Here is a 57,671-nt window from a genome sequence, read left to right on the forward strand (position 1 = left end):
CGCTCGTCACCTCAGGAGCAAGCTCCCTTGTGTTACCGCTCGACTTGCATGTGTTAGGCCTGCCGCCAGCGTTCAATCTGAGCCATGATCAAACTCTTCAATTAAAGTTTTGTTTGCTTCATCCACCTTACAAGTAAGGAGAAATCAGCGGCTCAACGAATTCTGTGATTTGTTTCCACTTTAAAAAGTGAAATCAAACTTTTTTCATATTGCTATGAACACTCATTCATTAAGTAAATTTTTGACTGCATCAAAAGAGGCAGTTTCGAATAACTTAATCTCTGTGAGTGCCCACACAGATTTGCTTGTCATATTGTTAAAGAGCGTGAAGCCATCTTTCATGCTTCGCCTTAGACGCTTAGGTCGTTTGGCTGAGGAGGCGTATTCTACACTTCCTGATGTTGGCGTCAAGCGCTTATTTTAAGAAGTTTTTCAAGCGATGATTTCTTAATCAGAAGTCATTGCGTGAAGCTCTTAAACCGCTTGTCACCAGAGTTATCGTCCCGAAGTAGTTAACTCACTAACTCGTGCTGCTTGGCTTGTTGCCTGCTGCGCCGTGTCAGTGGGGTCGCATTATAGGGAGATTCGAAAAGAGCGCAAGCGCTTTTTTCGAAATAATTCATCTTTTTTCACTGTTTTTATTTAGGCACAACTTAGCCACTAGTTACCCTCAGACTTATCCACAAAACGCTTGCGCAACGCTGCTTTTATGTTCGATAACGATTATCCCTACATGCTAGCAGACAGCTCTATTTACCTCAGCATGTTATTGGTAACACTGCTATATAGGTATTAGGTATTAGGTATTAGGTATTATCGACTTTCTTTTGCAAGCTTTGCCGCAATCAACCATCCGTAGGTCTTCATGAATTTTCCCTCTTTAACAACGATAAATTTGCTAGCTAGTCCTGCTACATGATTTAACCCTGTTAAGGAGGCAATAAAAAAGGGTGACTCAATGAGTCACCCTTTTTTATAAACTATACCTGTAACTAATAACTTTATATTTAGCTCAGTTTACCGTGGCATTGTTTGTACTTTTTACCTGAACCACATGGGCATGGATCATTACGGCCAACTTTTTCACCTTCGCGAACGGTTGGCTGAGTTGCCGCTAGTGCAGCACTTTCTTCTGCACCAACTAATGCTTCAGCTTCTGCATGTTGATAATCACGACGGATCTTTGCATCTTCTTGACGACGACGCTCTTCCATCTCTTCAACATCTGATTGTGCTTGCACTTGTACTTTAGACAACACACTAATTACATCGTGCTTTAATGACTCAAGCATTTGCTGGAATAGCTCAAATGACTCACGCTTATATTCCTGCTTTGGATTCTTTTGTGCGTAACCGCGCAAGTGAATACCTTGGCGTAAGTGGTCCATCGCCGATAAATGTTCTTTCCACAAGCCATCTAGCGTTTGCAGCATTACCGCTTTTTCGAATTGACGTAGTACTTGTTCGCCTACCATCTCTTCTTTGGCTTTGTATGCATTAACCCATGTATCTACAATACGCTCACGGAGTGTTTCTTCATGCAGATCGTCTTCTTTATCTAACCATTCTTGGATAGGAAGACTCATTGCGTATTCTTGCTGAAGACGTTTCTCTAGCCCTTCAATATCCCAAAGCTCTTCTACTGACTGGCGTGGAATGTATTGGTCAACTAAACCGTTAACAACATCTTCTTGAATGTTTGTGATAGTGTCTTGAATACTATCGGCATCCATTAACTCATTACGCTGGGCGTAAACCACTTGGCGCTGATCGTTAGCAACATCATCAAACTCAAGTAGCTGCTTACGGATATCGAAGTTACGTGCTTCAACTTTACGTTGTGCGTTTTCGATAGCGCGTGATACCCACGGATGTTCAATCGCTTCACCTTCTTCCATACCTAGCTTCTTCATCATTGATGAAACACGGTCTGAAGCGAAGATGCGCATTAAGCTATCTTCCATAGATAAGTAGAAACGTGAAGAACCCGCATCACCTTGACGACCTGAACGGCCACGTAGCTGATTATCGATACGGCGAGATTCGTGACGCTCTGTACCAAGAATATGTAAACCACCGGCAGCAACAACTTCATCATGACGGATCTTCCAGTCAGCCTTAATTTTGGCTTTCTGCTCATCAGTTGCATTAGCTAAAGCTTCGATTTCCATGTTCCAGTTACCGCCTAACACGATATCTGTACCACGACCAGCCATGTTAGTTGCAACTGTTACCGCACCAGTGCGGCCAGCTTGCGCTACGATGTCTGCTTCGCGTTCGTGGAATTTAGCATTCAAGATCTCATGCGGGATCTTTTCTTTCTTTAATAAGCTATGCAGTAACTCTGATTGTTCAATCGAAACGGTACCAACCAATACTGGTTGACCGCGCTCACGACAACCTACGATATCTTTTACGATAGCAGCATATTTTTCTTCAGCTGTTAGATAAACTAAATCTGCATGGTCTTGACGAACCATAGGACGGTTAGTCGGTACAACTACAGTGTCTAGTCCATAAATATGTTGGAATTCGAATGCTTCGGTGTCAGCTGTCCCCGTCATACCGGCAAGCTTTTCATATTGACGGAAGAAGTTCTGGAATGTAATTGACGCTAAAGTTTGGTTTTCATTTTGGATATGAACACCTTCTTTAGCCTCTACAGCTTGGTGTAGACCTTCAGACCAACGACGACCAGGCATTGTACGGCCAGTGTGTTCATCAACAATAACCACTTCGTTGTCTTGAACAATATAGTCGACGTCTTTCTCAAATAGTGTATGTGCACGAAGTGCTGCATTCACATGATGTAATAAAGAGATATTGGCTGCTGAGTACAATGAATCGCCTTCAGCTAACATACCGCGTTCAGTCAATAGCACTTCGACCTTTTCTTGGCCGCGTTCAGTCATATGAACTTGCTTTGATTTTTCATCAACAGAGTAGTCGCCTTCGCCAACAAACTCTTCTGTATCTTCTTTCTCTTGAGCAACTAGATTAGGGATCAGCGTATTGATCTTAATGTATAGCTCGGAGCTATCTTCAGCAGCACCAGAAATAATTAACGGAGTACGTGCTTCATCGATAAGAATCGAGTCGACTTCGTCGATTAGGGCATAGTGAAGTGGACGTTGTACGCGCTCAGCAGGTGAGAACGCCATATTGTCTCGTAGGTAATCGAAACCAAATTCGTTGTTGGTACCGTAGGTAATATCTGCATCATAAGCTGCTTTCTTTTCTACCTGACCAAGACCTGCAACGTTAATACCAACGGTTAAACCAAGGAATTCAAAAAGAGGACGGTTGTTTTCAGCGTCACGACCCGCTAGATAGTCGTTCACGGTAATAACGTGTACGCCTTTACCGGTTAGACCATTTAGATAAGCTGGCAGAGTTGCCGTTAATGTTTTACCTTCACCGGTACGCATTTCTGCGATGCGGTTACTATCCAAAATCATACCACCGATAAGCTGAACATCGAAGTGACGCATCTCAAACACACGCTTCGAAGCTTCACGTACCGTAGCAAATGCTTCAGGTAAAACACCTTCTAATGATTCACCACCGTCTAAACGCTCGCGGAAGTGGGCGGTTTTTGCTTTTAATTCTTCATCCGATAGTTTTTCATACTCAGCTTCTAGCGCGTTAATCTTGTTAACGACTTTGCCAAACGCCTTAAGTGTACGATCGTTGCGACTACCAAATACTTTTGTCAGTAATTTACCAAACATCTGAACCACTTCTATGTTATTGGCCAAGTCCCTTTTAGAGCCTGAAAGCCGATTTTACGATTACCCTGCCTTGCGGTAGACATATTTTTGCGGATCTATCTGTTGTCCACCGCGCAACACTTCATAGTGTACATGAGGCCCAGTCGAGCGCCCAGTACTCCCCATAACAGCGATTTTATCGCCTTTAGCGACCACATCGCCCACATTTACTGACAAAGCTTTATTATGACCATAGCGTGTACTTAGACCATTTCCATGATCAATTTCTACTAAATTACCATAGCCAAACATCTTGTCCGCCCATGTAACTACGCCACCTGCTGTCGCGATTACATCGACGCCCTCTTTACCGGCAAAGTCGATGCCTTTATGCATCGTGCGTTTGCCATTAAAAGGATCATTACGTAAACCGTAGGGCGAGGATAACCAACCTTTTTTAATTGGTCGCCCAGATATATAACGTTCTTCATCTATATGGAGGTTAGATGCTACTGTTTCAAGTAGTGAAAGCTGAACATTATTATTATCTATTCGAGATACCAGCTCATCCATATCGGCAATAAGCTGATCGAGTTCGATGTTAGTACCTAATTCACTGATACCACCCACACCGACTTCTGAAGAGAAATCAAATTGATCTTCTAATTGATTATTTAATGCAACTTGCTGACCCAAGGCTTCTAAGCGCGTGAGTTTAGCTTGCATACGCGCAACGTGGGCAACTAACATCGAAAGCTGAGTTTCAGTCGCACCTTTAAGTGCAATTAACTCATCCTTTTGTGCTTCACGAGCCATGCGCTCGTTATCGATATTAGCTTGTTGCTCTGTAATTTGCTTAGCATTGTGCTGATAAAGACTTGTACCTGCTGCTATAAGCAGGATAGGTAAAAGCAGCCAACGCTTTCCTGGTTGCCAGCGGGTGGCACCATTTCGACCTTGAATAAAAACTGTTACACTCATAGCCTAATTAAGCCATTTTATTATCATATGAAAAAGCCCCCTCAGGATCTCAGTCAATTACTGCATCAGCATGGGACTATGCCCAATTTAGCTGAAAAAGCAGAACTGTTATTACACTTAGATCATTACGTGAAACAAGTGCTAACTGGTCCAGTGACAGAGCAACTAAAAGTTGCCAATTTGCGTCAAGGGATCTTGGTTATTGAAACTACAACGGCTGCTTGGGCGGCAAGAATTAACTTCCAAAAACCCAAAATATTACAAATGCTACAAGCCGAAACGCTACCCATGCTTACCGCAATCGAGGTTAAAGTCAACCCAAGCTTGTTAATGTATCAAACAAAACCCAAAGCTGCTCACAACCTGATTAGTGAAAATGCCGCCGCTCACATAGAAGCATTAGCGGAACATACGGAGGGGACATTAGCGCTAAAACTAAAACGGCTGGCTGCATTAGCCAGCCGTTCAAGGCAATCTTAATTCGCGATTAAGCGAATACAGCACCAGCTGGCACTGAGAAGCTGACTGGTGCGTCGGCTTCTTTTTCAAAGCTCACAATTTCCCAAGCGTCTTGCTGTGCAAGCATGGCACGCACCAACTGATTGTTAAGTGCATGCCCTGTTTTGTATGCGCAAAACTCACCAACAATAGCGTGACCCGCTACATACAAATCACCAAAAGCATCAAGGATCTTGTGCTTAACAAACTCGTCCTCATAACGCAGGCCATCGGGGTTGAGGACGCGATATTCGTCAAGTACAACAGCATTTTCCATGCTGCCGCCTAGTGCAAGATTATTGGCTCTTAGGTACTCGATATCTCGCATAAAACCAAAGGTTCTCGCGCGGCTGATATCTTTAACAAAAGCTGACGATGAAAAATCCATAACCATGTGTTGCTGACTACGTGCAATCTCTGGGTGATTAAAGTCAATAGCGAAATCAACTCTGAAACCTTTAAATGGCTTCAACTCAGCCCACTTGTCGCCGTCTTCAACACGAATTGGCTTAGTGATCTTGATATATTTCTTAGCAGCACTTTGCTCTTGGATACCGACTGATTGCAGTAGGAAAACAAAAGGACTAGCACTGCCATCCATAATTGGAATTTCAGGCGCATCGACTTCGATAACTGCGTTATCAATACCTAAACCAGCCAACGCTGCAAACAAGTGCTCAATAGTTGAAATACGAACACCATCATCGTTAACCAATGCAGTACACATAGTCGTTTCACGCACTTGGTCGGCAACAGCTGGGATCTCAACTGCTGGGGTCAAGTCGGTACGCACTAGCTTAATACCTGTGTTAACTGGCGCGGGCTTAATGATCAAAGTCACCTTGTTGCCGGAATGCAATCCAACACCAGTAGTCTTAACCATTTCTTTGACAGTTCTTTGAAAAATCATGTATTTACCCGTTAATTATCTCAACAAAAAAGCAGCCTCTACTCACTTTTTAAGCGTGCGTAGGCGATGCTGGTCGGATATCTTAGCATATCTTTGCAAATTAACCAAAATTCACTCAGCCTTTAGACAACACATTAGTATTGCCTTATAGCTGTTAACTATTTAGTAACACTAAACTTAGTCAGCTTGCTTACGCAAAAATGCTGGAATATCTAAATAGTCAAGTTCGTTCTTCTTCTCGCTAACCGGTGTAGCAACTTGTGGTTGTACAGCTGGTGCCGTATTACCATGCGACATAGTCGGCGTGATAGCATCTTCAGCAGCGAAGCTCTCTTGACGAGGCTCAGCAGGAACGATTGGCTCTGGGCGTGGAGCAGGCTTAGAAACTAACTGGATGTCAGGCTTCTTTTCAGCGCCAATACCAGTAGCAACAACCGTTACACGTAGCTCGTCAGACATTTCAGGATCGATTACCGCACCAACAACAACTGTTGCATTGTCAGAAGCGTAAGCCTTAACGTGGTTACCTACTGTCTCGAACTCTTCGATGCTCATATCCATACCAGCGGTAATATTTACCAGTACGCCACGAGCGCCAGCGAGATCGATGTCTTCTAGTAGTGGACTTGCAACAGCAGCTTCTGCCGCTTCTTCTGCACGGTCTTCACCACTGGCAACACCAGTACCCATCATGGCATTACCCATTTCAGACATAACGGTTTTCACGTCGGCGAAATCGACGTTGATTAAGCCTGGGCGAGTAATTAGTTCAGCAATACCCTGTACAGCACCAAGTAGTACGTTGTTTGCTGCAGCAAATGCATCAAGTAACGATGTACCACGACCTAGTACTTTAAGTAATTTTTCGTTTGGAATAGTGATCAATGAGTCAACATGCTTAGCAAGTTGCTCAATACCTTGATCTGCGTAGGTCATACGCTTTTTGCCTTCGAATGGGAAAGGCTTAGTTACAACTGCAACTGTCAAAATGCCTTCTTCACGTGCGATCTCAGCAACAACTGGTGCAGCACCAGTACCTGTACCACCGCCCATGCCCGCTGCGATAAAGATCATGTCAGATCCTTTAATCGCATTACGAATGCTTTCTTTATCTTCTTCTGCCGCTAAACGACCGATTTCAGGATTTGCGCCAGCGCCCAAACCTTTGGTCACATCGCGACCTAATTGAATTGTGGTTGATGCAGCAGACTTACGCAGCGCTTGCGCGTCAGTATTTGTTGCCACAAACTCAACACCTTCGATGTTGTGTTTAACCATATGCTCAACGGCATTACCACCGCCGCCACCGACACCGATGACCTTAATCACCGCTTCGTCTGTATGACTATCCATGATCTCAAACATGGTCTTCTCTCCGTTATGCCTGCGTTATTAACTAAAACTCGCCTTTAAACCAGCTTTGGACCCGATTCCAAAGACTGGTGACCCCTTGTCGCTCAGGACGTTCGAACTCACGTTCAATCACCATACGCGCACCAAAGTGAAGCAGCCCGACTCCAGTAGAGTAAATAGGCTGATCCACATATTCGTGTAATCCTTTTACTGGCAACGGCAGTGCCATTCTTACTGGCATACCAAATGTTGCCTCAGCGATATCTACAGCACCCTCAATTGATGCTGTACCGCCGGTAATGACTATACCTGCCGCAATTTGATCTTCTAAGCCGCTCTCTTGTAGCTGCTTTAAGATCAGTTCAAACAACTCTTGGTATCTTGGCTCAACAACCTCAGCTAGCGTATGACGTGACATACTACGTGAAGGGCGACCACCAACTGATGGCACTTCAATACTCTCTTCACGGCTAACCATTGAGCTACGTGCACTTGCGTGCTGCACTTTAATCTGCTCTGCATGAGACAAAGGCGTACGGAAAATTTTAGCGATATCGTTAGTCACTTGATTACCCGCGACCGGTACAACTGCACAGTGGCGCAACGCACCGTTGGTGTATACCGCGATATCTGTAGTACCGCCGCCAATATCAACTAAACAAACACCTAAATCTTTTTCGTCATGAGTCAATACTGAATCTGCTGAAGCGATGGCTGAGAACACCAAGCCATCAACTTTTAAGCCGCAGCGCTCAACACTTTTAGTGATGTTCTTAGCCATATCATTGGCACAAGTCACGATATGGACTTTCGCTTCCATACGCATACCAGACATACCAATTGGGCTCTTAATGCCGTCTTGTACATCAATGGCATATTCTTGTGGTAACACATGCAAAATACGGCGCTCTGTTGGGATCTTTACCGAACGTGCCGTATGAATAACGTTATCAACATCTTCCTGTGTTACTTCTTCATCGTTAATCGACACCATGCCATTTTCATTTTGGCATTCGATATGTTTACCTGAAATACTCAAGTAAACCGAAGAAACTTGGCAGTCAGCCATTAGCTCTGCTTGATCTAGCGCTCTTTGCACACTGCGCACGATAGAGTCGAGGTCATTAACGCCGCCCTTATCCATGCCTCTTGAAGGATGGTTTCCAAGGCCAACAATACTGATCTCACCGTCCGGCAACACTTCACCAATGATCACAGCGACTTTTGATGTCCCTATGTCCAATCCCACGATCAGATTTCTATCTAGATTCTTGGTCATTAATTAACGGCTCTCTTTTGTGCATCATCCCAACCTACGGCCAAACCTGTGTCGTAGCGCAAATCCACGGTGGCTACCTGTTTATCTTGCTGTGCAAGTTTTGGATAGACGTGGATAAATCTTTGTACCCTTGCCATCTTGTCTTCTCTGCCAAGCTCTAGCCTTATGCCATTATTGAGCTCTGCATGCCAAGCATGTCGCGGGCTTAAGCTTAAACTTTGTAAGTTAAAGCCATTAATTCTTAGTAATTCACCAAGCTGTTGGTAAGTAGTTAGTACCGACTTACCCTGCTCTTCAGGCCCGGTCAAGAAAGGTAAATTAGGTATACCTTCTTTTATTGGCGCATCAAATACTTCGCCATAAATATTGAGCCAAGCATCACCATTCCAATGTGCAACTGGTTTTTGTTCAACCAAATATATCTTTAATTTGGCCGGCCACTCTCGGCGCACTGAAGCTTGATAAACCCAAGGTAAAGCTTCTAAAGCATCTTGCACTTGATTGACGTCCGCTGAAAAAAAGCTTCTTTCCATCAAGTCTTGCAGCGCAACTTGGATTTCACTGTCTTCGGTATAAAGTCGCTCACCTTTGACCGCAACGGCTTCAATTGGCAAGGCATCAGCGTCATTTAGCACCGTATCTAGTTTCATCGCCACCATAGCGAACCCAACTAAAACACATAGCAAAAACACTACGCCAAAGCACAAATACCAATCGGCTTGCAAAAGCAAAACTCGTACACGCTGACCTTTCTCGCGCCAAGACACCTTTAGGCTTCCTTTTGCAACCGCAAACTCAGAAAATCGGCCATTATATAGCCCTTATTCCAAGCGTCAAAATTTGATGAGTAAATTAAGCTAATTGGCTCTAAATTACACATTTTTTGTATCATCAAAGCCAAGATTTGACTCAGCTAAGCTTCGCGAGATCATGCCAATATTACCTGCCCCTTGAGTTAACAAAAGATCGCCATTTTGCAAAATCTCAGGTAACAAGGTTTCAAGTTGCTCGCTACTTGCCACGAATACTGGCTCAACTTGGCCCCGTACACGAATAGAGCGACAAAGTGCTCGGCTATCAGCTCCCGGAATCGCCGCTTCACCAGCAGAATAAACATCTAGCATCAGCAGGCAATCAACTTGAGATAACACTTCAACAAAGTCTTCGTATAAATCACGGGTACGGCTATAGCGATGTGGCTGATAAATCATGACTAGACGACGCTCTGGCCACCCAAGTCTTGCAGCCTTTATCGTGGCAGCCACTTCACTTGGGTGATGACCATAATCATCAACTAATTTGATTTCACCTTTAGCAGTACTGAACTCACCGATTTGCTGAAAACGGCGACCAATACCTTGGAACTCAGCTAACGCCTTGATAATCGCTTCATCAGCAATTTCATCTTCTGTCGCAACCGCTATCGCTGCAAGTGCGTTTAATACGTTATGCTCACCTGGCAGATTCACTGACAACTCTAAATCATCGATACCTGCACGGCGCACTGTAAATTCACAGCTGTAACCAGTTTGCTTAAAGCTAACTGCTCGCACATCAGCATCTTCACTGAATCCGTAAGTCACCACTCGGCGACCAATGCGTGGCAATAGCTCACGTACAATAGGATCATCAATACAAACAACCGCCACCCCGTAGAATGGTAGATTATGTAAAAAATCAACGAAGGTGGTTTTTAGCTTTTCTAGATCACCTTCATAGGTATCCATATGATCAGCTTCGATATTGGTCACTACACTCACCATAGGTTGTAAGTGCAAGAAACTCGCATCACTCTCATCAGCTTCAGCGATAAGATAGCGGCTATGCCCTAACCTTGCGTTAGTTCCAGCGCTATTTAGCAGGCCACCGATAACAAATGTTGGGTCACGCTCTGCTTGACCATAAACACTGGCGATCAAACTTGTAGTAGTGGTTTTGCCGTGGGTGCCAGCAACGGCAACACCATGGCGGTAGCGCATTAGCTCTGCAAGCATTTCTGCACGACGAACCACTGGAATTCGTAACTCTTTTGCCGCAACAAGTTCGGGATTATCTGCACTAATTGCAGTGGAAACCACAACTACGTCTACGTCCTTTACTTGGCTGGCATCGTGACCTATGTAAATCGTTGCACCAAGTTGTGCCAATCTTTCAGTTACCGCGCTTTCAGCGATATCTGAGCCACTTAATTTGTAACCTTCGTTTACTAATACTTCTGCAATGCCGCCCATACCTGCACCGCCGATCCCGACGAAGTAGATATGCTTTACTCTGCGCATTTCAGGGATCATTGACCTTAGCTGTGAATGCTTTTCTGCTTTATTACTCATTTCAACCCTTCTCAGCTAATCGAATACAGACGTTAGCAACTCTTTGCGTTGCATCTAATATTGCTACGTCTCGAGCTCGTTGGCCCATATTACATAATTCTTGTTTATCTGATGCCAACATCGACAGTTTTGTCATTAACTTGCTGGTATCTACTATTGGCTGCGGCAATAAAAACGCTGCCCCAGCATTAACTAACACTTTTGCGTTTTTAGTTTGATGATCGTCCACTGCGTGTGGATATGGTACGAGCAAACTTGGCAGACCAACTGCAGCAAGCTCTGATACTGTTAACGCACCTGAACGACACACCACAACATCCGCCCAGCGGTAAGCCGCTTCCATGTCATCAATAAATTCGGCAACACTAACACTGCCGTCTTGGCCTAAACGCTGATATTCAGCTTTAACAGCAGCCAAGTTGTCGCGACCGACTTGGTGCCATACTGTCATCGAGTGAGTCTTACTCACCCCTTCCAATACGCTTGGCATCACATCGTTAAAGATTTTTGCGCCTAAGCTGCCACCAACAACTAAAACTTTTAATGAATCATCGTCACAGGCTTGCTCACGCTTTTCACCCAACGCAATCAGTTCTTTACGAATTGGGTTACCAACTGTTTCAGCTTGTACGTCAGTAAAAGTACCTTCAAAGGCACACAGCACTTGCGATGCAATGCGCGATAATAACTTATTGGTCATGCCGGGAATTGCGTTCTGCTCATGCAATACCAACGGAATGCCGCATAACTTAGCTGCTACGCCACCAGGGCCACTTGCAAAGCCGCCCATTCCCATCACCACATCAGGCTTGAAACTTTTAATAACCGCACGCGCTTGCATGACTGAACGTAAAATTTTAAAAGGCGCAGCTAACTTGCGCATCAATCCATTACCACGAACACCTTTGATATCAATAAAGTCGATATCAAAGCCATGTTGTGGCACCAACCGTGCTTCCATTCGCTCAGCGGTTCCTAACCAACGAACCTTCCAGCCTTGCTGGCTTAAATATTTGGCAACTGCTAACGCAGGGAATACATGACCACCAGTACCACCGGCCATGATTAATATGCGTTTTTCTTCAGTTTGGTTAGTCATTGTTTCACTCATTATTTACCTGCACGGCCATCTACGGCCTGGGTGACACTTAATCGTCGCTCATAGTCGATACGGATCAGCAACATCACAGCCGCCGTCATAACCCATAAACTACTACCACCATAACTAATAAATGGCAGTGTTAATCCTTTTGTTGGCAACATACCAATACTGGCGCCAACATTAACCACGGTTTGAAAACAAATCCAAATACCTATGCCGTATGCTAAGTAGCCTTCAAAAGCGCGATCTAACACTAAACACATATTACCGAGTTTGATTGCTCTCAATGCCACAAATAACAGCACTGCAAGTACAGCTATAATGCCTATAAACCCTAGTTCTTCACCAATCACGGCAAAGATAAAGTCGGTATGCGCTTCTGGCAAGTACTCCAACTTCTGAATACTGTTACCTAACCCTTGACCAAACCAGTCACCTCGGCCATAAGCCATTAATGATTGAGTTAGCTGATAACCACTACCAAACGGATCTTGCCACGGGTCTAGAAACGACGTCACTCGACGCATCCGGTAAGGCTCTAATAGCACCAAAGCTACGAACGCTAAAATCCCTGCCAAAATCAAAGCAAAGAAATCAAATAAACGCGCACCAGCTAAAAACAGCAACCCCACAGTGCCAACAAAAAGCACAACCACTGTACCTAAGTCAGGTTGAGCCAAAATTAACACCGCATAAACGGCAAATACTGCAATAGGCTTATAAAAGCCTTTGGCGTTTTCTCTTATCTCTTGATGCCGACGAACTAAGTAACCCGCCATATAAATCGCAAATGCAAACTTAGCGATCTCGGCAACCTGAATACGAATAGGCCCAATTGATAACCAACGCGTAGCGCCATTTACAGTGGTACCAACCAGCAATACAGCAAGCAGCATCAAGCCAACAACCAGCAGCAACAAAGGGCTAAACCGCTGCCAATGTCGCATTTCAATCTGCAGTACCACACCGGCAATCAGTACACAGCCAACCAGATAAGCACCGTGACGCCAAACAAAATGAAACGGATTACCGGTTAAGGTTTGTGCTTCTGGCATAGAAGCTGACATCACCATCACAAAACCGAAGCTAATCAGTGCCAGCACAGCAAACAGTAATGACCTATCGTACAAATGCTTGCTTGGGGTAATGCTGTCGTTAAACAAATTTGGCATTGGCCATTTAAAGCGCTCGCCAAAAAAACTCAACAGCTTTGCCTTACTCGCCATCAAAGGCTACTACCAAGCTACGAAACTCTTCTCCACGCGCCATATAGTTAGGATACATATCTAAACTGGCACAAGCTGGCGACAAGATAACAATATCGCCCGCAGTCGCTAACTCACGCCCTACAGCAACGGCCTCAGCTAAAGTTGCGACTTTTATTGAATCAGGTTTTAATGCCGCAATTTTATCGCCATCTCTGCCTAAAGTGATTAGCTTACTCACTTTTGCAAGCACTGGCTCAAGGCTGGATAAGTCAGCGCCTTTACTATCTCCACCTGCAATTAGAATGAGTTCTCCTAAGTGATCACTCAGCCCATCAATAGCAGCAACGGTTGCGCCTACATTGGTCGCTTTAGAGTCATTGATATAGGTAACACCATCGACTTCAGCTACCGTCTCACAACGATGCTCTAAACCATTGAACTCTTTAGCAACTGCAATTTGATCATCACGCTTTATACCAATCGCAGTGGTTAACGCCATAGCAGCCAAAACGTTGGCGTGGTTATGGCTGCCTACTAGCGCTACATCATTCACTGACATAATAGGGCTACTACCTAACACCAACATGCCACCGGCAATCCCCCAGGCATCATCACTTGGCACATCTAAGCCAAAACTATTTTGATTAGCCGGGTGATTAGGTGTTGTTAATGGATCTTCACGGTTGAATAGCACCATCTTGGTCTGATCATAAAGCTTCAATTTAGCTTGCCGATATGACTCAATATCACTGTAACGATCCATATGATCTTCACTGATATTTAAGCAAGTTGCGATAGCACAATTTAGGCTATGAGTAGTTTCTAATTGAAAACTAGATAACTCTAGGATGTATAGATCTTTAGGCTCAAGCAATAGGTCTAATGCTGGCACACCAATGTTACCGCCAACAGCATAACTACAACCGCTCGCCTTAGCGATTTCACCGACTAAAGTGGTCACAGTAGTTTTACCATTTGAACCAGTAATACCAATCACCTTAGCGTCAGTCTTACTCACTTCTCTTGCAAATAGTTCAACATCACCAATCACCTCGATCCCCATATCAAAGGCAACTCGTACCTCTGGGGTTTCGCAGGCGATACCTGGACTAATAACGATTTGCTCGGCTTGCACCAAATAACGGCAATCGAAACCACCGGCAATTAACTCAACTTGTGGAAATTCAGCCGCCAATACGTCTGCGCCTGGAGGCACAGCTCGGCTATCCATCACCAACGGGGTGATACCTTGCCCACACAGGTAACGCACAACAGACAATCCCGTTGCACCTAAACCTAATACTATGTGTGAATACTGCTGCGCCATATCAGACCTATTTCAATTCAGTTAATATCTGTTTGCTGTAATTAATTAGACGTATTATCTAAGCTTCAGTGTTGCTAAGCCAAGTAGGACTAGGAACAGTGAAATAATCCAAAAACGTACAATCACTCGAGGTTCAGGCCAGCCTTTCAACTCGTAATGATGATGAATCGGTGCCATACGGAAAATACGTTGCCCACGTAACTTGTATGAGCCGACTTGCAAGATCACCGACACTGTTTCCATTACAAAAACACCGCCCATAATCACTAGCAAAATCTCTTGACGAACCAATACTGCAATTGCACCTAGCGCCGCACCTAATGCTAAAGAACCGACATCGCCCATAAATACTTGCGCAGGGTAAGTGTTAAACCACAAGAAGCCTAGTCCCGCGCCGACAATTGCAGTACACACGATCACTAACTCGCCCGCACCCGGCAAATAAGGTAAGTGCAAATAGTTAGCAAACTGCACGTGACCTGAAAGGTACGCAATTAATGCAAATGCTGCTGCAACCATAACGGTTGGCATAATCGCTAGGCCATCAAGACCGTCTGTAAGGTTTACCGCATTACTTGAGCCAACAATCGTGAAGTACACCAATACAATAAAGAAGCCACCTAACTGCGGCATAATATCCTTAAAGAACGGTACAACTAATTGCGTTTCACCTGGGCTTTGCGCCGACGCATACAGATACACAGCGATTGCTAATGCGGCAGCTGATTGCCAAAAGTACTTCCAGCGAGCAATCAGACCTTTAGTATCTTTACGCACAACTTTACGGTAATCATCAATAAAGCCAATTAAGCCGAAACTACCTAAAACAAATAGTACGACCCAAACGTAACGGCTACCAAGATCGCCCCATAGCAATACACTGATAAATACACCGGCAAGGATCAGTATGCCTCCCATAGTAGGCGTACCGCGTTTACTAAAGTGTGATTCAGGGCCGTCATTACGAACAACTTGGCCAATTTGCATTAGCTGCAAACGCTCAATCATCTTTGGCCCTAGCCAAAGACTTAATACCATTGCCGTCATCAAGCCTAAAATCGCTCGAAACGTCACATACGAAAATACGTTAAACCCACTGTAAAATTGGGTTAAATACTCAGCCAGGTAAACCAGCATTAAACAAACTCCCCGCGACCAAAGGCCATTGTTAAAGCTTCAACTACACGTTCCATTCTCGCGCTGCGAGAACCTTTGACCAACACAGTAACCTCTGCTGGTAAACCATTAATATATTGAATCAGTCCTGCAACTAACTCATCGATATCATGGTAATGTTTGGAGCCAAAAGCGTGACTAGCACCTTCACTCAACGTACCTAGACAAAACAGCGCATTTACACCTTTTGTTTTAGCTAATTCGCCAAGCTGACAATGCAAAAGGGCGGCATTGTCGCCTAATTCACCTAAATCGCCCAGTACTAAACAGCGATTTCCTTTAATTTCTTGAAGCCAGTCAATTGCTGCTCCTACAGAAGCGGGATTAGCGTTATAACTATCGTCAATCACTGTCACTCGCCCCAGCTGACTCGGTAACATACGTCCTTTTACCGGCTGCAGTAGACTAAGTCCCTGACAAATATCGGCCAATGACAGCCCTAACGCTAAACACATGCTAGTAGCAGCCAGTGCATTAGACACTTGATGGCGCCCAGCTAGCGGTAAATGAACTTGCAAAGATTCGGTCGCAGTACAAAGGCTAAAACCATAGCGACCGTATGCATCAGCAACTAGGTCAGTTGCAAATACATCGAGATGCTTTGAATCATTAGTTTTAACCCCAAAGCAGAGCTGTTTGAGGTGACTAGACGCTTTTAACATGAAATCAGCAAAGCTATCGTCAGCGTTAATTACCGCGGTACCATCAGCGCTGATATGATTAAAAATCTCAGACTTCGCTTTGGCGACCCCTTCTAAAGAGCCAAACCCTTCAAGATGTGCAGAGGCAACATTGTTAACCATTGCCACTCTCGGCTTAACTAGGCTTGAGGTGTAATCAATTTCACCAGCGTGATTAGCACCTAGTTCAAATACACCAAACTCATCACCTTGTTGTAATCTGAGTAATGTTAGCGGCACGCCTATTTCATTATTAAAATTACCCGCGGTGTAAAGCACTTGGTGATGCTGCGATAAGATAGTGGCAATCATCTCTTTAACGCTGGTTTTGCCGTTAGAACCAGTTAATGCGATACAGATAGGTGCTATTTGCTCACGTACAAAAACACCAATTTCTCCCATTGCCTTCTGGCTATTCTCAACAAGGATTTGACTCGCCTTAACTGGCAACTCTCGCTCCACTAACAAGGCGTTAGCCCCAGCATCGACAGCCGCTTGCGCAAAGTTATGACCATCAAAATTTTCGCCTTTTAAAGCGACAAACAAGGTTTGATTATCAACCGCTCGGCTATCTGTTGAAACACTGCCGATTTGTAGGTCGTGACCAATTAACTTGCCGTTCAGCCGCGCTGCTAATTGAGCTAAAGAAACGTTAATCATAAGCCACCTTCTGCAATAGCTTTGGTGAAGGCTCTTTCATCGTAATCCAATTTAATACCATTAACTTCTTGATAGGTTTCATGACCTTTTCCAGCAAGTAACACCATATCACCCGACTTAGCCTGAGCTACAATCGTTTGAATCGCGAGCTTACGATCTACTTGGGTCAAAGCTGATTCAGGACGCGTTAGTCCAGCGAGAATGTCATTAATAATGACCTGCGGATCCTCACTGCGACAATTGTCGCTAGTCACCATGACTTTATCGGCAAACCGCTCAGCACTCGCGGCCATCATAGGACGCTTACCTGTATCCCTATCACCACCACAACCAAATAAACACCAAAGCTCACCACGACAATGGACTCGTAGGGCCTTTAATGCTTGCTCAATAGCATCTGGTGTGTGGGCATAATCGACCACCAATGTAACGTCACTTTTTGTAGTAAAGCGTTCCATGCGCCCGGCCACAGGCTCGAGCTTAGCGGCTAGCGTTACTAACTGCTGCATATCTTCGCCAAGCAGATAAAGTGCGCCCAACGCAGCAATTAGGTTGGCTAAATTAAAGTCACCTAATAGTGGGGAATCTAGCTTAGCTTCACCTTCAGGCCACACTAAAGTGCAACACACACCGCCATCGTGGAAATAACAATCTTTGGCATAAATATCCGCGCTTGAATTACCTTTAACGCTGTAGCCTAATAGCTTGTCTGACGACAATTCTGCCAACCATTCACGGCCAACAGCATCATCACAATTAATTAAACCTGCGCGTAAACTGGCGAATTGGAAAAGGCGCTTTTTAGCCGCACCATAAGCGTCCATCGTATGATGATAATCAAGGTGGTCGCGGCTCAAATTAGTAAATACAGCGACATCAAATGGCACTGCTTCAACTCGTCCTTGCACTAAGCCATGACTAGAGACTTCCATCGCACATGTGTCTGCGCCAGCTAGTTCAAACTGCTGTAACTGCTTGATCAAAGTCACCGGATCGGCAGTAGTATTGCCACTATCAACAAGTTGCCCCCAAAGACCATTACCTAGAGTACCCATCACAGCAGTTTGCTTACCTTGCAACAACTGTAATTGCGCCACTAACTGAGTAATAGAGGTTTTACCATTAGTGCCTGTAACACCAACTATTTGTGGTCGAGAAGCGGATAATGGGTACGCCTGTGCAGCAAGTGCTGAGATCTGCCTATTTAGCTGGAAAAACATAATCTGCAAGCCAGCATCCATGACGATTTTTCCGTGTTCATCTGGAGAGTCTGTATGCACCAAAGCTGCTACAGCACCGCTCTCAAACGCTGCGACTAAGAATTTACGGCCGTCCACTTGGTAACCAGGAATGGCAACAAAAAGGTCGCCCACTTCAACAGCTCGACTATCAAGCGTTAAGTTTTGGAAGTTCTCTACTCCCGAATAATGAAACCATGGCGCCAATAAATCTCGTATTAGCATCATTCAACACTCCTAGAATTTGCAGCTAGGCGTACTTTTTCACGATTTGAAATCGGCTCTACGTTAAGCATTTGCAAGGCACCCGACATAACAGCTGCAAAAACTGGTGCAGCAATATCACCACCATAATAGCGATCGCCCTTCGGCTCGTTAACAACCACGGCAATAGCAAGTTTTGGATTATGTACTGGAGCCACGCCGGCAAACAGCGCAACGTAGTCTTCACCATAACCGCCAGCTACCGCTTTACGCGCAGTACCAGTTTTACCTGCAACGGGGTAGCCTTCAATGTGGGCTTTTAGGGCCGTGCCGCCTTTTTCGGTTACACCGACTAGCATCTCCATGACGCTTTGTGCCACTTCAGGCGATAACACCTGTGTACCTTCGGGCTCTTGCTTAAGTTTTAAAATCGAAACCGGATAAAGAACGCCTTTATTGCCTAAAATTGAATACATTCTGGCTAGCTGTAATGGTGTAGCCATTAAGCCGTAACCAAAAGATAAGGTGGCACGTTCAAACTCAGACCATCGGCGACGGTCATGGATAAGACCCGCGCTTTCACCTTCTAAATTAATTCCTGAGTAATTACCTAAGCCCATAGTTTGATAGGCGCCCAATAACTCTTGTACCGGCATAGACAGTGCTATTTTGGTCATACCTACGTTACTTGAGTGCACCAAAATGCCACTTAGGGATAGATCACCGTAGTTACGACCATCGCGAACAATCTTGCCCCCAATGCGCATACGCCCTGGGTTAGTCTTAATGATGTCGTCGACTTTAATCGTGCCAGCCTCAAGGGCTGCAGCTACCACAAATGGTTTAATCGTTGAGCCCGGCTCATAAGAGTCAGTCAGCGCTCGGTTACGCATGCGGTAACTTTGCAAGTTTTCGCGCGAATTAGGGTTGTAAGATGGCGTGTTAGCCATAGCTAGCACTTCACCAGTATGCACATCGAGTACAACAATTGAACCTGATGTAGCCTGATTCACCTCGGTGGCTTTTTTAAGCTCGCGATAAGCTAACTGCTGAATACGTTGGTCGATACTTAGTACTAGATCATTCGGGCTTTCGCCTTCTTGCACCATATCAAGACGCTCAACTACGTGCCCGTCGCGCGACTTACGTACTTTTTGCTTACTTGGGGTACCGGTTAGCCAATCATTGTAGGTGTTTTCAATCCCTTCAATCCCTTTGTCATCGATATTGGTGATACCGACTAGCTGCGCAGAGATCTCGCCTGTTGGGTAATAGCGACGTGATTCAGGTTTTAAGTAAACACCCGGCAATTTAAGCTGTTTAATGTAATCAGCAACGGCTGGCGTAACTTGACGCTTAAGGTAGGTAAAACGTTTACGAGGGTTAGATTGTACCCGCTTAAGAATATCTTCTTTAGGCTCGTGCAATACATCAGCCAACGCTTGCCAGCGGCGCATATCTGCAAAGCCGTTTTTATCGTGTACGACTTTAGGGTCGGCATATACCGCCTTAACTGGCACACTCACAGCAAGCATTTCACCGTTACGGTCGGTGATTAAGCCACGCTGCACCTCACGGCTCGTTGTACGCAATGTGCGCATATCACTTTCGTGGCGTAGCTTTTCAGGCTCAATAATTTGAATATAAGCTGCGCGGCCAATCAAACTGGTAAACATTAGGCAAACAAATCCCACAACAACGTATAAACGCCATTGGATCAGCTGTGGTTTTTGTTTACGCTTGGCCTGTTTACTCATGGCACCCTTACAACAATCTCATTTTTGGGTAACGGACGATTCATATTGAGCTCTTTCGTCGCTATCCGGGTTATTCGGCTATGTTCTGAACGGGATTGCTCTTCAAGTAACAAGTTGCGCCATTCAATATCAAGCCGATCTCTTTCTTGTAATAACTGATCCCACTGACTGGTATATTTACGCCCTTCATGGCTGGTATACACCACCGCAATTGCGTTTAGCATTACTAACAACGCGAGGATCATCACCCATTTGTTCTGCCAAAGGTCTTGCAGCACAATGCGAGTTAGATTCAATTGCGACTTACTCACGTAGACCTCTAAATCGCTTCGGCTTCGTAAGGTAAGCGCTCAGCAACACGCAATACTGAGCTACGTGCTCTAGCATTACGTTCAATCTCTTCTGCTGAAGGCTTAATTGCTTTGCCCACGCCTTTTAATTTGCGCGACTTATTAATCTCAGCTTCAGTAATTGGTAAACCGTGCGGAACGCTTTCGCCCTGACTGTTACGACGGATAAAACGCTTAACCATACGGTCTTCAAGCGAGTGGAAACTAATAACCGATAAGCGGCCTTCAGGTGCTAATACCGTTAGCGCACCTTCTAGTGCTTGGTCAATTTGCTCAAGCTCGCTATTGATATAAATTCGGATGGCCTGAAACACTCGTGTGGCAGGATGCTTATTACGCTCTTTGTTCTTGGTAATGCGAGCAATTAGCTCTGCAAGCTCAGTAGTGCGCAAGAAAGGTGTTTTTTCACGATCGGCAGCAATGCAACGGGCAATATGGCGTGCGTTTTTCTCTTCGCCATAGGTTTTAAATACCCACGCCATATCTTCAATTTCTGCGCGCGCAATCCACTGGGCAGCAGTTTGGCCTTGCGAATTGTCCATACGCATATCTAATGGACCGTCACGTAAAAAACTAAAGCCACGCTCAGCATCATCTAATTGTGGCGACGACACACCAAAATCTAATAACACGCCGTCGATTTGACCTTTAAGACCGAGATCTTCAACGTAATCAGCTAACTGACCAAAGCCGCCATGGACAATTTGGAAACGGCTATCATCTTTAAACTGCTCTGCAGCAGCAATAGCTTGTGGATCACGATCAATGGCGATAAGTCGGCCATTAGGACCCAGCTGCTCAAGCACTTTTCGAGAGTGACCACCACGACCAAATGTGCCATCAATATAGATACCATTTGGTTTAATGTTTAAGCCAGCTACCGTTTCTGTTAGCAGTACTGATAGATGTTCAAATTCTTGTGTCATGGTTGTCTTCTATTTTTAAGTATCACTGGCTACAGTGAAAAATCTGCCAAGCGTTCGTTAGCAGCCAAATCTTCATTAAGAATCGCTGTTCGACTCTGCTCAATCTGTTGTTGCCATGCCGCTTCGTCCCACAACTCAAACTTATTGAGCTGTCCAACTAACATGACTCGTTTGTCTAAGTCGGCATATTGACGTAATGGCGGTGGCAACAGCATACGGCCATTACCATCTAATTCGCATTCATGGGCATAACCAAGCAATAAACGTTTTATTGCTCGTTCGGTAGGTTGTGTATCGGAAAGTAATGCTAGTTTAGCGGCTATCTGCTGCCATTCCTGAATGGGATACAGGAGTAAACAAGCAGATTGGATATCAACAGTAACAACAAGTTGACTATTATGGCAGGCGCTCAGCAGCTCACGGTATCGCTTTGGTATGGCGATCCGTCCTTTGGTATCAAGATTAATAGCGCTTGCCCCAGAAAACACCGTATTGTCATCCCTGCCGTTCTATAAATTATCCACAAATATCCACATTTCCCCACAACAGCTAAGTTTAGGGATAGAACGCAAGACTTGTCAAGGAAAGGCGCTTATTTAAAATCCAGCAACCAAGCGGGTTAGCAGCTAATTAGGGGGAAATTTTAATGAAAGAGGTTAACGTGGATTTATGTGGGGATTGCCTAGCAATTATCGACTAAAAAGCAGTAAAAACAGTCACAAAACGGGCGAAAAACTCCACCTCAGGGGTTTTAATGTGGATATTATCCCCAATTTACAGCCAGCAAATACTAACCAAAGGCGGTTTAATTAGCTGCTTGCCTCCTCTAATTAGCCATTTTTTCGAGCAAAATATTAATCATAATTAACCCAAAGCTCATATGACTACACAGCAAATTATTTGCAGACACTCAAGCAAGGTTAAATATTAACCACCAGCTGCCGATAATATAAGTAACCTCTTTAATAAAAGGGCTGCACTATGAGTCTCGATAGTATATACGCCATGCTCGCTAAACCGGTAATCGCCAAGGTGAGGGCTAAACGCAAGGTAAAACAACTTACAGCAAGCGCACAAATCACGCCTGATAACCATGCGCCACAGCAACCTCAATTACCCGAGCATTTAGAACGACGAAGTAATAAGGAAGATCGGCGTCAACAGCAAGATTTAGCTTACCCACTCGATCCCAGCCTTGAGAGAAGAAAAGCACCAACAACCGATAGACGCCAAACACGTGCTTTACAAGAGAATGAGGATCAATCTGAGCCAGAGCAATTAGGATCTACTCACACTAAGATTGATATCAATGTGTAAGTAGAGAGCACCGATATAAATAGTCACAACTATCGAGTTCGCATTACCGCTTGCTGCCAACCACTGTATAGGTTGTCCCGCTTTTCAGCGCTAATTTGCGGCATAAAACTGCGCTCTACGCCTGCTTTAAGCTTTAACTCATCAGTAGATTGCCAAAACCCTACTGCAAGACCCGCCAAAAACGCTGCCCCCATTGCGGTGGTTTCAGTCAGCTCAGGACGCTGTACTTCAACGTTGGTGATATCGGCTTGAAATTGCATCAAAAAGTCATTGGCGACGGCGCCACCATCAACTTTAATCTGTTTAAGCTCTACATCGCTGTCTTTAGCCATCGCATCTAATAGATCGCGGCTTTGATAAGCAATAGCTTCTAATGCGGCACGAATAATATGATTACGATTAGCACCACGAGTTAAGCCAACTAATGCACCGCGTGCATCAGGATCCCAATATGGTGCGCCTAAGCCAACAAATGCTGGGATTAAATATACTCCATTTGTGTCGGCTACTTTAGAAGCAAAATACTCGGTATCCTGCGCATCACGAATAAGCCCCAATTCGTCCCTAAGCCACTGCACGGTCGCACCGCCCATAAACACCGAACCTTCAAGTGCATAGTTGACTTCACCATTGGCGCCAATGGCAATGGTTGTTAATAAGCCATGCTTTGATTGCACCGCCTCTAACCCCGTATTCATCAATAAAAAACACCCGGTACCATAGGTGTTTTTCGCCATTCCTGGTTCAATACATAACTGGCCAAACAGCGCAGCTTGTTGATCACCCGCCATGCCTGCAATCGCAATATTGCTTCCCTCACCCGCTATACGTGTATGACCATATACAGCTGATGAGGGCTTAACTTCAGGTAAAATTGAACGCGGAATACCTAAAGCTTGCAATAACTTGTCATCCCACTCTTGGGTATGAATATTAAATAGCATGGTACGAGACGCATTAGTTGGGTCCGTTACGTGGGCCTTTCCTTCCGTAAGCTTCCACACTAACCAAGTATCAATAGTGCCAAATAGTAGTTCACCTTTTTCGGCACGTTCACGCACGCCTTCAACGTTATCTAAGATCCATTTGATTTTAGTACCAGAAAAATAGGGGTCGAGCACTAAGCCCGTTGTTTTCTTAACATAATCTTCAAGGCCAGCATCTTTGAGCTCATCGCAAATATCTTTACTACGGCGACACTGCCAAACAATCGCGTTATATACCGGCTTGCCAGTGACTTTATCCCAAATAACCGTCGTTTCACGTTGGTTAGTGATCCCAATAGCGGCAACATCTTCACTATGAATATCGGCACGGGCAAGCACCTCGATTAACGTTGAGCTTTGTGAAGCCCAGATCTCCATCGCATCATGCTCAACCCAACCAGGTTTTGGATACATCTGACTAAATTCGCGCTGAGAGCTCGCCACCATATTGGTATTTTGATCAAATACGATTGCGCGTGAACTGGTTGTCCCTTGATCTAATGCGATGATGTACTTCTTTGACACTGACATTTTCCTTATTGGCGCGTTTCTTTGAGCAGGCCGATTTCTGGTTGAACAATCTCTGGCTTAGCCGCATCTTGCCACACTTGCTCATCACAGGCGTGAGCGGGGTAATACCATACCGCATTAATCTTATCGCCATTCAGCTGATAAACACCTAGGCTGCACTGGCTACTTGGCTCACCATCATGGCTCCACTGCACTTCTTCTACGGTGCTAACGTAATTCCCAGTAACCGTAACGCGTCTTAATGTCGCTTTAGCATTATTAAGGCTAGCAAAGTAATCTGTCATTGCCGCACCTAGCTCATTTTGACTAGAGGTTTGAATATCCATCTTCATCGTAGAGACGTTAGACCAATGTATGTTTGGCGTTGTGTGCTTAAGTAACTGCTCAACACTATGATTATTAAAGGCTTGAATAAACTGCCTTACCACCTTTACAGGTTCAGGCTCATTAGCAGCTACAGGCTTAGTCGCCACTACAGACTCTACGCCGCTGTTTGCCAATGACGTAAAACTAAAACACGCTGCGCTAAGCGCAAATAACCAAATTTGGGGTTTCATGGTAAACCTCTTTTATATTCTGCTATCTACAACCATTGATATCTTAAATGCTCCGGCCATCACATATTGTGGTGCCCTCATCTTTTTTACCATGAAAACAGACTAATCGTAATCACCTAAACGCGATAGCTATTAATAACAGCAACAAATCCTCTCTCAAGGGTTAATGGTAAAGAGAGTGACTTACTGTACAAACCCTCTCCCATGCCATCCATGGCATTCGAGGATAAGTACTTCCTGTACAAAAAAGCCCCGCAAATGCGAGGCTTTAAAATCAATCGGGTATTACCCTTAGCACTAACCGATTAGAAACGGTAAGTCGCTTGCACACCCACTAGAATGATGTTGCCGCTAACCTGGCCTTCAAATGTTCCGCCAAACATAGCCGATTGCTCATCGTGCTCATGGATTGGAGATTCATCAGCAAAAATGTAAGTTGCACCAAAATCGAAATCTAGGCTTTCGCTATATTTATAGCCATAACCAACACTTAACCATAAGCGATCCACTTCTGGAATTGTAGTTGTACGGTTAGCATCAGAAACTGCAGCTTGGTCGTAAGCCACACCAGTTCTTAAAGTAGACTTGTCTGACAGCTGGTAAGTTGCACCAACTGCGAAGCGGTAGTTATCTTCCCAATTCTCTTGCTTAACTAAGATAGGATCAGCTGAAATCTCTGGGATCATAGCTTCAAGCTTTTCGAACGAGCTCCAATCAGTCCAGTTAACGCTTGCGTGCATAGCAAACTTATCAGTTAATTGATGGAAACTTGAGATTTCGGCAGTAGCTGGTAATGCCAATTCCATAGCACCAGCGTAGTGGCTAGAAGGTGCTTTGCCTTGAGCGATCATTGCTAAGTCAAAACCTAAACCTTTCGCTTCACCTTCAAGGTTTTGTTCTACTTCAGAGCGGTAGTTAAAACCAATGCGGTTATTGGCATTAATCTGCCACGCACCACCTAACTGCCAACCCCACGCAGTATCATCGCCTTCCATATACTTAAGGGTTTTACCTTGTAATGGACCTACTGAAGTAGGAGCTTGGGCACCAAAACTACCTTCACCTAGGATAAAGCGAACACCGGCACCAACACTGAATTGCTCGTTAATTCGGTAAGCCACGTTTGGGTTAATTTCAATTGCAGTAATTGACGCTTCATTACCAAACTGAGTACCTAGGAAGTCATCGTCCAATTCAGTAGCCATACCAAAGTTGCTACCTAACGCTAAACCAAGGAACCACTGGTCGTTTAGCTGGTGAGATACATAGAAGTTAGGCACAACTGCATTACCAGCAATATCTTTAGCTGATGATGGTGTTGTTTGACCAGCAAAGCTTACGCTGCCATCAACATCGATGTTCGGCATAACCAAAATTGCACCAGTAGATACTTGCGTACCTTCTAGGTAAGTTAGCATAGCAGGATTACGGAACTGCACTGCTGCGTTATCGGCAATAGCCGCTTCACCAGCGTAGGCACGGCCTAAACCCGTTGCCGAATATTCAGCTAATTGAAAACCTGCTGCTTGAACTTGTGTAGCAGCTCCCAACATTGCTGTACTCACAGCAAGAGTAATTAAACGCTTATTCATCTGTAATCTCAATTATGTTAACGAGGAGTAGAGTAATAACTCCATTTTTTAATGGCGGCGATTTTACAATTGCAGAATATCTTTTCAAGTACTTTATCAAAAACAGCATAAAACACTATATGAATTAACTAAAAGCAGCTCAAAACAGGACAAGATCACATTTACCTACCGAAATACGAGGTACAAACTCAATACTTTCGTCGCTGAAATCATTAGGCAAACACAAGAGCAAACAGATAAAACAAATCAAATACATACACTTAAACCCACAAAAAGCACAAAACACCTGTACCTCTTTTAATTTGGTTAATTACAGCATGAATCACTAGCCATTTTATTCAAAAGGTTCTCCCTTATAGAGGTCGAAATAAAAAACCATAAAATACAGAGCATTAACCACACCAAAAACATCCTAAAAACAAAAAGCCGCTTAGAGAAATTCTAAGCGGCTTATCAAAAACCCGACATCGGTACATGTGTACGCTATATTTTAGACCTGTTCAAGGCTAAATCATGCTCTCCACGCAGGGATTTGAGCCTCATATTTAGCAATTGTATCGGCGTGTGACAATGTTAACCCGATAGCATCTAAACCATTCAACAGGTTATGCCTTGCTGATCCAGCAATCTCAAAGTTAAATACTGCACCAGAAGGAGAGGTCACAGTTAACGACTCCAAATCAACTTCAATCTCAGCTCCCTCATTAGTATCAACTTCTAACATAAGCAGTTTAACTTCAGCATCAGCAAGCTTGACAGGTAATAAGCCATTATTAATTGAGTTACCGTAAAAGATATCTGCAAAGCTTGGCGCAATGATGACCTTAAATCCGAAGTCTGCCAGTGCCCAAGGAGCATGTTCTCGACTAGAGCCACAACCGAAATTCTCTTGAGACACTAAAATCGAAGCACCTTGATAGCGTGGCTTATTCAGATTAAAACTTGGGTTAGGCTGATCGCCCGCATCATCTAAATAACGCCAATCATGGAAAAGGTGCACACCAAACCCATCACGCGTCACTTTAGATAGAAACTGTTTAGGGATAATTTGATCGGTATCGACATTGGCACTATCTAAAATAACCGCCAGCCCTGTATGTTTAGTAAATGGTTGCATCTAATTACTCCTAATAAGGCTTACGAATATCAACGAAGTGACCCGCAACCGCAGCGGCTGCGGCCATAGCTGGACTCACTAGATGAGTGCGGCTACCACGGCCTTGTCGACCTTCAAAGTTACGGTTACTTGTCGATGCACAGCGGTCGCCAGCTTCCAACTTGTCATCATTCATCGCTAAGCACATTGAACAGCCGGGTAAGCGCCATTCAAAGCCTGCCTCCAAAAAGATTTTGTCTAGCCCTTCAGCTTCTGCTTGCTCTTTAACTAAGCCAGAGCCCGGTACTACAATCGCCTTAACGCCAGCAGCAACTTTACGCCCTTTCGCATGTACCGCTGCAGCGCGCAGATCTTCAATACGTGAATTAGTACAAGAACCAATAAACACCTTATTAATGCTAACGTCTGTCATCAAGGTGCCTGCAGTAAGGTCAACATATTGCAGCGCGCTTTCAATGCTGGTTTTAACTGTAGAGTTAGTTTCATCAGCTGGATTAGGTACCAATTGGTCAATCGCAACCACTTGCCCAGGGTTGGTCCCCCATGTTAGCTGCGGCGCAATATCTTTAGCATCTAACACTACTGATGCATCAAATACGGCATCAGCATCTGTTTTAAGCTCCTGCCAAGCTGCTAACGCTTGCTCCCAGTTCGCACCTTTGGGCGCAAATTCGCGACCTTTCAAGTATTCAGCCGTGGTAGCATCTGGGGCAATCATGCCCGCTTTTGCACCCATTTCGATAGCCATATTGCAGACGGTCATACGGCCTTCCATCGTCAGCGCTTCAATCGCCTCACCACAAAACTCAACAACATAACCTGTACCGCCGTCCATACCGATCTTACCGATAATGGCTAGCACAATATCTTTAGCCGTTATTCCGCTAGCAACATGACCGCGTACCTCAATTTTCATAGTTTTAGCTTTTAATTGACGCAAAGTCTGCGTCGCCATAACATGCTCAACCTCAGAAGTACCGATACCAAACGCTAAAGCGCCAAATGCACCGTGTGTCGCAGTGTGTGAGTCGCCACAAACAATAACCGTACCCGGCAAAGTGATGCCAAGCTCAGGGCCCATTACATGCACAATCCCCTGGTTTTTATGATGAATATCATATAGGCGCACACCAAACTCTTTACAGTTACGCTCAAGGGTTTCTACCTGAGTGCGTGCCATAGGGCTTAGTGCTTCTAAGCTCGCACTGGTGGTTGAAGTATTGTGATCCATGGTGGCAAAGGTCTTTCCTGCCGCGCGCAATCTGCGCCCAGCAACTTCTAAACCACTAAAAGCTTGCGGTGAAGTCACCTCATGCACTAAATGCCTGTCTACATAAATGATTGGTGCTTCGCCTTCTGGTGCCACAACTACATGGCTGTCCCAGACTTTTTCATACAACGTCTTAGCCATGACTTAAGCTCCCTCACGGATTAGTTGCGCAATGTAATCACCCATTTCACTGGTTGATTTAGCGTTATGGCGCTGATCACTGGCAAGTAATTCGCCAGTTAGGTAACCATCGCTCAAAGCTTTACCCACAGCCGCCTCAATGGCAGTTGCCGCTTCTTCCTGCTTTAGGCTATGGCGTAATAAAAGGGCTGCCGACAAGATTTGCGCCACCGGGTTGGCAATACCTTGCCCAGCAATATCTGGCGCACTACCGCCTGCAGGCTCGTATAAACCAAAGCCTGAGCTATTCATACTAATCGAAGACAATAAACCCATTGAGCCCGTTAGCATGGCAATTTCATCTGAAATAATGTCACCAAATAAGTTAGAGCACAGCATGACGTCAAATTCATCAGGGCGGCGTAGCAACTGCATAGTCGCGTTATCGATATAGATATGTTCAAGCTCAACATCAGGGAAGTCTTTAGCGACGTCTTCAACCACTTCACGCCAAAGCACAGAACAAGCTAATACATTTGCTTTATCAACTGAGGTAACCTTTTTACGGCGGCCTTGCGCAGTTTCAAAAGCTATCTTAGCAATACGGCTGATCTCTTTGCGGCTATAGCGCATAGTGTCAAAGGCTTCTTCATTTTCGCCCTCACCTTGACGCCCCTTCGGCTTGCCAAAGTAAATACCGCTGGTTAGCTCTCGCACACAAAGCACATCAAAACCTCGAGATGAGATATCGCTACGCAGTGGCGACATATGTTCAAGCCCAGCATGCAATTTTGCCGGACGCATATTACAGAACAGCTCGAAATGACCTCTAAGTGGCAGTAGTGCCCCGCGCTCAGGCTGATCGTTTGGCGCTAAATGCTCCCATTTAGGTCCGCCTACAGAACCAAACAAAATCGCGTCTGATGCTTCACAACCTTTCAATGTTGCTTCTGGTAACGGGCAGCCATGAATATCAATCGCTGCGCCGCCCACATCATATTCGCTATACTCTATCGACAAAGCGAATCGCTCTTCGGTTGCTTTAAGCACTTTGCGCGCTTCAGCCATCACTTCCGGCCCAATACCATCTCCAGCCAGTACTGCAATCTGATAACTCATACTTCAGCTAACTCCTGTATTTTTAAACTTAAATTCTGTCATTTAATTGTGGATTCGTTACACACTGCCAAGTGCTTGCTTAGTTTGTTGAATGCGCTCTTTGCAATCGGCAACCATGTCGGCGCGCCAAGTCAGATTCATCACATGAATAAGCGCCTTAGCCGAGGCTTCTACAACATCGGTCGCTAGCCCTAAACCATGAAAATTCTGCTCACGGTATTTAGCTGTAATATCCACTTGGCCTAATGCATTTTGCCCTTCACCCTTAGCGCTCAATTGATAACTAGTGATATTGATTTCACAACCTGTTGCCCGCGCAACCGCTTTATAAGCGGCATCGACAGGGCCGTTGCCCGTAGCAGCTTCAGTAACAACATCGCCATTTATCGCGACTTTCACCGTGGCAGTTGCGCTGCCTTCTGTTGAGTCTGAATGCACAACTAATTGCTGTAATTTATAATGATCATCGGCTTCAGCTTGCGCCTCCATAAAGGCAAGGGCTTCTAAGTCGTAATCAAATACTTGGCCTTTTTTGTCCGCTAACGCCAAAAACTCTTCGTACAAGATATCCATATCATAATCATGCTCGCCATAACCTAATTCCGTCATGCGGTGCTTAATCACATGACGACCTGAACGAGAAGTCATATTCAGGTTATTACGATTAAGGCCAATGCTTTCTGGCGTCATAATTTCGTATGTATTTTGCGCCTTTAACATGCCGTCTTGATGAATACCGGAGGAATGAGTAAAGGCGTTAGCACCGACAATCGCCTTGTTGGCTTGTACTGGCATATTACAAAGCTGGCTCACCAAACTAGAGGTACGGTGGATCTCTTTAGCGTTAATGCCTGTTTCTAACCCTAACTCCCCTTTGCGTGTCGATAAGATCATCGCAATTTCTTCAAGTGAACAGTTACCCGCACGCTCACCAATACCATTAACGGTACATTCAATTTGTCGTGCACCATGTTGCACTGCGGTAATAGAGTTAGCGACCGATAAGCCCAAGTCGTCATGACAGTGAACCGAGATCACTGCTTGATCTATATTCGGCACACGGTTAAACAAAGTTTGAATAATGCCGCCAAATTCACTTGGTACTGTGTAACCCACAGTGTCAGGAATATTAATAGTGCGCGCGCCCGCTTTGATCGCCTCTTCTACCATACGGCAAAGGTTATCAATCGGTGTACGACCCGCATCTTCACAAGAAAACTCCACATCATCGGTAAATCGACGAGCGTATTTCACCGCACCAACAGCCATTTCCAATACTTGGTCGAATGAACGCTTTAGCTTACTTTCAACGTGAATGGTTGAAGTTGAAATAAAAGTATGGATACGGAACTGATCCGCTACTGACATAGCTTGCGCTGCAGCATCAATATCTTTTTCAAGTGCACGGGATAAAGCACAAACGCGGCTATTTTTAATCGTGCGAGCAATAGTTTGTACTGACTCAAAATCTCCTGGAGACGACACAGGAAAACCCACTTCCATTACATCTACACCTAAACGCTCTAGCGCGAGTGCAATTTGAAGTTTTTCTTTAACCGTTAAACTTGCTGCTAATGCTTGCTCACCATCACGTAAGGTGGTGTCAAATATAATCACTCGGTTAGACATCTATTTTCTCCATCGAACATCATTGTTCAGTTATGCGTTCACGTTGCTATTGGGCAATTTAGATACAAAAAACCCCGCGTTGGTTGCGGGGTCTATTTATGCTGGCTGTTTAAAAGCGTATAGCACTAAGTCCTCCGCGCAGGTTCTGCGAGAATGAGAATAAGGAGTCCTAATAATGCATAGCTACATTTCATCACTTTTTATTCAACCTAAGTAAATAATTATTCCACACAACACTGTGAGGACGGTTAATTTTTAACTTGCCCGGGCATCAGTGTCAACCATGAATTCGCTTACCTCAGTTATTTTCAGGTGGATTATCGCTCAAAAAAAGCAAAATAAAGATATTTTATAGCGCAAATTAAATCATTAGCGATTTAATATTGTTTCAACTCGTACAAATCATTAACCTGCCGCAATATTCTCGCGCCCCTAGCTTTTTTATGCATATTTTATTTAGATTCGCTATAATGCGGCTTTAGTTCGAAAGATAGCGGATAAGGATCCTCCTCTGGAGCGTTTTAAAATGGATTTTCGTCTTATAGTCGCCAGTTTTTTACTGTGGCTTTCGCCTGCCCATTCGTTAACGCTAGAGCAATTTGATCAATTAAATAGCGCCACTTTCCAATACCCCAGCAAAGCGCTTAATAACATCCACCTTATCGAAAAAAACATCAAAGGCCATGCCAATCCTAGGGTGCTGCAACTGCGACTAAATGCCCTGAAGTGTGAAACCTATTTACAACTTGGTGAAAATGCCGCTGCAATCAATTTAGCCAGACTGAACGAGGCTAAAGCCAAACAGTTACAAGTTGATGAAGCCAGACCTTACTTCCTAAATTGCATGGCTCAAGCCTATGTCAATTTTGGTAACTACCAACGCGCTTTACCGCTAATACACTCATCAATTTCGTTATCGCGCTCCTTAGAGCAACCTCAAGCATTGATTAATGGGTTATGGCTAAGAAGTCAGCTCGATGCAGATGTGTTGCGTAATAACACCGCAATTGAAGATCTTCGACTGGCGCTTGACCTTTACCCCTTAGTAGCCAGCCAGACAAGACAATGGCTATTAACTCCGATTGCCTACCTAAAGATCTCGATGGCCAAACAGCTCCTAGAAGAGGGTGAGCAGCAAGAAGCATTTACCTACCTAAACAAAGCATTAAAACACCCAGATAGCGAGGGTAAAGTGGCATTAAGCTTATTGATTGATGCCGCTAATTTGGCGCAGTTAAACCAACAACCCAAGCTAAGAGATGATTATATTCAGCAGGCGAGAAGTAAATTAGCCGAGCTAGGTACCCCTACTGAGCTAGCAATAGCTTATAAAGAGATAGCGTTTATTGACTTTGCTAGCGGTAAATACAGCAGTGCTGAACAGCTATTGCATTTAAGTTTGAATACTTTTAAGAAGCAATCGAATACACGAGAGATGATGAGCGCATTGCGCCTACTTGGCCAAGTAAAGCTGGCCCAAGGACAACAAGATTTAGGACTTGAAAAGTTAGAACAAGCGATTGCTATCGCAAAAGAACAAAAGCGCTACACAGATTTAAAGTTAAGCTATGCAATACTGGCCGAGTACTTTGCAGCGAAGAAAAACTTTGAACTAGCCTATGAGTACCAACTAAAGCAATTTCAAGCTGCGGAAAATAACACATCATTTGTGCAAAACATTTGGTTGTCGCACTTGAAGTCGGATTTAAGTAGGCAACAACAAGTTTCAAGTGAGCAGCTAACCAATAACGCCGCAATCATGCCGAGCCAGTTGATCCCTAGCCCGTTTATTCCAATCTTGTTTATCTTGTTTAGCTTAATTATTTTTATCGCTTGGTATCACAGACAAACGCCGAACAAACACGCTACGAACAAAGAACCAGCTCCAATCAAACCCAATGCCACTGGCAAGCAAAGGTTAGAAGATATGCTGGCAATTAGTAAGCATGCCAATTATCAACTGTCGCTGCTAGTACTGAATCCTAGTGAAATACAAGCTAGCGATATGCCCATTATGATTGAGCAATTAAAAACGAAGTTAAGAGAACAAGATTTACTGTTTTTACAGTCAGAGCAGCAGTTATTAATTATGTTGCCACATACCTCTGAGTCAGGGGCTGTCAACGTTATTAAGCAGTTGTCTGAAACGGTCGCGCTGTGGCAAAACGATAGCAAGGTCAATATTGGCCTTGCTTGTATGCAGCAATTTGATAATTTGCAGTCAATGATAAAGCGCGCAAATGTGAGCCAGCTGAGAAGAGCTAAACCAATTAGCTCAAGCCATGAAAGCAGCAATTAGCCTTGCGCAAGATAATCAGCGATTTCATCGAGGAACTCGCCACCAAAGCGTTCAAGCTTGCGCTCACCCACACCGTTTACTGCTAGCATTTCACCTGGACTAGTTGGCAATATTGCCGCCATTTCAGCAAGAGTGGCATCGTTAAACACCAAGTATGGTGGCACATCCAACTCTTCAGCAAGCGTGCGACGCAGCAACTTAAGCCGCGCAAATAGCTTACGGTCGTAATTTAGTGGTGCCCGCGGGTTAGTACTGCGGCGCTTAGTGGTTTGAATCACTATTCTAGGTTCTGCCAGTAACAACTCAACTTCACCTTTAAGCACCGCACGTGCAGACGGATTAAGCGTAACAGAAGATCCACGAGTAATATCTTGATTAGCTAAGCCTAAATGGATTAATTGACGAATAACACTTAACCAATGCTCGTGGCTTTTCTCTTTACCTATGCCCCAAGTGGATAACTTGTCATGGCCACGCTCAATAACGCTGGCTGACTTTGAACCACGCAGCACTTCAATCAAATGATTGATACCAAAGCGCTGACCAATACGGTAGATGCAAGACAGTACCTTTTGTGCGTCTTGAATACCGTTATATTTCTTTGGTGGATCTAAGCAAATATCACAGTTACCACATGCTTGGTTGGCTGGCTCGTCAAAATAATGCAGCAATACTTGGCGACGACAGGTTTGCGCCTCGGCAAAGGCCGCCATGGTATTGAGCTTATGAAACTCAACCTGCTGCTGCGGGCCCGGCTCAGACTGCTCGATAAGGTGACGCACTCGACCAATATCAGCGGGATCAAATAGCATCAGGGCTTCAGAGTCTAAACCGTCACGTCCTGCACGGCCCGTCTCTTGATAATAAGCTTCAACACTCTTTGGAATGTCGTAGTGCACCACATAACGTACGTTGGACTTATTAATTCCCATACCAAACGCCACAGTAGCGACTACGATATCAAGCTGATCTTTTAAGAACCTGTCTTGAACATCGGCGCGCTCTTCTTGGGTTTTACCCGCATGGTACGCTTCAGCTTGATGGCCTTGCAAACGCAAGCGTTCAGCAACCTCATCCACGCGGCGACGGCTACTGCAATACACGATACCACTAGTGCCATTTTGCGCAGCAATAAACTGCCGTAACTGATTAGCAGCATTAAGCTTTTCAGCCACGGTGTAGCGAATATTGGGTCTATCAAAGCTAGTTAACAGTGAATGCGGCGTAATGGTTAACCGCTCGCAAATATCAGCACGAGTGGCTTTGTCAGCCGTTGCGGTTAGCGCCATAATCGGCACATAAGGGAACTGCTGACGCAACTGACCTAACGCGGCATATTCAGGTCTAAAGTCATGACCCCACTGTGAGATACAGTGCGCTTCATCAATTGCAAATAAAGAAACATTAAGCTCATGCAAACGGTCGATAAAGCTTGCTTGCAGCAAACGCTCGGGCGACACATACAATAGCTTTAGTTCACCATAACGCATCTTTTGTAGCACTTGCAGGCTTTCTTCTCGCGGTTGCGACGAGTTTAAGTAAGCGGCAGACACACCAGTTTGAATAAGACTATCAACTTGATCTTTCATCAGAGAGATCAAAGGTGAGACCACCACAGTAAGACCGGGCAATACTAAAGCTGGTAGTTGATAACACAGGCTTTTACCACCGCCAGTGGGCATGATCACCAGGCAATCTTGTCCCGCGCAGATCTGCTCAATAACCTCACGCTGTCCTTCTCTAAAGGTACGGTAACCAAATACCGACTGCAGGGTAGAAGATAACTGATCGACTGGAGTCTCGAGCGCCGCCTGATCCATAGTGAACCTGTGTTAAAAATAAGGCCGACTATTCTAATTGAGGCTGACGCTGTTGTCGCTATCGATTATTGCTAGTGGCTAAATTTTAAGCTTGCATGGCGCTATCCATTAGCGATAGATTAAATACTCTAATAAGATGCTAACCAACATAGGGACGTCAAATGAGTCAGCACATTCAACAAGAAACACTGCGCAGAGTGGCAGAGATTTTTGACCAACATGTACCATTTCATAATTTACTGGGCATGGATATCAAGCGTTACGATATGCAAGGCGTTGAGATAGAAGTAAAGATGAAACCGGAGCTCATAGGTAATATCCATCAACAAATCCTCCATGGTGGCGTAACGGCAACCGTGCTTGATGTTGTTGGTGGCCTCACTGCGTTTTCAGGGCTTGTTGCCAGCCGTGACGACTGGACCTTAGAGGAGCTAGAACAGCGAATAAAAACCTTAGGTACGATAGATCTCAGAATCGATTATTTAAGGCCTGGGCGTGGCGAAATATTTACAGGCACAGGAACCGTGATCCGAGCCGGCAACCGAGTATCTGTGTCGCGCATGGAGCTACATAACGAAAAAGGTGATCATATTGCTTTTGGTACAGGCACTTATATGGTTGGCTAGATAAGCCAACGACTACGCTATTTTTCACCAAGATAGTGGCAGTAAAAGTTGCCTTAGTGTCACTTTCAAATAACAGCCACGGCGCTAACTAATGCGCTGGTCCGGCTTGAGTCTCACTCGCTGCACGACTACAATCTGCGCCTACTTTCCTATTTAGCACAATTCCGATGCAAGAAATTGAATACCGTAAAGGCATAGTCTATGCCGTTTGCGCCTATACCCTTTGGGGATTTGCCCCACTTTATTTCAAACTGCTAGAAAACGTACCAGCAGCAGAGATCTTGCTACACCGAGTGATTTGGTCATTCGTGTTTGTCACTATACTAATCGCCCTATTTGGTGGCTTTGCGCGCCTACGCCACTTACTCAAGCAGCCAAAACAACTTGCTGTTTTATGCCTGACTTCAGTACTTATTGCAGGTAACTGGTTACTGTTTATTTGGGCAGTGAATAACGATCACATGCTAGATGCCAGCTTAGGTTATTTTATTAACCCTTTGGTGAACGTAAGTTTGGCAATGATATTTCTAGGCGAGCGCCTACGTAAGCTGCAATGGGCAGCAGTAGCGCTGGCAGCTACTGGCGTGATGATCCAGCTGATCTCATTTGGCTCAATCCCATTAGTGTCGCTAGGTCTTGCTTGTTCATTCGCTTTTTACGGTTTGCTGCGTAAAAAGGTCAATGTTGACGCCAAAACAGGCCTATTAGTGGAAACAGCAATTTTATTGCCAGTTGCGTTGGTTTACCTGTTTAGCAACACAGGTGACTCATTAACTCACTTATTGGCTAACGATCTGCACCATAACTTGCTGTTGGTGGCTGCCGGTATCATTACTACTGTGCCGCTGTTGTGCTTTGCATCTGCCGCGGTACGCATTCCGTTTTCGATGCTGGGTTTCTTCCAATATATCGGCCCAAGTATTATGTTCATCTTGGCAGTCGCCTTATTTAACGAGCCATTTGACGCAGAAAAAGGTATCACCTTTGCGTTTATTTGGGCGGCGCTAGTGCTCTTTACTTTAGATATGCTGTATAAGCGTAAAGCTAAGAAGTAAAAGCTTGATATAACTAAAAAGCGAACCAGATGGTTCGCTTTTTTATTACCAATTCAAACTAATTGCCAACTATTTGCTCTGGATTTTCTAAACTCAAAATCAACGGATAATTACGTGTGGTTGGCAGCAACACTATGTTGTCAGTACTTGTGGTTGCCACAAATGCCTTTTGCTCATTGGCGAGCCTAAACCAACCTAACTGAAAGCCAGGCATACCCACTCCATTAGCTCTTAGATCGGGTTTAAGCTCAGGCGTCTCATTCCAATCCACTCGCTCCACCTTAGCCAAATTCACTTCATTTCGTGGCAAACTAAAGCCATAAAATGGCACGTCTAAAGTTACAGTGTCGCCGCTGATAATCAGCTCGGCATCATTTACCTTATAAAACATCCAGCTAAACGCCAGCACCATAGGCAATAACACACCTATTGCAACCGCTTTACTCACTTTAGGCATGTTCTTTAAATAAATGAAAACGCCTAAGCCAATAAGAATGGCGAGTAAAACGATAAAGCTCCAATGCCCTGTAGAAGTCAGAGGAGCAAGCTGATAAACCTGAGTCATAGCAGCGCCTTTAATGCTGAAAATTAACGGCTATTGTTGCATTAAGGCATATTATGTCAACAAGCCACGTTAAATCTAAAGCTATAAATCTAAAGCTAAGATCTTAGATTTACGTTGATAGTTGTACAGCTGCTTTTTCTTTTCTGGTAACTCATCGACCTCAACCATGTTAAAGCCATGCTCTAGGAACCAATGAATACTGCGGGTTGTTAAGGCAAATAAACGGGTATAACCGCGCACACGAGCCTGACCAATAATGTTTTGCAGTAGCAAGCTGCCCCTGTCTGCATCGCGGTATTCAGGATGCACCACTAAACAAGCAAACTCGCCGGCGTTATCTTCTTCAAAAGGATAAAAAGCGGCGCAACCTATCACTAAGCTATCGCGTTCAATAAGCATAAACTGCTCAATCTCCATCTCAAGCTGCTCGCGAGAACGTCTGACCAAAATACCTTTTTGCTCTAATGGACGGATTAAATCTAAAATACCACCAATATCGCGAATGGATGCACGGCGTAAACGCTCTGCGCTTTCAGTTACGATTTGAGTACCAATACCATCACGAGAGAACAGCTCTTGCAGTAAAGCGCCATCATCAAGATAACTGACAAAGTGACAACGACTCACTCCATTGCGGCAGGCATCAATACTTGCCTGTAAGAAGGCCTTAGTACCAACACAAAGTGGTGATAACTCCGGTAAGTTATTTAGAATATTTTGCGCATCAGTCGGCATAAGCTCAGCAATAACTTGGCCAGTCTCATCCAAAATACCTTTTTGCGAACTAAAGCCAATCATCTTGTCAGCTTTAAGCTTAACGGCTATTTGGGTGGCAACTTCTTCTGCGGTTAAGTTAAAGCACTCACCAGTCACTGATGCAGCCACAGGCCCTAATAACACTATACCGCCGCTATCTAACTGACGCTTGAGCCCTTGGCTATCAACCCGACGTACCTTGCCACTTAAACAATAATCAACGCCATCTTCGACCCCGAGTGGCTGCGCGATAACAAAGTTGCCGCTAACCACATTAATCTGAGTTCCTTGCATCGGCGTATTACTGAGACTCATCGATAAACGCGCAGTGATATCAAGATGTAAAGCGCCCACAACTTGCTTAATCACTTTCAACGACTCTTCTTCAGTGATCCTCACACCATTGTAATATTCGGCTGGCAAACTGTGTTGAGTTAAGGCTTCGTCAATTTGTGGCCTAGCACCGTGCACCAGAACAATTTTAATCCCAAGGCTATGCAGCAGTGCAATATCGTTGATGATGGCGCGAAACTGCTGTTGCGCTAGTGCTTCACCGCCCAACATAACGACAAAGGTTTTGCCCCTGTGGGCATTAACATAGGAGGCAGAATGACGAAATCCATCAACAAGTTCAGTTGTGCGCACGCTAAAATCACCTTAACAATAATTAGAGACTCATTTGGATCTGGCGATCCAGTAAGCCCCAAATACTACTGAATTTAAATTCAATTAAAAAGCATTTATTTTCATTTCAGCGATTTATTTTACTCCACAAAAATTCAGCATAAATCTAAACAAAATAATTTAATATCAGAGTAAACATATCATTCAAGGCTGTTAGTCATTAAATAAATAACGAACCTAAAGTGGCTTTGTTACGGTATATATGCAAAATAATTTAAGATGCAGGTGAAAATATCGTTGAGGATAAACAATGGACTGCTCGACGAGCATTTAACGATATTGAAGCAAACAGAATAGCTAATACAAATTAGTATAAGTTGAAAGGCAGATTAGTAATTTGACTAAAAATCAAGCAAAAAAAAGCCTCTATAAATAGAGGCTTTTTCCAAGATGCTTAAACAAGTAATTACTTGATTTTAGCTTCTTTGTACATAACGTGCTGACGTACTACTGGATCAAATTTCTTGATTTCCATTTTTTCAGGCATGTTACGTTTGTTTTTTTCAGTCGTGTAGAAGTGACCAGTGTTAGCGCTAGAAACTAGCTTGATCTTCTCACGATTACCTTTAGCTTTAGCCATGGTCTATTACACCTTCTCGCCGCGGGCACGAAGTTCAGCAATAACAACTTCAATACCTTTCTTATCGATGATACGCATACCTTTAGTAGATACACGTAGCTGTACGAAACGCTTCTCGTCTTCTAACCAGAAACGGTGGTTCTGTAGGTTAGGTAAAAAACGACGACGCGTAGCATTCTTCGCGTGCGAACGGTTGTTACCAACCATTGGTCGCTTGCCAGTTACTTGGCATACTCTTGACATGTCAATCTCTCCAAAACAATATTTAACGCTCGAGCATTAATGCACCTCGAACACGGCCGTCGCCTGAGGCACACAACAGAGGGCGCATTTTATACAGGATCTAAAATCAAAGATCAAGGAATAGATTAATCAATCCATCCCCTTTCAGCGAAAGAAACTATCTCTCGATCACCCACAACCATGTGATCCAGTAAGGAAACATCAATAGTTTGTAGGGCTTGTTTCAATCGCTCAGTAATTCGTCTATCGGCTGAACTTGGTTCTGCAATTCCAGATGGATGATTGTGACACACGATCACAGCCGCAGCCTTTTTTTCAAGCACCAAGCTCACCACTTCACGTGGATAAACTGACGCTGAATTTATAGTACCTCTAAATAATTCAACGAATTGAATCACTCTATGTTGACTATCTAATAGTAAAATAGCGAACACTTCATAGGCACGATCAGACAATTGTCTCATTAAATAGTCCCGAGTTAAATCAGGATCAGATAAAATTTTTCCTCTTTGTAGGTTTTCTCTCGAAATTCTTGCGCCTAATTCCACTGCAGCCTGCATTTGCGCAAATTTTACCGGGCCAATTCCATCTAGCCGACAAACTTGCCTTTGAGACGCGCTAAACAAGCTTCTGAGGCCACCAAACTCATTAATCATGACCTTTGCCAGCTCAACAGCACTTAAGCCTTTTAAACCCACTCTAAGCAACACAGCCAATAATTCTGCGTCAGATAATTGTTTTACACCCCGACTCAATAATTTTTCTCGCGGCGCTTCACCTTCCGGCCAATCCTTAATTGCCATCACAACCTCCTTGTTGTTTTGAGTATGGTCTAGATTTTCTTAAGTTGTTCATCACCATTAAATGGTTTGTGATATCTTAGGCCAACTTCTGCTGTGCAACCTGTTGTTTGCTAGCAACGTGATTATCAACATAGAGTTTAAGTATGGGTCTCACTAACAAAAAAGTACTTTTGGGAATTGGTGGCGGCATTGCCGCTTATAAATCTGCTGATTTAGTGCGTAAATTAAAAGAGCGCGGCGCCGATGTACGCGTTGTGATGAGTCAAAGTGCGCAAGAATTTATTACGCCACTCACTCTACAAGCACTATCTGGCTATCCAGTTGCCACAGACCTACTTGATCCAACGGCCGAAGCGTCGATGGGCCATATCGAGCTTGCTCGCTGGGCCGACTTAGTCATTATCGCTCCAGCTACCGCTAATCTTATTGCCCGCGTCAACGCTGGCATGGCAGATGAACTGATTACGACTACCTGTTTAGCAACTGAAGCGCCTGTCGTGCTGTGCCCAGCAATGAACCAGCAGATGTACCGCAATGCAGCGACTCAAGCCAACTTAAAGCAAGTTAGTGAGCGTGGCATACATATTTGGGGCCCAGATTCTGGCTCACAGGCTTGTGGTGAAGTTGGCCCAGGTAGAATGCTTGAACCTATCGCGATTGCCGAAAAAGCGGCAGCTTTTTTTGGTCCTAAACTGCTGCAAGGCATGTCGTTGTTGTTAACCGCAGGCCCTACTCGTGAAGCAATTGACCCTGTGCGCTATATCTCGAACCACAGCTCAGGCAAAATGGGCTTTGCCTTGGCCAAAGCCGCCGCAGAAATGGGGGCAGAAGTCACTCTGGTCGCCGGGCCTGTGAACCTCGCAACGCCAAATGGTGTTAAACGCATCAACGTTGAGTCAGCTCAAGATATGCTAGATGCTGTGATGCCACAGGTTGAACAGCACCAAATTTTTATTGGCTGCGCTGCAGTAGCCGATTATCGCATTGCCGAAGTCGCAGAAAGCAAAATTAAAAAATCAGCTGAGCAGATGCAACTTGCGCTGGTTCGAAATCCTGATATCTTAGCCAGCGTTGCCAGCCATGCGCACCGACCATTTACCGTCGGATTTGCAGCTGAAACCAATGACGTAGAGCAATATGCTCGCGGTAAGTTGAGCCGTAAAAAGCTCGATATGATCGCCGCTAACGACGTATCAAATACCGATATTGGCTTTAACAGCGACACGAATGCATTAAGCGTGTTTTGGAGCGATGGTAGCACCGACTTACCCGCTGTAGATAAAGATACATTAGCTAAGCAATTGCTTACTTTAATCGCGAATAAAATAAAAAACTGATGAAAACACCAATCGAACTAAAAATCCTCGATTCACGGATCGGTACTGAATTTCCGCTGCCAGCTTATGCAACAACCGGTAGTGCAGGTATGGACCTACGTGCTATTACCGATACCCAGCTAACGATTCAACCGGGCGAAACAGTACTTATTCCAACAGGGATTGCAATTCACGTTGCCGACCCGAGTTTGGCAGCAGTTATTTTACCGCGTTCAGGCCTTGGCCATAAGCACGGTATTGTACTGGGTAACCTCGTTGGTCTAATCGATTCAGATTACCAAGGACCGCTAATGGTTTCTTGCTGGAACCGTGGCACAGAGCCTTTTACAATCGAAATTGGTGACAGACTCGCACAGCTGGTTTTTGTACCTGTAGTTCAGGCTGAATTTAAACTCGTCGATGAGTTTAATCAGTCAGATCGCGGTCAAGGTGGATTTGGCCACTCAGGAACCAAATAACCGATTTTAGCGACTATCGCGTAATCATTTTAAATGGATAGCACGGAGCAACGTTTCCTTGCCGTCTCGCTCAGTAGTAATCGAGTGAAGGACAGATAAATGGCTGCAAGCCCAAAAATAAATCGTCGTGAGCATATTCTTCAATGCCTAGCGACCATGCTAGAAACTAGTCCAGGACAAAGGATCACCACAGCAAAATTAGCCGCAGAAGTGGGCGTATCTGAAGCGGCGCTATATCGCCACTTTCCGAGCAAAGCACGCATGTTTGAAGGGCTTATCGAGTTTATCGAAGAGTCGCTATTATCGCGTATCAATCTCATCATGGATGAAGAAAAAGACACCATGAAACGCTGCCAGCAATTACTGCAACTATTGCTAGTATTTGCCGAACGTAACCCAGGGATTTCACGTGTGTTAAACGGTGATGCACTACTGGGCGAAAACGAGCGCCTACGCAGCCGTATTAGCCAATTATTTGCCAAGATTGAAACTCATCTAAAGCAAATTTTACGTGAGAAAAGTCTACGCGAAGGCAAAGCCTTCAATCTAGATGAAGCCGTGCTAGCTAACTTGCTACTTGCTGTTGCCGAAGGCCGTATCGCGCAATTTGTTCGCAGCGAATTTAAGTTAAAGCCAACCAAACACTTTAACGAGCAATGGACTTTCATCCAGCAACAACTGCTACAAAGCTAAACTCATCTAAATCACGCTATAGAAAAGGCAGCAGACTCAATAGCTGCCTTTTTTGTGTCTCCACTATTGTTCAACTGCAACTTTTAGTTTACTTTTCTCGCAAACACCCGCTAAAACTTAACAATTGTTTCCACAAGGAAGTTGTATGAAACTCATCAAAGCTATTGGCCTAGTATTTCTTACTTGGCTAAGCTGCAGTGCATCTGCAAAAACAGATACCGCAGCAAATCTATTCAGCCGCTCCGCGGAATTTTCTCAAGTCAAAATATCACCAGCAGGTGACTATTTAAGCGCCATCACCAGTAAAGATGGCAAAAATATGCTGCTGATTTTAGATGCTGCCACTAAAAAAGCTGTTCATGTGGTGTTTTTCGATGGCAATGCCCAAGTCGGCCACTATGAATGGGTCAATGATGAACGAGTCGTGCTACAAAAAGAATATCTAAAAGGCTGGAGCGATCACCCGCTTTACTATGGTGAACTGATGGCAGTAAACGCAGATGGGTCTAAAGAGACATACCTATTTGGTTATCAAGGTGGGCAACAAGTAGGCTCAAATATCAAGAGAAACACCGCAATTAGAGCAACCGCCTATATTTTAGATCCTATGCCTGAAGACGATCGCTTTATGCTAGTGCAAGCACTACCTTGGGGTAACGGCGGAAGTAATATGGCAGAGAACACCCAAAAAGTTTATCGCGTTGATGTTTATAAAGGTAAACGCAGAAAGGTCGCTGGCTCGCCTATTCCTTACGCTAACTTTCTAACAGACCATGATGGTAATGTGCGCTTTGTCAGTGGTACTAGAGACTACGTAAACACTGAGCTTTTCTACCGAGAAGACCGCGAATGGGTAAATACCGACAAATTAAACCTCAATTTAGATGCAATGACCCCAATAGCATTTAGTGATGATGAAAATAGTGTTTATGTCACCGCTAACGAGTCTGGTAAGCCGTCAGGTGTTTATCTAATCAACATTAAAACTGGCGATAAAAAGCTTGTAAGCCAAGATAAAGTCGTCAATCCAAGTAATGTTTGGATAAATCAAACCACGAAAAAGCTTTATGCCGTTGAATATGAAAATGGCTACCCAGAATATGAGTTCGTAGCTCCTAAAGATCCATCAGCAATATACGTCAAACAATTATTAAGCGCACTGCCCGGGTACCAAATTCACTTGGTAAGCCAAACAGTCGATGCCAATAAGATGATAATTAAAGCCTTTAACGATAGAACTCCTGGCAAGTATTACCTTTTCGATACCGAAAAGTTAAACCTAGAGTTTCTTGTATCTCAAAAGAGCTGGATCGACTCAAATAAGATGGCTGAGATTAAGCCCATTAGCTTTACCAGCCGAGACGGGCTGGAGATCCACGGCTATTTAACCCTACCCCATGGCAAAGAAGCAAAAGACTTACCTTTAGTGGTTAACCCACACGGTGGCCCACATGGACCGAGAGATTGGTGGGGATTTGACTCACAAAATCAGATGATAGCCAGTAAAGGAGCAGCTGTTCTACAGGTCAATTTCCGCGGCTCTGGAGGCTATGGCACAGCGTTTGAAACTGCAGGCCATCAAAAGTGGGGCACCGAGATTCAATACGACATCATTGACGCAACTAAATATGTAATAGAGCAAGGAATCGTCGATAAAGACCGTATCTGTATCGTCGGTGGTAGTTTTGGTGGTTACTCAGCGATTCAAAGTGCCACAATCGAGCCTGACTTATTTAAATGTGCCCTAGGCTTTGCTGGCGTGTACGATCTGCAATTAATGTTTGATAAAGGTGATGTACAAGGCCGTAGAGCAGGTAAGCGCTATCTTCAAGAAGTCCTAGGTGAAGATAAGAGCTTACTCAAGTCGATGTCACCAACACATAATGTTGATAAACTAAAAGCAAATATCATGCTCGTCCACGGCGGTGAGGATGAACGCGCGCCAATCGAACAGTTTGAAGCGTTAGAAGATGCGCTCAATAAACAAAAGTATCCGTTTAAAAAGCTAGTCATGGACGATGAAGGTCACGGCTTTTACGATGATGCCCACAGAGCCAAGTATTACAATGAAATGCTAGGCTTTCTAAAAGAAAACTTAAAACTATAGCCATAAAGCCCAGTAAATCTTAACGATAGTGAAAGCCATATTTGAGCAAACATATTTTACTTTGAAGAATGTTGCTATCGCTATGCAACGAACTTGTAGTTGAACTATTTTCTCTATTAACTAAAAAAACCGACTAGTTTAGTCGGTTTTTTTATGTTCATCGCGGTTTTCGGTGTATATTTACAGCAAATAACGGTATCCTCCCGTCCTCGCTAAGTACAACGCCAATTGCTAACGCAATCATTTTGGCTTTTTATCAGACATAACGTCCCTTATGCGAGACCTACGGCACTAGTACACAGGATACGAATATCACCACTCATTCTTTATGGTGAAGGAGGAACTTATGACATCAAAAGAAGCAATCCTCAGTGAATCTGCTCAAATCGTAAAGTCTGCACTTATCGAGCGCGGCCTTGAAACGCCAATGCTACCTAATGAGCTAAGCCCAGAAGTGCGTAAAGACAAGATTGAACACCATATGCGTGAGATCTTGACCTTAATGTCACTAGACTTAAACGACGATAGCCTAGCGGATACTCCACGTCGTATTGCAAAAATGTATGTCGATGAAATATTCTCAGGCCTAGACTACGCTAACTTTCCTAAGATCACCGTCATCGAAAACAAGATGGGCTTTGATGAAATGGTTAAGGTTAACGACATTAGCTTAACCAGTACCTGTGAGCATCACTTAGTGACTATCGATGGTGTGGCAACCGTGGCTTACTTGCCAAGCAAGAGCATAATCGGATTATCTAAGATTAACCGTATCGTCCGTTTCTTTGCTCAACGCCCACAGGTGCAAGAGCGTTTGACTCAGCAGGTTTTAGTGGCACTGCAAGCGCTATTAGGCACTCAAGATGTAGCAGTTAAGATGGACGCAGTACATTACTGCGTTAAATCACGTGGGGTAATGGACTCAACCAGTTCAACCACCACCACGGCACTTGGCGGCAAATTTAAGTCGAACCCTGCAACTAGGGCTGAGTTCTTAAGTAACTAAGGTAAAAGACCGAAAACGGAACACTCGCAAGCTCGTTCACAGATAACGGAACGGCCTTCGGCCTTACGGTAAAATCATAAAAAAATGCCGCAATTACATTTAACTGTAATCGCGGCACTTATCTTTTCCGATATCCGTAAGCGTAGAGCTCCGTTATCCGTAAGCGCAGCGTTCCGTTATCCGTGAGCGTAGCGTTCGGTTATCCGTGAGCGCAGCGTTCCGTCATCATAAACCCTTAAATCCCGTATTGATCACGGTAAGCGCTTACTGAAGCAAGCTGTGCTTCCATTCCTGACTTTTCAGACAAGTAGTTAATCAAGTCTTCAAGCTTGATGATAGACACGATGTCACAGCCAAAGTCACGCTCAACTTCTTGAATCGCAGACAACTCACCATTGCCTTTTTCTTGGCGGTCTAGTGCAATCAAAACACCCGCAAGTGCCGCTTTATGCGCTTCAATGATCTCCATTGACTCACGAATAGCTGTACCTGCTGTGATCACGTCATCAACCAACATTACACGACCTTCAAGCTCGCTACCCACTAAGCTGCCACCTTCACCGTGATCTTTCTTCTCTTTACGGTTAAAGCAGTAAGGCATGTCGATATCGTGGTGATCGCACAGAGCAACCGCAGTAGTCGTCGCGATTGGAATACCTTTGTATGCAGGGCCAAATAGCAAGTCATACTCAATACCTGAGTCAACTAACGCCGCGGCATAAAAACGACCTAGACGCGCTAAGTCACGGCCAGTATTAAACAGGCCTGCGTTAAAGAAATAAGGGCTAGTGCGGCCTGACTTTAACGTAAATTCGCCAAATCGAAGTACCTGACGTTCTAGGGCAAATTCAATAAACTCACGTTGATAGGCTTTCACAATCTCTCCTTAAAAATGTAGGGGTAATACTTTGTGTATTATTTAGTACTATTAGGTTTTCTTTACTTACAAAAAGGACCCCGTAGGGCCCTAATAACAAAAACAATAATTAGCTTAATGCAGCTTTCTGAGTATCAACGATTTCGCGAATACCGTGCTTAGCCAAATCAAGTAAGCTCAATAGCTCTTCATGGCTAAATGGCTCACCTTCTGCAGTACCTTGGATCTCGATGATCTTACCGGTTTCGGTCATTACCACGTTCATGTCAGTTTCAGCAGCGCTGTCTTCGATATATTCTAAATCGCAGATTGGCTCGCCTTTATAGATACCAACACTTACCGCAGCAATTAGGAACTTAAGTGGGTTAGTCTTTAAAATACCTTTACCACGAGCCCAGTTTAGCGCGTCAACTAACGCAACACATGCGCCAGTAATTGCAGCAGTACGAGTACCACCGTCAGCTTGGATCACGTCACAATCAATAACAATGGTGTTTTCGCCTAGTAGCTTCATATCTACCGCTGCGCGCAGTGAACGGCCGATTAGACGTTGGATTTCTTGAGTACGACCAGACTGCTTACCGCGAGCGGCTTCACGCTGCATACGGCTATGAGTAGAACGTGGCAACATGCCATATTCAGCAGTTACCCAACCTTGGCCTTGGCCTTTAAGGAAACGCGGTACGCCTTCTTCAAAACTAGCGGTACACAGTACTTTGGTGTCACCAAATTCTACTAAAACCGAACCTTCGGCATGAGCAGTAAACTGGCGAGTAATAGTCACAGGGCGAGACTGTGCTGGAGTTCTGTTGCTTGGGCGCATGATGAATTCCTGTATTTAAGGGCATGGGGTAATTTGGCTGCATATTATAGGGACATGTGCGCCACTATGCTATCTGAATCCGTAAACTCAGCAGAAAACAGCCTTCTGATTTTGCGCATAAGCTCGCAATAACAACAATCGATGAATAAAAGCCAACAACAGTGCCTTGTCATCACGCCTGCATGAGCAAATTTACGACTAAACTCTGCACCTTAAATTTGTTTGGGTATATAATCACAATTCACTTAGACGAATCACACTGGAAATCATCAATGATCCAAAGCATGACAGCCTACGCTCGCATTGAGCACAAAGCAGATTGGGGCACCGCCTCTTGGGAAATCCGTTCAGTTAACCAGCGCTACCTAGAAACTTACCTGCGCCTACCAGAACATTTCCGCAGCTTGGAGCCTGTTCTTAGAGATCGTCTACGTAAACGCCTTAACCGCGGTAAAATCGAAGTGAACCTTCGTTACGACCTAAACGAAAAGAACGACAGCGAACTGCAACTAAACCAAGATCTAGCTAAGCAGATCATCAATGCGGCTAACTGGGTGAAGAACGAAGCCGGCCAAGGCGAGCTTAACGTGGTTGACGTACTACGTTGGCCAGGTGTGATGTCAGGCTCAGAGCAAGACATGGACGCATTAGGTAAAGAGTTGTTAGTCGCGTTTGATTCAGCAATCGATCAATTTATCGAAGCACGCGGCCGTGAAGGTGATGCAATCAACACCATGCTGCAAACCCGCCTTGACCAAATCGTTGAGCAAGTAGTTATCGTGCGTGAGCACATGCCACAAGTGATGCAATGGCAACGTGACAAGCTAACTAACCGTTTAGCAGAAATCACCGGTGAACTTGACCCAGCTCGTATGGAGCAAGAGATGGTACTACTCGCGCAGAAGATGGATGTTGCCGAAGAGATGGACCGTCTTGACGCCCACGTAGCAGAAACCCGCCGAATTCTTAAGAAAGGTGGCGCACAAGGTCGCCGTCTAGACTTTATGATGCAAGAGTTTAACCGTGAGTCAAACACCCTCGCGTCTAAGTCAATCAGCGCCGAAGTCACTGCAGCAGCGGTAGAGCTAAAAGTACTTATCGAGCAGATACGTGAGCAGATTCAGAACGTAGAATAAACTTTCTATGTTTGGAAAAGTCGCTTTAAAAGACAAATAGTAAAAGAAACAAAGCCCAGCTAAATGCTGGGCTTTTTGTTGGCTGCAAATCTGGATTTCAAGCACAAATAACATGTTTGAACATCACTACTTATTTCTGTTAATCAATTCGGTTATTCTTAGTTAACTTAAAATAATAAAAGCACTTTTTATGAACCAAACCGGCATATACGAGCAACTGATAACTCAGTTAGTCGAACAGAAATTAGATCGAAAAGCTTTCTATGTTGGCGAACGTTCATTAGAAAATGGTGAAGCGGCCTCTTGGCTCTCTCGCTTTTTAACTCGAATAATCGAAATAGCAATCGACTCTGTGCCTAATGGCAATGATCGTGTTTTTGAGCAAATCAGTTTAGCCAATAAAGTCATTGAATGGCTTAGTGCGAACATTGGCGATAGTGAACTAATCAGTGAAAACCTGATTGATAGCCAAGGCAAAATCCTGACCGCATTGCTCGATAAGAAAAATCCCATATCGTCAGATTTGCCAAAGTACATTGAAGGTATCATGCCGCTAACAGGACTCACTCAGAGCGAATTGTTTTGTGGGAGCAATGCAGGCTTATCTCTTGAAACTGAAATAAAACGAGAAATCCAATCCTCCGATAAAATCTATTGGCTGGTCTCATTCATTAAATGGGCAGGGATCAGAATCTTTAAAAAAGAACTAGAAGAGTTTACTCGCAGCGGTAAACAGCTAAAGATTATCACTACCTCCTATATGGGAGCGACAGATGCCAAAGCTGTTGAGTTCTTAGCATCTTTGCCAAATACCGAGGTGAAGCTGAGCTATAACACCAACAGGGAACGCTTACACGCAAAGTCCTATCTATTTATGCGTAATTCGAGCTTTCACACTGGTTATATCGGGTCATCCAACCTGTCGCATTCAGCTTTAACCAGTGGCCTAGAGTGGAACTTAAAGATCACCTCGCAAGAGATCCCACATATTATTGAAAAATCTCTCAGTACATTTGAAACCTACTGGGAATCACCCGACTTCGAATATTTTGATGGTAAGGCTCAAAGCAAAAAGCGCTTAGTTAACGCCTTGCAAGAAGCCAGAGGCACTTACGATACATCCGCACATAGCTTTTATTTTGATATCAAACCTCACTCACATCAGCGAGCGATCTTAGACAAACTAAAAGTAGAACGAGAGCTTCATGGTAGGTATCGAAATCTTGTTGTCGCAGCAACAGGCACAGGCAAGACTATTATCTCAGCTTTCGATTTTGCGGAGTTTTATGCAGCAAACCCAGAGGCTAAGTTTTTATTTTTAGCTCATAGAGAGGAAATTTTAAAACAAGCGAGAAGTGCATATCGCGGCGTTTTAAAAAGTAATCAGTTTGGTGAGTTACTCGTAGGACAAAACAAACCACAAAAGTTTAATCAGTTATTCGCATCAATCCAAAGCTTAAACAATCAACTTGCGACGATTCAATTAACTAAAGATTACTTTGATTACATTGTTATTGATGAAGTCCATCACATAGCTGCAAACAGCTATCGAGCTATTCTAAAACACTTTACGCCACAAGTTTTACTCGGTTTAACAGCCACACCAGAGCGCCATGATGGCGCAGATATTCTTAAAGACTTTTGTCACGTCATTGCTGCTGAAATCAGATTACCAGAAGCGATTAATCAGCGTCATTTATCACCGTTCCAATATTTTGCAGTTGATGATGATACCGACCTGACAAAGATTTCATGGGCAAAAGGCCGTTATGATATCGCCGAACTAACTAAACTCTACACTCACAATGACCAAAGGGTGTTGCGAATACTGCAAAGCTTAGAAGAGATCGTTACAGACATATCACAAATGCGCGCATTGGCGTTTTGCGTAAGCAAAGATCACGCTAATTTCATGGCTCAAAAGTTCACTTTAAGCAATATTTCTTGCGGCGTACTCACAAGTGACAATACAAACGAACGTGACATTCAGCTGCAACGTTTGAAATCGAAAGAAATTAACGTGCTGTTTGTGGTTGATATATTCAACGAAGGTGTAGATATTCCAGAGCTAGATACTTTGCTATTTTTAAGACCGACAGAAAGCCTGACAATCTTTCTTCAGCAGTTAGGCCGAGGGTTAAGGCTCACTAAAGATAAAGAGTGCTGCACCGTCATTGATTTTGTTGGCAACTCTCGACCAGAGTATGACTTTTCGCATAAGTTTAGAGCGCTTATCGGCAAAACCAACCAATCTATTGCAAAAGAGATCAAGCAAGGGTTCCCACATTTACCTTTAGGCTGCCGAATAGAGCTGCAAGAAAAAACGCAGCAAATGATCTTAAGGAACATTTCGCTAGCAACCTTAAACAAAAACAGACTGCTGGGCTTAATTTCAAACTACCCCAACGTGACAGATTTACCTCTTACGCTAGCAAACTTTCTGCATATCTATCCTGACTTGTCATTAGAGGATATCTATAAAGTAAAAGTAGGTAAGTTTGGTGGTTGGCGAGCACTTGTAGAAACAAGCCGTGGTGAAGAAATACAGCAGAGCCAGCTAGACATTTATGCTGCTTACTATCGTGCAATCAACAATCGCTTATTAAGTTGTACTTCCATCTCTTATTTACGGTTCATAAAAGCTTTGTGTGAATGTAACTTCTCACTACCGACTCAAACCAGTGTCGAGCCAAAAGATGAGCAACACAATCAGCTTCACTCAACCATGTGTCATTATGACTTTTGGGATAAAACGAATAAGCAAGCCGGATTTGATACCATTGAGCAGAGTTTACTTGCGCTAAAACATAAGAAACTACAAGACGAGCTTAATGACGTTATTTCACTGCTTATTGAACGCTTAGCCACACAAGAATTTAAGATGCCTGCCGTAGGCAATATTATGGTGGATAGCTCTCCGTTAAAGATGCATGTACGTTATCCCAAAGAACACATATTGGTCGCGTTTGGTGATAGTACATTTGATAAGAAATCATCCAGTAGAGAAGGTGTACTTAATATTGCAGGCGCCAATACTGAACTACTGTTTGTTACCTTGGATAAATGTGAAAAGCAGTTTTCTGCAACAACCATGTACCATGACTACGCGATCAGCCCCACGCTATTTCATTGGCAAACCCAGAACAGTGCCAAGCCAACCTCAGGTAGAGGATTAGGCTATATAAAGCAGCAAGATAACAACAAGACGTTCATCTTATTTGTTAGAGAACAAGCTAAAGATGAATATGGGAAAACCATGGGATTTGTCAATTTTGGTCCAGTAGACTTTGTTAAGTATGAAGGCTCTCAACCAATGAATATTACATGGAAGCTAAAACAAGCTATGCCTGCATGTATGTGGCATGACACAGCTAAGCTAGCTGTTGGCTGATAGGTAGCTTTGCTAAACACACCGCAAGCCTATTCCCAATGATAAAATGAGTGGCCCTTTCTCAAAGTAGAAGTACGCCACTCGCTCATCTTAGCAAGCGAAGCCTCCTCTTTTGACTATTTCTAAGCTCCATTAAGCCGAGGCTTTGTCACTTTCCACAGTCAACTCAGTCCCTACTCAACTCTAATTCTCCCCACTAACTAGCCTGTTTTTTTAAACACTGTTTTCTAATTTAAAATCATTGCCGAACTCAACAAGTTCAACAAACAGCCATCTTTTGAAATTTCCTTACAAAACAAGTAGTAACAACAGCATAAATTTAGCGATAAAAGTCAAAAATTGTGCACTTTTTAGGCCACCGAAACCGCAACAAGTATTTTACTTTTCATTTCGTTGTTTAGCCCAAATCTCGTTGCTACCATCCGCGCACTTTCCATTTGAAGTTATTTGTCATGCCAACTTGCGAGCAGCCAACAGCTGAAAAGTTAGACCCTGAACACGTAAACTCTGAACAGTCACACAATGAAAAGTTACCCTCAAAAATGCTAAATCCTATCTTAGTTCAAGGCGCGATGGACGTTGAAGTCGAGACCCTCGTTGCCGCCCTTAGTGATGTACAACAACAAACATTTGGTGCATGGACATTCTGGCAAGGCCTATTAGATGGCTACCCAGTTGTGGTGTCGCGTACCGAAATTGGTTTGGCTAACGCCGCCGCATCTACCACCCTTGGTATTGCGCATTACCAACCAAAAGTGATCATCAATCAGGGCACCTCTGGTGGCCACGATCCAAAGCTTTACCGCTCTGACATCGTCATTGGTGAAACCAGCTTTAACATGGGCGCTTACAAGATTGAGTTCGTGGAAAAAGGCCAAGGCATACACCCTACTACTTGGCAGAACTTCGATATGCCAATGTACCTGCGTGAAAATGGTGTTGTGGTTGAACACAATCACTTTAAAGCCGACCCAAAACTTGTTGAAATCGCCCTGTCGCAAGCAAGCAGCTACAGCCAAGGCAAAGTGGTCGTGGGTAGAATTGGTAGCTGTGACGAATGGAACCGCGAAGTTGACCGTATTAACTGGTTCCACGAAACCATGGGTACCTCAGTTGAAGAGATGGAAACCTCTGCAGCTGCGCAAGTTGCCGAAGCTTACAAGCTACCTTTTGTGAGTATTCGCGTACTGTCTAATACCGACCAACATAAGCAAGACTTTGAGCCGCAAACGGCGATTGATTGTCAGGTTTATGTGCTTGATGTCATCAAGGCATTAATTAAAACCTTTTAAAGCCAGTAAAAACGAATGAGTGACGGGAATAACAAGCTTATTCTCGCCCGCTTTCGCTCGCTTTAAAAACGCTAATTTGATGTTTTTTTTCGCATTAAGCAGCGCACTAAGCATCACCTTAAACAGTGTTTATACCTTGTTTTATCCATTGGGGGAGAAAACTCGCTTTCTCCTTTCATCCACTTAGATAGTAATAGACAAATTCAATGCAAATTTTAATCAGTATTGTTGGCATCATCACCCTACTTGCAGTGGCTTTTTTGGCCTCTGAAAACCGTAAGGCCATTAACTACCGTACAGTCGGACTGGCATTCTTACTGCAGTTAATCATGGGTGCGTTTGTCATCTACTCATCGTTTGGCCAAGCCGTTATTTTTAATATGGCTGAAGCGGTTTCAACCGTGATTGGCTACAGCAGTGAAGGCATGTCGTTTATGTTCGGCGGCCTTGTTAGCGATAAGATGTATGAACTGTTTGGCCCAGGCGGCTTCGTTATCGCCTTTAAAGTGCTACCGATTATCGTGTTTTTCTCGGCAATTTCAGCAGTGCTGTATTACCTAGGCATTATGCAGTGGGTGGTGCGCATTGTGGGCGGCGCACTGCAAAAAATCCTTAATACCAGCAAGGCAGAATCTATGTCTGCTAGCGCTAACATCTTCTTGGGTGTGACCGAAGCGCCACTGCTGATTAAGCCTTATATTCCTAAGATGAGCCGTGCAGAATTGTTTGCGGTAATGTGTGGTGGTTTAGCATCAATTGCTGGCACCATGCTAGCGGGTTATGCCCAGCTAGGCATTAAGATGGAATACCTGTTAGCGGCCTCGTTTATGGCGGCGCCGGGTGGTTTACTGTTTGCTAAGTTATTAATCCCGCAAACCGAGAAAGTAAACGACCAAGATCTAACGGTTGTTGAAGAAAATCCACCAGCTAACATTATTGACGCTGCAACAACCGGCACCATGAATGGCCTTTCTTTGGCGATGGCGGTGGGTGCGATGTTGTTTGCCTTTGTCAGCTTAGTGGCGCTAATGAACGGCATGCTAGGTGGCATCGGTAACTGGTTTGGTTTTGACGGCCTAAGCTTACAGCTGATCCTTGGCTATCTGTTTGCGCCTATTGCTTGGTTAATGGGTGTCGCTTGGGATGAAGCGCTACTTGCAGGTTCGTTCATCGGCCAAAAGATTGTCATCAACGAGTTCTTTGCTTATATCAACTTAGCACCTTACCTAACGGGTGACATGATTGTTGAATCAACTGGCTTGCCAATGTCTGATCGCACTCAGGTGATTTTATCATTCGCACTGTGTGGCTTTGCTAACTTAGGTACGGTAGCGATTGCAATTGCCGGCATTGGTGGTTTAGTGCCAGAGCGTCGCTCTGAAATTGCATCGTTAGGTTTAAAGGCACTGTTCGCGGGTATCTTATCTAACCTAATGGCGGCAACGATTGCCGGTTTATTTATGAGCTTTGTTTAATCAGCTCATTAGCCTGTTAGTTAATATCTATTAACTAAACAAAAAGCCCATGTGATCTTAAGATTATATGGGCTTTTTTGTCGGTATATTCTGTACTTTGTATCACAAGTTTTACTGGGCAATTACAGCAACCTACTCTGCCGCTAATGACTCACCACGGAACATTGGCGTGATGTTAGCTCTTGCTTGCTCGGCCGCTGTTTCAGCGTTGCCGGCACATATCGCTTGCACTAGTGCTTGGTGGCTTGAGGCACTGTCAGACAAGTCATAATCTTGGTGAGTCAGCGCAATATACGCCTGCAGTGGATATAAGATTTGCTTATATTGATTGAGCATGCGCGCACTGCCACAGATCTCAACAATCAGTAGATGTAACTGCCAGTCCATCTCGCTAATGCGGCGGGTATCGTCACTGTGTTGCAAACACAGCAATTGATAATCTTGGAAAAAGTCAGCTAAGCGGCGTTTATCATCAACACTTGCCCACTTGGCGGCCATAGCAGCCGCTTCGCCTTCAAGCGCCAAACGCATGTGGTACAGCTCCCACAAGTCTTGCTCGTTTATCTCTACTACTTGCCAGCCAGAATAGGGCTTTTGGATCACTAAACCTTCGTTCACCAATGAATTTAACGCCATACGAACTGTGCTGCGCGACAGCTCTAGCTGCTTGGCTAACGCGCTTTCCACCAGCTTTTCGCCGAGTTTGATATTGCCGTCCAATATATGCGTGCGCAGATAACGGATAGCTTGCGACTCCAAACTTTCTTTAATGATTTTCATATCGTTTACTGATGGCTCAAATAGTGCGTAGATATCATGTTAAGTAACCAAACTACCGAAATAAACTCGACTAATGTCGGAGTTACTCTAGCATGGCTTGATGAACAAACTGCATAAAGCTAATAGCCTGTGGCGATAGCGGTTTGTTCTTTCGAGTTAAAATATAATACGCCCGTTGATGGCGTACTTTTAACTCAGGAAACGGCATAACCAAACGACCATCGGCAAGTTCCTCTTGGATCTGCTGATGGGCACAAACTGCCACACCTAAACCACTCATGGCTAGCGACATCACCACTTGGCTTTCACTGGCGTAATGGCACTTCTGTAGCTCTAGCTTTGCCACTGGATAATAATTTAGCCAATAGCGCCAGTCGAAGTTATCTCGGTCATGAATAATACTGGCATCGGCTAAATCTGCTGGCTTGGTGAGTGGTTTACGTTTGAGGTACTCAGGCGAGCATACTGGCACGTAATCCAGACTACACAGAAATTGCGAGTCAAAACCTTCCCATTCACCGTCGCCCCATTTTATGGCCAGCTCGGTTTGCGGTAAAAAGTCAAAGTGATTGGTCGTCAGCATCTGCCCAACTAATAACTTAGGATATTGAGCTAGAAACTTAGGCAGTAATTTACTGATCACTTGGCGACTAAACACTGGCTCCATTTCAATGTGCAGGGTGTAATGCTCAGCATCATTATGGAAACCGTCAACCACGCCCATTAACTCTTGGATCGGCTGATTAATTTGCAGCAGTAATCGCTTACCATCTTCAGTTAATTGAATTTGCCTGCCACCTCGATAGAACAACTTAGTGCGCAGCACAGCCTCTAGTTTAGCCACTTGCTGGCTAATAGCTGACTGAGTCAGACACAGTTCACGGCTAGCTTCGGTAAAGCTTTGCTTGTCTGCCACCGCTTTGAATGCCATAAACCAA

Annotated in this window: 48 protein-coding genes and 1 rRNA gene (1 of these 49 running past the window's edge); 14 read left to right on the forward strand and 35 right to left on the reverse strand. The window is 44.3% G+C overall.

What is annotated here, in order from left to right; genetic code table 11:
• The 3 genes from L2740_RS05350 to L2740_RS05360 form a co-directional block, all read right to left on the reverse strand.
• Positions 1 to 104: ribosomal RNA gene (locus L2740_RS05350) — 16S ribosomal RNA — on the reverse strand; the annotation flags it as partial.
• Between the two features lie 903 nt (positions 105 to 1,007).
• Positions 1,008 to 3,731: a preprotein translocase subunit SecA gene (gene secA / locus L2740_RS05355; RefSeq protein WP_248949391.1), complete on the reverse strand. Its 2,724-nt coding sequence runs from the start codon at positions 3,729 to 3,731 to the stop codon at positions 1,008 to 1,010.
• Between the two features lie 60 nt (positions 3,732 to 3,791).
• Positions 3,792 to 4,691: a M23 family metallopeptidase gene (locus L2740_RS05360; RefSeq protein WP_248949087.1), complete on the reverse strand. Its 900-nt coding sequence runs from the start codon at positions 4,689 to 4,691 to the stop codon at positions 3,792 to 3,794.
• Between the two features lie 27 nt (positions 4,692 to 4,718).
• Between L2740_RS05360 and L2740_RS05365 the strand changes: the two genes are divergently transcribed.
• A complete protein-coding gene (locus L2740_RS05365; protein WP_248471906.1) occupies positions 4,719 to 5,171 on the forward strand; it encodes a DUF721 domain-containing protein in 453 nt (150 codons plus the stop codon).
• Between the two features lie 7 nt (positions 5,172 to 5,178).
• Here the strand turns inward: L2740_RS05365 and lpxC are convergent, their stop codons facing one another.
• The 15 genes from lpxC to mraZ form a co-directional block, all read right to left on the reverse strand.
• A complete protein-coding gene (lpxC, locus tag L2740_RS05370) occupies positions 5,179 to 6,099 on the reverse strand; it encodes a UDP-3-O-acyl-N-acetylglucosamine deacetylase (protein ID WP_220769534.1) in 921 nt (306 codons plus the stop codon).
• A gap of 177 nt (positions 6,100 to 6,276) precedes the next feature.
• Entirely contained in the window at positions 6,277 to 7,464 is a 1,188-nt protein-coding gene (ftsZ, locus tag L2740_RS05375; RefSeq protein ID WP_248471905.1) for a cell division protein FtsZ, read from the reverse strand.
• A gap of 31 nt (positions 7,465 to 7,495) precedes the next feature.
• Positions 7,496 to 8,731 carry a cell division protein FtsA gene (gene ftsA, locus L2740_RS05380; protein ID WP_248949088.1) on the reverse strand — a complete coding sequence of 412 codons (1,236 nt, stop codon included), beginning with the start codon at positions 8,729 to 8,731 and terminating at the stop codon, positions 7,496 to 7,498.
• Positions 8,731 to 9,498, reverse strand: coding sequence for a cell division protein FtsQ/DivIB (locus L2740_RS05385; RefSeq protein ID WP_248949089.1), 768 nt, complete (start codon positions 9,496 to 9,498; stop codon positions 8,731 to 8,733). Before L2740_RS05385 ends, ftsA begins: the two co-directional genes overlap by 1 nt.
• Positions 9,499 to 9,603: 105 nt before the next feature.
• Complete coding sequence (murC, locus tag L2740_RS05390) at positions 9,604 to 11,061, reverse strand: UDP-N-acetylmuramate--L-alanine ligase (RefSeq protein ID WP_248949090.1); 1,458 nt, start codon at positions 11,059 to 11,061, stop codon at positions 9,604 to 9,606.
• Position 11,062: 1 nt separating this feature from the next.
• Positions 11,063 to 12,160 (reverse strand): undecaprenyldiphospho-muramoylpentapeptide beta-N-acetylglucosaminyltransferase, encoded by a 1,098-nt coding sequence (gene murG / locus L2740_RS05395; RefSeq protein ID WP_248949091.1) that lies wholly within the window; start codon positions 12,158 to 12,160, stop codon positions 11,063 to 11,065.
• 11 nt (positions 12,161 to 12,171) lie between these two features.
• Entirely contained in the window at positions 12,172 to 13,389 is a 1,218-nt protein-coding gene (ftsW, locus tag L2740_RS05400; RefSeq protein WP_248949092.1) for a cell division protein FtsW, read from the reverse strand.
• The gene (gene murD / locus L2740_RS05405; protein WP_248949093.1) at positions 13,379 to 14,698 is read right to left on the reverse strand and encodes a UDP-N-acetylmuramoyl-L-alanine--D-glutamate ligase; all 1,320 of its coding nucleotides are present in this window, start codon (positions 14,696 to 14,698) and stop codon (positions 13,379 to 13,381) included. The genes ftsW and murD overlap by 11 nt, the downstream gene beginning before the upstream one ends.
• A 54-nt stretch (positions 14,699 to 14,752) precedes the next feature.
• Entirely contained in the window at positions 14,753 to 15,835 is a 1,083-nt protein-coding gene (gene mraY / locus L2740_RS05410) for a phospho-N-acetylmuramoyl-pentapeptide-transferase (RefSeq protein WP_248471898.1), read from the reverse strand.
• Entirely contained in the window at positions 15,835 to 17,214 is a 1,380-nt protein-coding gene (locus L2740_RS05415) for a UDP-N-acetylmuramoyl-tripeptide--D-alanyl-D-alanine ligase (RefSeq protein WP_248949094.1), read from the reverse strand. Before L2740_RS05415 ends, mraY begins: the two co-directional genes overlap by 1 nt.
• A complete protein-coding gene (murE, locus tag L2740_RS05420) occupies positions 17,211 to 18,680 on the reverse strand; it encodes a UDP-N-acetylmuramoyl-L-alanyl-D-glutamate--2,6-diaminopimelate ligase (RefSeq protein ID WP_248949095.1) in 1,470 nt (489 codons plus the stop codon). Before murE ends, L2740_RS05415 begins: the two co-directional genes overlap by 4 nt.
• Positions 18,677 to 20,413 (reverse strand): peptidoglycan D,D-transpeptidase FtsI family protein, encoded by a 1,737-nt coding sequence (locus L2740_RS05425; protein ID WP_248471894.1) that lies wholly within the window; start codon positions 20,411 to 20,413, stop codon positions 18,677 to 18,679. The genes murE and L2740_RS05425 overlap by 4 nt, the downstream gene beginning before the upstream one ends.
• Positions 20,410 to 20,724: a cell division protein FtsL gene (gene ftsL / locus L2740_RS05430; protein WP_248471892.1), complete on the reverse strand. Its 315-nt coding sequence runs from the start codon at positions 20,722 to 20,724 to the stop codon at positions 20,410 to 20,412. The genes L2740_RS05425 and ftsL overlap by 4 nt, the downstream gene beginning before the upstream one ends.
• An 8-nt stretch (positions 20,725 to 20,732) precedes the next feature.
• Positions 20,733 to 21,689: a 16S rRNA (cytosine(1402)-N(4))-methyltransferase RsmH gene (rsmH, locus tag L2740_RS05435; protein WP_248949096.1), complete on the reverse strand. Its 957-nt coding sequence runs from the start codon at positions 21,687 to 21,689 to the stop codon at positions 20,733 to 20,735.
• Positions 21,690 to 21,718: 29 nt separating this feature from the next.
• Positions 21,719 to 22,177, reverse strand: a complete 459-nt coding sequence (gene mraZ, locus L2740_RS05440; RefSeq protein WP_248471889.1) for a division/cell wall cluster transcriptional repressor MraZ — start codon at positions 22,175 to 22,177, stop codon at positions 21,719 to 21,721.
• Between the two features lie 493 nt (positions 22,178 to 22,670).
• Here mraZ and L2740_RS05445 point away from each other — a divergent pair, with 493 nt between their 5' ends.
• Positions 22,671 to 23,006, forward strand: coding sequence for a hypothetical protein (locus L2740_RS05445; RefSeq protein WP_248949097.1), 336 nt, complete (start codon positions 22,671 to 22,673; stop codon positions 23,004 to 23,006).
• A gap of 29 nt (positions 23,007 to 23,035) precedes the next feature.
• On the opposite strand, the gene glpK is transcribed toward L2740_RS05445, so the two are convergent.
• The 7 genes from glpK to leuA all read right to left on the reverse strand — a co-directional run bounded on the left by glpK (position 23,036) and on the right by leuA (position 31,927).
• Positions 23,036 to 24,517, reverse strand: a complete 1,482-nt coding sequence (glpK, locus tag L2740_RS05450) for a glycerol kinase GlpK (protein WP_248949098.1) — start codon at positions 24,515 to 24,517, stop codon at positions 23,036 to 23,038.
• Positions 24,518 to 24,528: 11 nt separating this feature from the next.
• Positions 24,529 to 25,080 carry a nuclear transport factor 2 family protein gene (locus tag L2740_RS05455; RefSeq protein ID WP_248949099.1) on the reverse strand — a complete coding sequence of 184 codons (552 nt, stop codon included), beginning with the start codon at positions 25,078 to 25,080 and terminating at the stop codon, positions 24,529 to 24,531.
• 305 nt (positions 25,081 to 25,385) lie between these two features.
• Positions 25,386 to 26,672, reverse strand: coding sequence for an outer membrane protein transport protein (locus L2740_RS05460; protein ID WP_248949100.1), 1,287 nt, complete (start codon positions 26,670 to 26,672; stop codon positions 25,386 to 25,388).
• Between the two features lie 511 nt (positions 26,673 to 27,183).
• A complete protein-coding gene (leuD, locus tag L2740_RS05465; protein ID WP_248949101.1) occupies positions 27,184 to 27,789 on the reverse strand; it encodes a 3-isopropylmalate dehydratase small subunit in 606 nt (201 codons plus the stop codon).
• A 10-nt stretch (positions 27,790 to 27,799) separates the two neighbouring features.
• Complete coding sequence (gene leuC, locus L2740_RS05470) at positions 27,800 to 29,200, reverse strand: 3-isopropylmalate dehydratase large subunit (RefSeq protein WP_248949102.1); 1,401 nt, start codon at positions 29,198 to 29,200, stop codon at positions 27,800 to 27,802.
• A 3-nt stretch (positions 29,201 to 29,203) separates the two neighbouring features.
• On the reverse strand, positions 29,204 to 30,298 hold the full coding sequence (gene leuB / locus L2740_RS05475; RefSeq protein ID WP_248949103.1) for a 3-isopropylmalate dehydrogenase: 1,095 nt from the start codon (positions 30,296 to 30,298) through the stop codon (positions 29,204 to 29,206).
• Between the two features lie 57 nt (positions 30,299 to 30,355).
• On the reverse strand, positions 30,356 to 31,927 hold the full coding sequence (gene leuA, locus L2740_RS05480; RefSeq protein ID WP_248949104.1) for a 2-isopropylmalate synthase: 1,572 nt from the start codon (positions 31,925 to 31,927) through the stop codon (positions 30,356 to 30,358).
• A gap of 526 nt (positions 31,928 to 32,453) precedes the next feature.
• Between leuA and L2740_RS05485 the strand changes: the two genes are divergently transcribed.
• Positions 32,454 to 34,226 carry a tetratricopeptide repeat protein gene (locus tag L2740_RS05485; RefSeq protein ID WP_248949105.1) on the forward strand — a complete coding sequence of 591 codons (1,773 nt, stop codon included), beginning with the start codon at positions 32,454 to 32,456 and terminating at the stop codon, positions 34,224 to 34,226.
• Here the strand turns inward: L2740_RS05485 and recQ are convergent.
• A complete protein-coding gene (gene recQ, locus L2740_RS05490; RefSeq protein ID WP_248949106.1) occupies positions 34,223 to 36,046 on the reverse strand; it encodes a DNA helicase RecQ in 1,824 nt (607 codons plus the stop codon). The genes L2740_RS05485 and recQ overlap by 4 nt on opposite strands.
• 161 nt (positions 36,047 to 36,207) lie before the next feature.
• Between recQ and L2740_RS05495 the strand changes: the two genes are divergently transcribed.
• Together L2740_RS05495 and rarD are read left to right on the forward strand one after the other, a co-directional pair.
• A complete protein-coding gene (locus L2740_RS05495) occupies positions 36,208 to 36,672 on the forward strand; it encodes a thioesterase family protein (RefSeq protein ID WP_248949107.1) in 465 nt (154 codons plus the stop codon).
• 167 nt (positions 36,673 to 36,839) lie between these two features.
• Complete coding sequence (gene rarD, locus L2740_RS05500) at positions 36,840 to 37,727, forward strand: EamA family transporter RarD (RefSeq protein WP_248949108.1); 888 nt, start codon at positions 36,840 to 36,842, stop codon at positions 37,725 to 37,727.
• A gap of 58 nt (positions 37,728 to 37,785) precedes the next feature.
• Here the strand turns inward: rarD and L2740_RS05505 are convergent, their stop codons facing one another.
• From L2740_RS05505 to radC, 5 genes are all read right to left on the reverse strand, one after another.
• Entirely contained in the window at positions 37,786 to 38,292 is a 507-nt protein-coding gene (locus L2740_RS05505) for a PH domain-containing protein (protein WP_248949109.1), read from the reverse strand.
• Positions 38,293 to 38,373: 81 nt separating this feature from the next.
• A complete protein-coding gene (gene argA, locus L2740_RS05510) occupies positions 38,374 to 39,693 on the reverse strand; it encodes an amino-acid N-acetyltransferase (RefSeq protein WP_248949110.1) in 1,320 nt (439 codons plus the stop codon).
• Positions 39,694 to 40,138: 445 nt separating this feature from the next.
• Entirely contained in the window at positions 40,139 to 40,312 is a 174-nt protein-coding gene (gene rpmG / locus L2740_RS05515; protein WP_012275560.1) for a 50S ribosomal protein L33, read from the reverse strand.
• 6 nt (positions 40,313 to 40,318) lie between these two features.
• A complete protein-coding gene (gene rpmB, locus L2740_RS05520; protein ID WP_028773491.1) occupies positions 40,319 to 40,555 on the reverse strand; it encodes a 50S ribosomal protein L28 in 237 nt (78 codons plus the stop codon).
• 125 nt (positions 40,556 to 40,680) lie between these two features.
• Positions 40,681 to 41,358: a RadC family protein gene (radC, locus tag L2740_RS05525; protein WP_248949111.1), complete on the reverse strand. Its 678-nt coding sequence runs from the start codon at positions 41,356 to 41,358 to the stop codon at positions 40,681 to 40,683.
• Between the two features lie 143 nt (positions 41,359 to 41,501).
• Here radC and coaBC point away from each other — a divergent pair, with 143 nt between their 5' ends.
• The 5 genes from coaBC (at position 41,502) to folE (ending at position 46,959) form a co-directional block, all read left to right on the forward strand.
• Positions 41,502 to 42,695: a bifunctional phosphopantothenoylcysteine decarboxylase/phosphopantothenate--cysteine ligase CoaBC gene (gene coaBC / locus L2740_RS05530; protein ID WP_248949112.1), complete on the forward strand. Its 1,194-nt coding sequence runs from the start codon at positions 41,502 to 41,504 to the stop codon at positions 42,693 to 42,695.
• The gene (gene dut, locus L2740_RS05535; protein ID WP_248471864.1) at positions 42,695 to 43,153 is read left to right on the forward strand and encodes a dUTP diphosphatase; all 459 of its coding nucleotides are present in this window, start codon (positions 42,695 to 42,697) and stop codon (positions 43,151 to 43,153) included. The genes coaBC and dut overlap by 1 nt, the downstream gene beginning before the upstream one ends.
• 99 nt (positions 43,154 to 43,252) lie before the next feature.
• Positions 43,253 to 43,846 (forward strand): nucleoid occlusion factor SlmA, encoded by a 594-nt coding sequence (gene slmA, locus L2740_RS05540; RefSeq protein ID WP_028769278.1) that lies wholly within the window; start codon positions 43,253 to 43,255, stop codon positions 43,844 to 43,846.
• A 145-nt stretch (positions 43,847 to 43,991) separates the two neighbouring features.
• Positions 43,992 to 45,953 carry an alpha/beta hydrolase family protein gene (locus L2740_RS05545; protein WP_248949113.1) on the forward strand — a complete coding sequence of 654 codons (1,962 nt, stop codon included), beginning with the start codon at positions 43,992 to 43,994 and terminating at the stop codon, positions 45,951 to 45,953.
• A gap of 346 nt (positions 45,954 to 46,299) precedes the next feature.
• Entirely contained in the window at positions 46,300 to 46,959 is a 660-nt protein-coding gene (gene folE / locus L2740_RS05550) for a GTP cyclohydrolase I FolE (protein ID WP_248949114.1), read from the forward strand.
• A 235-nt stretch (positions 46,960 to 47,194) separates the two neighbouring features.
• Here folE and pyrE read toward each other — a convergent pair whose 3' ends face one another.
• On the reverse strand, positions 47,195 to 47,836 hold the full coding sequence (gene pyrE, locus L2740_RS05555) for an orotate phosphoribosyltransferase (RefSeq protein WP_248949115.1): 642 nt from the start codon (positions 47,834 to 47,836) through the stop codon (positions 47,195 to 47,197).
• A 109-nt stretch (positions 47,837 to 47,945) separates the two neighbouring features.
• A complete protein-coding gene (gene rph, locus L2740_RS05560; protein WP_248471861.1) occupies positions 47,946 to 48,659 on the reverse strand; it encodes a ribonuclease PH in 714 nt (237 codons plus the stop codon).
• A 272-nt stretch (positions 48,660 to 48,931) separates the two neighbouring features.
• Here rph and L2740_RS05565 point away from each other — a divergent pair, with 272 nt between their 5' ends.
• The 4 genes from L2740_RS05565 to L2740_RS05580 all read left to right on the forward strand — a co-directional run bounded on the left by L2740_RS05565 (position 48,932) and on the right by L2740_RS05580 (position 55,953).
• Positions 48,932 to 49,795, forward strand: a complete 864-nt coding sequence (locus L2740_RS05565) for a YicC/YloC family endoribonuclease (protein ID WP_248949116.1) — start codon at positions 48,932 to 48,934, stop codon at positions 49,793 to 49,795.
• A gap of 190 nt (positions 49,796 to 49,985) precedes the next feature.
• Positions 49,986 to 53,186 (forward strand): DUF3427 domain-containing protein, encoded by a 3,201-nt coding sequence (locus tag L2740_RS05570; protein WP_248949117.1) that lies wholly within the window; start codon positions 49,986 to 49,988, stop codon positions 53,184 to 53,186.
• A 452-nt stretch (positions 53,187 to 53,638) separates the two neighbouring features.
• Positions 53,639 to 54,478 (forward strand): 5'-methylthioadenosine/S-adenosylhomocysteine nucleosidase, encoded by an 840-nt coding sequence (locus tag L2740_RS05575; protein WP_248949118.1) that lies wholly within the window; start codon positions 53,639 to 53,641, stop codon positions 54,476 to 54,478.
• Positions 54,479 to 54,684: 206 nt separating this feature from the next.
• Complete coding sequence (locus L2740_RS05580; RefSeq protein ID WP_248949119.1) at positions 54,685 to 55,953, forward strand: NupC/NupG family nucleoside CNT transporter; 1,269 nt, start codon at positions 54,685 to 54,687, stop codon at positions 55,951 to 55,953.
• A gap of 132 nt (positions 55,954 to 56,085) precedes the next feature.
• Here L2740_RS05580 and L2740_RS05585 read toward each other — a convergent pair whose 3' ends face one another.
• Positions 56,086 to 56,733 carry a GntR family transcriptional regulator gene (locus L2740_RS05585; RefSeq protein ID WP_248949120.1) on the reverse strand — a complete coding sequence of 216 codons (648 nt, stop codon included), beginning with the start codon at positions 56,731 to 56,733 and terminating at the stop codon, positions 56,086 to 56,088.
• Positions 56,734 to 56,815: 82 nt separating this feature from the next.
• Positions 56,816 to 57,671, reverse strand: the 3' portion of a protein-coding gene (locus L2740_RS05590) for a LysR substrate-binding domain-containing protein (RefSeq protein ID WP_248949121.1). Its footprint extends 50 nt past the window's final position; only the last 856 of its 906 coding nucleotides appear in the window; its start codon lies off the right edge, out of view — the gene reads right to left on this strand; it ends in the stop codon at positions 56,816 to 56,818.

It is taken from the genome of Shewanella pneumatophori, from assembly GCF_023283895.1.
In the GTDB taxonomy this organism is placed as follows: domain Bacteria; phylum Pseudomonadota; class Gammaproteobacteria; order Enterobacterales; family Shewanellaceae; genus Shewanella; species Shewanella pneumatophori.

What these genes read in the sequence shown, in the direction of transcription:
- rpmG (WP_012275560.1), bottom strand. Translation starts at nt 40,312, where the DNA reads ATGGCTAAAGCTAAAGGTAATCGTGAGAAGATCAAGCTAGTTTCTAGC.
- coaBC (WP_248949112.1), top strand. Translation starts at nt 41,502, where the DNA reads ATGGGTCTCACTAACAAAAAAGTACTTTTGGGAATTGGTGGCGGCATT.
- ftsW (WP_248949092.1), bottom strand. Translation starts at nt 13,389, where the DNA reads ATGGCGAGTAAGGCAAAGCTGTTGAGTTTTTTTGGCGAGCGCTTTAAA.
- rph (WP_248471861.1), bottom strand. Translation starts at nt 48,659, where the DNA reads ATGCGCCCAAGCAACAGAACTCCAGCACAGTCTCGCCCTGTGACTATT.
- L2740_RS05545 (WP_248949113.1), top strand. Translation starts at nt 43,992, where the DNA reads ATGAAACTCATCAAAGCTATTGGCCTAGTATTTCTTACTTGGCTAAGC.
- rarD (WP_248949108.1), top strand. Translation starts at nt 36,840, where the DNA reads ATGCAAGAAATTGAATACCGTAAAGGCATAGTCTATGCCGTTTGCGCC.
- L2740_RS05495 (WP_248949107.1), top strand. Translation starts at nt 36,208, where the DNA reads ATGAGTCAGCACATTCAACAAGAAACACTGCGCAGAGTGGCAGAGATT.
- murC (WP_248949090.1), bottom strand. Translation starts at nt 11,061, where the DNA reads ATGAGTAATAAAGCAGAAAAGCATTCACAGCTAAGGTCAATGATCCCT.
- leuA (WP_248949104.1), bottom strand. Translation starts at nt 31,927, where the DNA reads ATGTCTAACCGAGTGATTATATTTGACACCACCTTACGTGATGGTGAG.
- murD (WP_248949093.1), bottom strand. Translation starts at nt 14,698, where the DNA reads ATGGCGCAGCAGTATTCACACATAGTATTAGGTTTAGGTGCAACGGGA.
- leuD (WP_248949101.1), bottom strand. Translation starts at nt 27,789, where the DNA reads ATGCAACCATTTACTAAACATACAGGGCTGGCGGTTATTTTAGATAGT.
- recQ (WP_248949106.1), bottom strand. Translation starts at nt 36,046, where the DNA reads ATGGATCAGGCGGCGCTCGAGACTCCAGTCGATCAGTTATCTTCTACC.
- L2740_RS05455 (WP_248949099.1), bottom strand. Translation starts at nt 25,080, where the DNA reads ATGAAACCCCAAATTTGGTTATTTGCGCTTAGCGCAGCGTGTTTTAGT.
- L2740_RS05585 (WP_248949120.1), bottom strand. Translation starts at nt 56,733, where the DNA reads ATGAAAATCATTAAAGAAAGTTTGGAGTCGCAAGCTATCCGTTATCTG.
- L2740_RS05575 (WP_248949118.1), top strand. Translation starts at nt 53,639, where the DNA reads ATGCCAACTTGCGAGCAGCCAACAGCTGAAAAGTTAGACCCTGAACAC.
- L2740_RS05460 (WP_248949100.1), bottom strand. Translation starts at nt 26,672, where the DNA reads ATGAATAAGCGTTTAATTACTCTTGCTGTGAGTACAGCAATGTTGGGA.
- L2740_RS05415 (WP_248949094.1), bottom strand. Translation starts at nt 17,214, where the DNA reads ATGATTAACGTTTCTTTAGCTCAATTAGCAGCGCGGCTGAACGGCAAG.
- L2740_RS05570 (WP_248949117.1), top strand. Translation starts at nt 49,986, where the DNA reads ATGAACCAAACCGGCATATACGAGCAACTGATAACTCAGTTAGTCGAA.
- lpxC (WP_220769534.1), bottom strand. Translation starts at nt 6,099, where the DNA reads ATGATTTTTCAAAGAACTGTCAAAGAAATGGTTAAGACTACTGGTGTT.
- L2740_RS05565 (WP_248949116.1), top strand. Translation starts at nt 48,932, where the DNA reads ATGATCCAAAGCATGACAGCCTACGCTCGCATTGAGCACAAAGCAGAT.
- L2740_RS05425 (WP_248471894.1), bottom strand. Translation starts at nt 20,413, where the DNA reads ATGAGTAAACAGGCCAAGCGTAAACAAAAACCACAGCTGATCCAATGG.
- rpmB (WP_028773491.1), bottom strand. Translation starts at nt 40,555, where the DNA reads ATGTCAAGAGTATGCCAAGTAACTGGCAAGCGACCAATGGTTGGTAAC.
- leuC (WP_248949102.1), bottom strand. Translation starts at nt 29,200, where the DNA reads ATGGCTAAGACGTTGTATGAAAAAGTCTGGGACAGCCATGTAGTTGTG.
- L2740_RS05485 (WP_248949105.1), top strand. Translation starts at nt 32,454, where the DNA reads ATGGATTTTCGTCTTATAGTCGCCAGTTTTTTACTGTGGCTTTCGCCT.
- leuB (WP_248949103.1), bottom strand. Translation starts at nt 30,298, where the DNA reads ATGAGTTATCAGATTGCAGTACTGGCTGGAGATGGTATTGGGCCGGAA.
- murG (WP_248949091.1), bottom strand. Translation starts at nt 12,160, where the DNA reads ATGACTAACCAAACTGAAGAAAAACGCATATTAATCATGGCCGGTGGT.
- ftsA (WP_248949088.1), bottom strand. Translation starts at nt 8,731, where the DNA reads ATGACCAAGAATCTAGATAGAAATCTGATCGTGGGATTGGACATAGGG.
- slmA (WP_028769278.1), top strand. Translation starts at nt 43,253, where the DNA reads ATGGCTGCAAGCCCAAAAATAAATCGTCGTGAGCATATTCTTCAATGC.
- L2740_RS05365 (WP_248471906.1), top strand. Translation starts at nt 4,719, where the DNA reads ATGAAAAAGCCCCCTCAGGATCTCAGTCAATTACTGCATCAGCATGGG.
- L2740_RS05445 (WP_248949097.1), top strand. Translation starts at nt 22,671, where the DNA reads ATGAGTCTCGATAGTATATACGCCATGCTCGCTAAACCGGTAATCGCC.
- L2740_RS05505 (WP_248949109.1), bottom strand. Translation starts at nt 38,292, where the DNA reads ATGACTCAGGTTTATCAGCTTGCTCCTCTGACTTCTACAGGGCATTGG.
- ftsZ (WP_248471905.1), bottom strand. Translation starts at nt 7,464, where the DNA reads ATGTTTGAGATCATGGATAGTCATACAGACGAAGCGGTGATTAAGGTC.
- mraY (WP_248471898.1), bottom strand. Translation starts at nt 15,835, where the DNA reads ATGCTGGTTTACCTGGCTGAGTATTTAACCCAATTTTACAGTGGGTTT.
- radC (WP_248949111.1), bottom strand. Translation starts at nt 41,358, where the DNA reads ATGGCAATTAAGGATTGGCCGGAAGGTGAAGCGCCGCGAGAAAAATTA.
- dut (WP_248471864.1), top strand. Translation starts at nt 42,695, where the DNA reads ATGAAAACACCAATCGAACTAAAAATCCTCGATTCACGGATCGGTACT.
- murE (WP_248949095.1), bottom strand. Translation starts at nt 18,680, where the DNA reads ATGATGCTAATACGAGATTTATTGGCGCCATGGTTTCATTATTCGGGA.
- secA (WP_248949391.1), bottom strand. Translation starts at nt 3,731, where the DNA reads ATGTTTGGTAAATTACTGACAAAAGTATTTGGTAGTCGCAACGATCGT.
- L2740_RS05580 (WP_248949119.1), top strand. Translation starts at nt 54,685, where the DNA reads ATGCAAATTTTAATCAGTATTGTTGGCATCATCACCCTACTTGCAGTG.
- rsmH (WP_248949096.1), bottom strand. Translation starts at nt 21,689, where the DNA reads ATGACACAAGAATTTGAACATCTATCAGTACTGCTAACAGAAACGGTA.
- folE (WP_248949114.1), top strand. Translation starts at nt 46,300, where the DNA reads ATGACATCAAAAGAAGCAATCCTCAGTGAATCTGCTCAAATCGTAAAG.
- L2740_RS05360 (WP_248949087.1), bottom strand. Translation starts at nt 4,691, where the DNA reads ATGAGTGTAACAGTTTTTATTCAAGGTCGAAATGGTGCCACCCGCTGG.